Genomic DNA, 57,671 nt, shown 5'->3' on the forward strand with positions numbered 1-57,671 from the left:
AACAGACAACTTAATTATCATATCGAAGTAACAAGAACATGTCAAGCACTTCTTTAAAATAATTTGGAATCAACGGAGAAGCAATAAAGCTTCAAAGCGTTGATTCCATTGCTCTGTCGCAACAACAAGATATATATTACCCGTTCAGTTACGACGTTGCAACCCTTTTTTATTATTTTTTGTTAATCAGTTAAAAACAATTCAGTTTCTTCCTATAGTTAACGAATATAACTTCAATATGACTTTTATGTTTATTACTATACCACGATTGCCAAACATGTCCATTGACTTTGCGTCTTCTCTCAAAACAAACAAAAAAGCCCACCCTTCCATAGGAAAAGTGAAGCATTTTAGAAGAACATCTTACTAACTATGATTGTAAATGTCAGTAAAACTACTGATGCAGACAAAGCGGCTAAAACAGCATTACGTCCACTACTCAAGAAAGCCTTGAAATTAACACTCATCCCTAAAGCAGCCATTGCCATCCCTAGTACTAGATAAGCTAACTTAACTAACTGGTTCAACAAAGCGCTAGACATAGGAACAAAAGTACCAATAACACTAGCCAATAAAAATCCTGCCATAAACCAAGGTATCGGCAATTTACCTTTTTCACCCTCATTAGTTTTATCCTGGTGTTGATACCAAATACCTATTATCAAAGCAGCTGGTGCTAATAGTAAGACTCGAGATAATTTAGTTATGATTGCAGCACTCAAACTAACTGGTCCACCGGCACTACCTGTTGCAATCGCATGAGCTATTTCATGCAGTGATCCTCCAGCCATAACTCCAAACTGCATTGATGTCATATGCAACAATGGCTTAATAGCAATTTCGATTAAAGTAAAGACTGTTCCTAAAATGGCGACAATTGCTACAGCCAATACTTCATCATTATGTTTATCAGCCTCTTGATCTTTGGAAACTTTGATTTGAGGTGAGATACCCATTACAGCTGCCGCCCCACAAATACTAGTTCCACTAGCAGTCAAAATAGCTAATCGTTTACTGACTCCGAACTTTCTAGCAATGTTATATGTCAAGACAACCATTCCGCTAACAATCACCATTGCAAAAAGAATTGTTTTCACACCAGCATGGGCTAAATCAATTAAATTCAGTTTGAATCCTAACAAGATGATTCCTAATCGAAGAAATTTGTTAGAAATGAAGCCGATTCCGCTCTCAGCTTTTTGAATTGCTGGACGATAGAATTGAAACAACATCCCTAATATCAGTGAAAGCACTAATGCGCCGATCACTGTTAAATATGGTAAGCCGCCTAAGAAGCTACCAACAATTGAACACAATAAGGTCATAAAAAACGCATAATAGAAGCTTTTTTCAAAAAATTTTAAATACATAAGTTAATCCTCCCTGTTTAAGAGGATAATATAGAACTATCATAAGTAAAAATTAGTATTTATTACATTTGCATAAGCAAAATTTATTATAGGAGCAATTATGTTAGATAAACGTTATCAAACACTCGTCGTATTGGCTGACACCAATTCATTCACTAAAACGGCTGAAACACTATTTATTACTCAACCAGCTGTTTCTCAACAAATAACTTCATTGGAAAATGAATTGAATCTTTCCTTAGTCATCCGTGATCACAATCGTATTCACTTAACCGATATCGGTCAGAAATTAGCTGATTATGCTAAACAAGTCGAATTCGAAAGTCAAAAAGTCCTTAACTCTTTAAAAACACCCGCCAAATTCAATATGGGGTGTACTCTTTCGCTTAGTTCAACACTACTACCAAAATTTTTAAATCATCTAAGTAATAAAATCCAAATATCGACTACCGAGATCAAGAATACCGACCATATCTTACAAAATATCCGTGATGGCAAAATTGATTTTGGATTAGTTGAGGGAAACTTTGATACTGATGAATTCGATTCTTTCTTCTTACAAAAAGAGAACTTCGTCTGTATTTCTCATCAGCAACTTAACATTTCAACCATTGAAGACCTTTTCAATCAAACTCTCTTAATCCGAGAACCCGGTTCCGGTAGCCGCAATATTTTCGAAAATTGGTTAGCTACTCAAAACTATAAAATCAACGACTTCAATAAAGTGATGGAGATTGCCAGTCCTAATACCATTCTTGAACTGCTAAAACAGATTTCCGGTGTCACTTTCATCTATGAATCACTCGTCACCTCGGAGATTAAAAATGGACAATTAAAAAAACTAGATTTTCCAGGGTTCAAAATTGAACATCCCATTAATCTAGTTTTTCTCAAAAATTCTTATTTTAAAAATACTTATCAGGAATTAACTGCTTCATATCTTCAAGAAACGAATTCTACTACTTACTGATTTCAACACTTTCCATAACGATGTCTTCTTTAGGTTTATCATTACCATCACGTTTAGCACGACTGATTTCTTGAACAACATCCATGCCTTCAATAACTTGTCCAAAAACAGTGTGACGATGATCTAGCCAAGGTGTACCACCGTTCTTATAAGCAGTGATAATTTCTTCAGGATAACCAGCACCGGCCATTTCTTTAACCATACGTTTAGGCATATTTTCGTTTGAAACGATAAAAAATTGACTACCGTTAGTATTAGGACCAGCATTAGCCATTGATAAAGCACCAGTCAAATTATATAGTTGGTCGCTGAATTCATCCTCAAAACTCTTACCATAAATACTTTCACCACCGGCACCAGTACCAGTTGGGTCTCCACCTTGAATCATGAAATCAGGAATAACACGATGGAAGATAATTCCGTTGTAGTAACCCTTTTGAGCTAATTCAATGAAATTCTTAACTGTCTTAGGAACTAATTCATCAAATAGTTGAATTTTGATTACTCCGTGATTCGTTTTAATTGTTGCTACACTGCCTGTGGCATTTTCTAAATCCAATTGTGGATATGTCATATTGTTGTTTCCCTTCTATTATCTAATCTAAGTAAACCTACTTTACCATACTAAATCAAAGTACAGGTGGTAACTGACTTTATTTTGTTACACTAACTAAAAAGGTTAACGGAGGTATATATGAAGAAGAAAGACATAACCCAAATGGCATTTCGAGATCTCTACCCACTTTATATCCAAAAAGTTGAGCGCAAGGGTCATTCACAATCCGAAGTCAATCAGATAATCTATTGGTTAACTGGTTATAACGATCAATCATTATCGGAACAAATCGAAACAGGTGCAACACTAGCAAATTTTTTCCAAAGTGCTCCACACATAAACGAAAATACTGCTTTAATCAAAGGAACCATCTTCGGCATCCACGTTGAGAATATCCAAGATCCCTTAGTTCAAGAGATTCGTTACTTGGACAAACTAGTCGATGAGCTGGCCCACAATAAAACTATGGAACAAATTTTACGTAGTGAAATATCTTAACTTTGTTTACGCAATTTTCTAAACAAGTAGATAAATCCACTGATCAATCCCATTAGTAAGAATAGATATCCTATGGGAATCAAGAAGAATGGCTCATGTAAAACGCCGTTACTGTCAATTGTTGAACCGATCATCGTAGACAACAAGAAACAACCGATCCCAGTTAATATCATAATTATCGTTGCATATAGATTGATCCGCATTTTTCTAACCTCACTACTATCATTCATTAATTTTGTCGTCATCGTTGGATCGCCCAGAATTAATCGGTCTAACGATAATTGGAACGTTTTAGCAATCATAACGACCATTTCCAAATCAGGTAAATTACGGTTATTCTCCCAACTAGAAATTGTTTGTCGTGAAACATTCAATTTCTGAGCTAGTTGTTCTTGAGTTAATTTTCTACTGGTACGTAACTTCTTTATTTGTGATCCAAAGTCCATTCCTTCAGCTCCTTTTTCCATTAGTTATACCGATATAGTGACAGAATTAAAAGCTAGAGTTACAAGCATCCTTGATATATCAATATTTATAACTTAATATTTACGATCCGTATACTTATCTATAAATATAACTAATTCTGTGTTATCTTGTATATCCAATGAAATCCAAAGACTGAGGGTACATATTTTTGATCACAGAAAACATTCAAGACTACACTTTAGGAAAAGAAGAACCTACATTAGATATCTCTATTACGGGAAACAGCAATATCGACTATTCCCACGATGACTTAAAGATTGCAGCCGCAATTAAGTTAATCGAATCTTGCGACAATTTGAACTTTACCTTACAAACTGGAGAACACGAATTATACAAGGAATTGTCCGACAAGTTATACGTCGCAGTTGAAGATTTCGTTCCCAAAAGTTACTTAAATTAATAAGAGGACAGCCTAGCCAATCGGTTTAGCTGTCTTTTTGTTTATGCTATCATTATTTCAGCTACTTTTTTGAAAGGAACGGAAATTTTGAATACATCCCTTAACTTAAATACTCTTATTAAAAAAGTTTTTCTGAAGGTCGATTGGGAGTCCCTATTACAACATGTAATCTCGGTTGTTTTCCAATTAGTCTTGTTAACAGTTGTCTTACTTTTGATTAACTGGATTGGTAAGAAAATCATTCGTCATATTTTTAAAACGGGACTGCGTAATTATAAGCGTGGTATCTCACCAAAGAAATTAGACACCATTTACACTTTAGCCCTCAACATCTTTAAATATATCCTGATGTTCTTTTGGATCTATGCCCTACTATCAGCCATTGGAATTCCTGTCGGTACATTAATTGCCGGTGCCGGAATCTTCAGTTTGGCTATTGGTCTTGGTGCTCAAGGATTCGTCTCCGATATGGTCAATGGCTTTTTCATTCTTTTAGAACAACAAATCAGCGTGGGTGATACGATTACAGTTAATAGTGTTGAAGGCCAAGTCACTTATGTTGGTATCCGAACAACTCAAATTCAAAGTGTTGATGGAACGCTAAATTATATTCCTAATCGAAATATTACCGTTGTCAGCAATAAATCCCGTAATAATATGCAGGCCTTGATGGAAATCCCTGTTTCTAGTGCTGCTCCTTTTGAGGAAATCACTAAAATCATTAATCAGATCAATCAGGATCTGGATTTGAAAAAATTGCAAATTACTAAAAAGCCTTATATTGTTGGATTCTCTAATCAACCTGATGGCACTTTGGTTATTCAGGTCGCTACTTATACCAAACCAGGTGCTCAATTCCATGTTAGAAATATTTTGTTGGAGAAATATCTTTCTGGTATTACTGGTGCTGGGATTGATTTGCCTAAATAAATTAAAAACCGCTAGACTTCCTTTTTTGGGAAGTTTAGCGGTTTTTTTGATGTTCTTATTTAGATAACTATTGTTCTGTTTTTAGATAACCATAGTTCTATGTTTTATAGTGGAAACGAGCTACGTAAGCCAGATTCCTGTGCTTTGCCTGACTTCACGAACTGTCTGCTGCGCAGCCAATTCGCAAAGTCCTGCAAATGCTCAGAATCTAAACGGACTTACTCCGCTCTCTAAGGCAAGTCATTTCCTGCTGCGAAGTATACGTCATACCACTCTTGTTTAGTAAGCTCTACATCGGCACCTTTTGCACTATCAATTACGTGTTCTGGATTCATTGTTCCTATCAACACTTGGATTCCTGCTGGGTGTCTTAAAATCCATGCTACTGCTATGGCATTCTTACTTACCCCATACTTATCTGCTAATTCTTGTAACTTAGCATTCAATTCTGGGAACTTGTCGCTGCCTATGAATGTTCCTTCGAACATCCATATTGGAATGGTGACCATGCTTGTATTGTTGTTCCCATTCTTCTGGAGAATTCTAATAGTCCTCCATCATGATTTATGGAACGAGCATCGGTCATATTTGTGTGCATTCCGTAATCAATCATTCCTGTGTGAGCAATGCTAAATTGTAATTGGTTAATCAATAACTTTTGATCAACGGCTTCTTGCAACATCTGGAATTGTTGAGGATTGAAGTTTGATACACCGAAGTGTCTTACTTTTCCATCTCTTTGCAATTCGTCAAAGGCTTCAGCTACTTCTTCTGGTTCCATCAATGGATCTGGACGATGTAATAGGAATGAATCTAGATAATCGATTTGCATTCTATCAAGAATTCCATCAACGGCTTCAATAATATGCTTCTTTGAGAAATCATATCTTTTACCGAAAACAAAACTTCCATGACTGCGGGCTGGATCAAAGACGATTCCACCTTTTGATTGAATATAGACATCATCACGTGAAATGTTTGCTTCTTTCATAGCTTGTCCGAAAACTTTTTCGGAATTGCCCATGCCATAGATATCGGCTGAATCTATATAGTTAATACCACTATCAACAGCAGCTTCAAGTGTTTTAGCTGCATCTTTAGCTGATAAAGCTTCCATACGCATAATTCCTAGTGCAACGGCTGAAGCTTTCCAATTTGTGTTACCAATATTTAGTTGTTTCATGAGTTTTTAAGTTCCTTTCGTTTTTCTCAACGATTTAACAATAGTACTTAGAGTGTGGTCTAGGTCAATTGTTTTTTCAAAATTATTTATCAAGTCCTAATTTAATCAAAGTTTTAGCTGCATCCATGACTGTTTCTTCTGGTTTATGTTGTGTCCAGCCCAAATCATTTTCCGCAGCGGCAGTCGTATGACGATATTTACGATCCAACATTGGTACTAATGCACGCAAGCTAGGAACGAAGCGCGCTAATAATTTAGTCACTGTATTAGGCATCATTCTGATTTTAATTTTTTTATATGGGAAATTAGTCTGATAAATCTTTTCTACATCTGCCATCTGTAATACTTGAGAAGCAGCTAGGTATCTTTTTCCAATAGCAACGGGATTCTCAAAGGCTAATCGGTGCAGCCTGGCTAAATCTCTAACATCCGAAATTTCTAACGGAACATGTGGTGTCATTGGCAATCCATTTAACATCTGTAACAGAATTCGATTAGAACTGACTGCCTTATCTGACAAGATTGGTCCAAAGATTGCACCTGGAAGTACTGTTGTCAATTCCATACCCTCTTCTTTGACATATTCCCAAGCAGCCTTTTCAGATTCAACTTTTGAAATACGATAAGGATCTAAATCTGGATTCTTAACATCTGTCCAAAAACTCTCATCCAAAACAGCGGTACTTCCACTTTCAGGAGTGGACGCTGCCTGTGAACTAGTCATTACTACTCGCTTAACGCCAGCTTCTTTAGCTGCTTTTAGAACTGTAAGTGTTCCATTCTTAGCAACGTTAACTAATTCTTCAACAGTTTGAGTTCCATTCCCCATTGGTGAAGCTACGTGGATCACGCCATCAGCACCTTTAATACTTTCTACCCAATTCTTGTCACTAGTTAGATCAGCTTCAAAAAAACTAAGATTCTTCATTTCATCCTTGGAAACGGCTCCAGCAATTTCTTTTTCTAGACGATCTGCCTTCTTCATTGACCGCACGCTGGTACTGACCTCATATCCTGCATTGAGAAAATCGACGATCACCCATCCTGCGACGAATCCTGTACCACCTGTTACAACTACTTTTTTCATAATTTATGTCCTCTGTTTATTTAATTTAGACAAATAATACTATCAAGTGTCTATATCGTCAAATAAATGATATAATTATTTTTGGAGGTATTATTGCATGACACCAAAAGAAGAACTAATTATCAAATTTAACCATATTATTCTCATACAAGGATTCGATAATTTTTCAATGGTAGATTTAGCAAAAATGGCCGGTATTAGTCGTGCTAAACTCTATATCTACTTTAAAAATAAAGATGAAATCGTCCAATCGGTCGTTCAACGACACTTAGAATTTCTACAAAAAAATCCCATCCCCACAAAAATTGAAGATGAGAATCTACTGCCAACTATTTTGAATTCCCTCTTATTAATGGGATCAACCACTGAATTATTCAAAACTGAATTAAAACAAACTTATCCACAAATGTATCGTCAATTCAGTCACGGTTACGAAGAATACTTTCAGGCCTTGGAAAAATATTATCAGATTGCCCAACAGCAACAATTAATCATTAATGATGTTTCCGCAGAATTCTTACTCTTCCAAAATCAAATCAATATTCATGGAATTTTAGATAATGTTAGAGTTAACCAGATAAGTTTGGAAAAAGGAGAACTGTACTTAAAAGAGTATTTTATTTATCAGATTCACTCCCTATTAGTTAAACCCGAAGTAGTGATATCTGATCAAATTAAAACCTTCGCCCATACAATCATTAATGAGTATTATGATACGTATGCACAAATTAATAACTAGTCCATTTGGTTTCAATTATTAAACCAGTTATAATTAAGATATTAATAACCATAAAGGGAGCGATTTAATAATGGAAAAACGTATTAAAGGTTCATGTACATCAATTTTAGTTGGTAAAAAAGCTTCTATTGACGGTTCAACAATTATTTCTAGAAATGACGATGGTCACGAAGCACTTGACCCTCAACGTTTTGTTGTAGTTAACCCTGAAGATCAACCTAAGGACTACACCTCAGTTATCAGTAAAGTAAACGTTGCTTTACCTGACAATCCTCTACGTTACACTTCAATTCCTAACTCAATTTTGACAAACGGAATCTGGCCTGCTGCCGGAATTAATAGTGAAAATATTGCTATGTCAGCGACTGAAACTATTACTACTAACTCACGTGTCTTAGGATTAGATCCATTCGTTGAAAACGGACTTGGTGAAGAAGACCTTGTAACTGTAGTTCTTCCATACATTCACAGTGCTAAAGATGGTGTTAAACGTCTTGGTGCTTTACTAGAAAAATACGGAACTTACGAACCAAACGGAATTTCTTTCGCTGATAACGAAGAAGTTTGGTGGTTAGAAACAATTGGTGGACACCACTGGGCAGCCGTTCGTATCCCTGATGATGCTTATGTCGTTGCACCTAACCGCATGAACATCGACAACTTCGATTTCGATTCAGCCGACACACTTTGTTCAGATGATTTGAAAGATCTCATTGACCAAAACAATTTGAATCCTGACTTTGACAAATATAACTTAAGACATATCTTAGGTAGTTCATCAGTCAAAGATACCGTTTATAACAATCCTCGTGCTTGGTCCGGACAAAAATTCTTCAGTCCCGATGACACACCAGATGATCCAATGAATCAAGATTTACCATTCATCTGCCACGCTAACCGTAAGATTTCTATCGAAGACGTAAAATTTGTTTTAAGTTCACACTTTGAAAACACTAAGTATGACGTTTATGGATCAGGTACCGAAGCCGAAAAGAAACTCTTCAGACCAATCGGTATCAACAGAAACCACGACGTACATATTCTACAAATTAGAAATAACGTTCCAGCAGAAATTGCCGGAATCCACTGGTTAGCATACGGTGCAAATACCTTTAATACCGTAGTTCCATTCTATGCCAACGTAAAAGACACCCCAGCACAATACAAAAATGCCACAGGCAAGTTTGACATGAACAATATGTACTGGTTAAGCTGTACCACTGCCCTATTAGGTGATACAGATTACGATCTATACGTTGATATGAGAAATGATTATGAACTAGACGCTATGAGTACATATCGTAAGATCCAAAATGATACCGATAAAGAAATCGCTAACCAAAATGATGCCGAAAAGTATCTAGAAAAAGCCAACAAGAAATTAGCCGATGTAGCCTTTGAAAAACAAACCAAGTTACTCGGAGATATGGTTACAATGGGATCAGAACATATGAAGTTACGTTATAATCTAAATGATTAGAGAGCGAAGCAGAGGCGGTTAGCTCCCGAGGATTAAGACTACTTTCTCAGTCGGTAGCGAAGCGCCGGCAGAGAAAGTTGACTTAACCGGAAGGAGTTGCCCCTGCGTAGCTCGTTTCCACTATTCATCATGGAACCATGGTTATTCAGAACAAAACTATCCAAAATAAGGACGGCAACTCAAAATCGAGTTACCGTCCTTATTTACATTAATGTTCAAAAGCTGACCGCGTTTTGTCCTGCTCTCCTATTCAATCAATTTCAAAGTAACTTTAGTATCACCGTAAACCGGATCTTTAACCGTTTCCTTAGCAATCTTATTATTATCACTCAATTTGAATTTAACTGACGAAATAGTGTCGCCATTAGTAAACAAAGTTTGAACATCATCATCCGTAATTGACAATGTATCACCTTTTCTCGTGTAGTAAAGCCATTGCGTACCATTAGAAAAACGATAGTACATCTGATTTTTCGAAACAATATGAATACTATAAGGCCTCTTTCCAGTCACACTATACTCATTATCAACGATAGAGGCAGTGTTAGTATATATTGAAAGAAACGGTATCCCAACAAACATTAATGCGGCTACTATAGCTCCGCTGATCTGACTCCCCCTATCCTTTTCAAATTTATCTTTGGCCTGGGTGAGCTCTTCTGCTGTTTTATCTTTCAATTCTTCCGCTTCTGGGTCAAAATTCCAATTCCGATATAAGTTATAAAACGTAACAATTATAAGAGCCAATGAACCCCACCTAATAATCTGTAAAATTAAATGCATCATATATTTCCTCCGATTGTTTAATTGCTTTTCAACATACTTGTTACGTTCACAATGACCAAAAGACAAGTACGAATTAAAAATCTTTTTCGTAATTTGATATTGATAAAAGCAATTTTTCGACGTAAAAAGGAAATAGAACATAATCTTCATGGAGGAATAATTATGAAACTTTTACATACTGCCGACTGGCATATTGGTCGGACTTTAAATGGCTACTCATTACTCGATGAACAAAAAGCCGCCTTTCAACAAATTTTAAACATCGCCTTAGAAGAACACGTCGACGGTATTGTTATTGCCGGTGATATTTATGACCGAGCTATTCCTAATGTTGATGCTGTCACAACTTTGAATGAAATGTTTAAAGAAATCAATATTGAACATCATCTACCCATTTATGCTATCTCAGGAAATCACGATGGTGCCAAGCGCCTCAATTATGGCCGTGATTGGATGGAATATAACAACTTTCATCTCAATACTTTAGTCAGTGAGGCTTTCAAACCAATTGAAACTACCGAAGTTCAAATCTTCATGTTGCCATTTTTTGATCCGATGGATGTTCGAGCTTACTACCATCAACAAGGCGTCTCTGAAGAAGACACGCAAAAAATTCACTCAATCGTTGATGCCATGAATCTTGTTTTAACAGACATGCAAAAAAATTTCGATCCTAATAAGAAACACTTACTCATCACTCACTTTGCAGTCACACCAAACAAAGAAGATAAAATCGAGTTAACTAGCGAAACTACTTCAACTGTTGGTGGGCTTGCCACTTTGACCGCTGACCAATTTCAAATGTTTGATTACGTCATGATGGGACATATTCACACTCGTTTTGCTTCTCCAAGTGAAACTATTCGATATTCTGGTAGTCCTGTGAAATTTAACGTCAAAGAAGCCCGTATTAAAAATAAAGGTAAGGGTGTTGATATCGTTGAAATCAACAATGACAAAATCACTCATACTTTCAAAGAAATCAAGCCTCAAACTGATTTAATCGTATTAGAGGAAGATTGGGACACTTTAACCGACCCCACTTTTTATAAGCAACAACCAATTGATAATGCTTGGTTTGCCATCACCGTGAAAAATTTCGATCGCAGCAAACACATTAATGTTCGTGCCCAACTACAAGAAATCTACGGAACTGTTGTTGAACTCGATTACGAGAACATCTATCAAGATAAACAAGATCAGACTGTGCAAAACATTAGTGAATTAAGTCCTGATGAAACAGTTGATCAATTTTTCCACAGCATAACTGGAAACGATCTATCTAAAACTCAAAAACAAATTGTGGATAAAATTTTTGTTGATTTAAGAAAGGAGAAATAATTTTGAAACCTATTTACTTACAGATGAATTATTTCGGACCCCATGAAAATTCCAGTATCGACTTTCGAAAACTAGATGAAGCGCCGATTTTTCTTATTGGTGGTGACACAGGTGCTGGTAAATCAACAATTTTTGATGCCATGACCTTTGCCCTTTTTGGCAGTACTACAACCGATGGACGTGATGCTCGGGAAATGCGCAGTCAATTTGCTCCCAACGATAAGGCAACCGAAGTGACTTTCTATTTTGAACAGGGAAATAATCTCTATCGTATCGTTCGCCGTCCGGAACAGTGGCTCAAAAGTCAGCGCGGTGACAATCTTGTGGATAAAAAACCGATTGCCAAATTAGCCATTGTGGATAAAGTTGGCGGTACTGAAATTGACAGTATTGCTGCTAAACCTAGTGATGTCGGTACTGCTATTGCTGGAATTCTCAATCTTTCGGCTGAACAATTTAAAAAGATCATCCTCTTACCACAAAACGACTTCTCTAAATTTTTGAAATCCAAAACTGATGCTAAAGAAGCCATTCTCAAAAAGATATTTGGCACCCAACTCTATTCTGATTTTGCCAGCAAACTAAAGGAGCTCTACTCTGCCGACAAGAAAAAGAATGAAACTTTTGCCACTGATTTGGCCGCACAGTTAGACTCAGATAATTGGACCGATGAAGAAAAGGAACAGCTAAGTCATGAATCTGATGAACAAAAAATTGTCGTACTTGAAAGTTTTGTAAATAAACGTCAAACCGAATTTAATTCGGTAGAAAAACAAGCTACTGAACTAAATAAACAAGTTCAAACCGCCGACAAAAATTTTCAAAATGCCAAAGATTTGGACAAACAATTCTCCGACTTAGATACTGCTAAACATGATTACCAATTGAATATCGTCAATAAGGAATCCGAAATTTCTGCTCAGCAGCAACACGTCTCAGAATTACAATGGGCAGACGATTTGAAGGATTCTTTACGTGATCTCGATAGTAAAAATGAAGAGTTGAAAAAGACCAATGATAGAAGTCAAAAATTAACTGTCCAAATGAAACTCTCTCAAAAAGATTACCAATCAGCTACGACTAAGAATGAGGAATTAATTGCTCAAAAAGATGATTTTGATCAAAAAGAAAACCAAAGTAAGAAGTTAGCAATTCTGATTCCCGACATTGAACGTATTGAAAGAATTCGTAAGGAAATCACTAAACAAGAACCTGAATTGTTAGTTTTACAGAAAAATTTATCTGAACAAAATGAAGAATTTCAAAAAATCACTTCACAAATTGATGCCAAAAAAGAATCTTTAATCGATGGTGACAAGCTCCAAACACAAAAGGATGCCTTAACACGTGAAAAAGATGATTTTGTCGAAACTCTTACTCCCCTTGAAAATCTTCAACTTAACAATCAAAAAGAAGTTAAACGTCTCCAAACTCATTTGGATGAATTAAAGTCCCAACTACAGTCGAAAACAGAAAATCTTCAACAGGATCAAGCTGACTTTCAAGAGAAAAAAGGTCATCGTCAGGCTCTAATGATTGCTCAACTTCAAAAAGAACTGGTCGACGGAGAACCTTGTGTTGTCTGTGGTTCCACCGATCATTCTCACATGATTAAGACTATCGATGCCGATGAAACTGAATTAAAGGCTTCAATGGAACAAGTTGATAAATCACAAAATCAATTTGCCTCAGCTCAAAAAGAAGTTGAAACAGTTAATAACAATATTTCTGAGACAACCACTGAATTAAATGCAGCTCAGGATAACCTTAAAACTGCTACCCAAAAATTAAACGAGACTTATTTAGAATTAACTGATAAATCTGAACTAACCTTTGCTACCGAATTCAATCTGTCAGCTTCAAAATCAATTTTTGATAAAAAAATTGCCTCTCTTACTGAACAATTAGCTGCTGCCAACAAACTAACTGCTGAAATTGAAAAATTGACTAAGGACAGTCAGAAAATTGCTGATAAACAAAATGAATTTAAACTTGATTTGGCTACCAAAAAATCAGCTTTAGAGGCCAACCAAAAAGATCTCAAACAAACTCTTGCTAAACTTGGCGATGAAAACCGTTCTAGCCAAGAAATCACTCAAGAAATTAAAACCTTAGATGCAGCCGTTAAGGACTATCAAGAACAAGTTACAGAAACACAAAAAGTGGCTCAAGATAGCCAAATTAAGTATTCCAACAATAAAACGCAGTTAGATGATGTTGAAAAACAAGCTGCCGAACAAAAGGTAGCCATTGAAAAATTACAAGAGAATATCGACTCAGTTTTAAGTGACTCCGATGCTAAAACTAACGACATCAAAGTATTACGTACTTGGATTGCTGAAATAAATGATGGTGTTCTTTCCGAATTACAGATCAAAATTTCTAACTACAAACAAGAAAAAACTCGTTTGGAAAAACGTATCAATGAATTATCTACTGCATTAACCAACAAAGAAAAACCTGATTTAGAAACTCTTCGAACAGTTTTAACTGGTCTACAAACTAAAAAGGATGAACTAATTTCTCAAGTTGCCAATGCTAAACGAACTTTCCAAGATGCTGACAAGAACTTGAAACGTATTAAAGATATCATTGCGCAACAAGGTGATTTTGCGAAGAAATTCAGTCAATTATCCGATCTCTACAATATTGTGAATGGCCAAGGTAACAACGACAGTAAATTGAAGTTAGAAACTTACGTCGTGCAGAATTACCTTCAAAAAGTTCTCAATTACGCTAACGATCACTTTATCAACTTACTTTCTAACAACCGTTATACCTTTGAATTGTCAGCTGATCCTAGCGACAAAATGCGTGATCACGGCCTGGATATCAATATCTTTGATAACGAAACTGGTAAATCTCGTTCATCAGATACTTTATCCGGTGGTGAAACCTTTATTGCTGCCTTGTCTATCGCCCTTTCACTTAGTGAAGTCGTTCAATCATCTTCTAATGGAGTTCAAATTGATGCCTTATTTGTTGATGAAGGATTCGGTTCACTTGATGATGAAACCCTTGAAAAATCTATGACTGCTTTGGAAACCATCGGTCAAAATCGCATGGTCGGTGTTATCAGTCATATTGAATCTATGAAACAAACTATTGGTCAACAGGTTTTGATTAAGAAACTTGGTGATGGCCGTAGTAAGGTTGAAATTGTTAATAAGTAATGTAAAAAAGCCGCCCATTTCTGGACGGCTTTTTATTTTTGGGGAGAATTATTTTGAGGATTTTTTTGGCTAGCTCTGGACAATTCTTAAATAACCATTGTTCTTTGCAATATAGTGGAAACGAGTTACGTAGGCCAGATTCCTGTGCTTTGCCTGACTTCACAAACTGTCTGCTTCGCAGCCAATTCGCAAAGTCCTGCAAATGCTCAGAATCTAAACGGGCCTACTACACTCTCTATCGAAACGAGCTACGCAGGGGCAACTCCTTCTGGTTAAGTTAACTATCTCTGCCGGCACTTCGTTGCCGACTAAGATAGTAGTCTTAATCCTCGGGAGCTGACCGCCCCTGCTTCGCTCTCTTTCTCTATAATGCGTTTACGCCGATAAATCTTTTCTCCAACACTCTTAAAATAGCGTCGGCTGTATCTAATGATGTGTAAAGTGGTACTGAATTTAAGACGGCATTTTGTCTGATGATATATCCGTCTGATGTGTGTGTTCGTTTGTCTCCGATTGTATTGATCAACAATTGTACTTTGTTGTGTGTGATGTCATAGATAATGTCTTTATCCGACTCACCCACCTTTGGTACAGCTTTGGCTCTGATGCCTAATTTATTGAAATAGTCGGCGGTTCCTTTGGTTGCTAGTACTTGGAAGCCCACTTCTTCGAATCTTCTTGCTAAGGTAGATGCTTCTTTTTTATCTGTATCATTAACGGTGATTAAAACATTTCCGGCATCTTTGATATGTTGATTAGTTGCTTCAAAGGCTTTATACAAAGCTTCGGTATAATCGATTCCTGATCCCATAACTTCACCGGTTGATTTCATCTCTGGTCCTAAGGCACTATCAACATCGTTTAATTTATTGAAGGAGAATGTTGGCGCTTTGACATGAATCAATCTTGACTCTGGTGCTAGTCCTGGTTCTAATCCTAATGTATTGAAGTTGGCTCCTAAAATTAATTTAGTAGCAATTCTTGCCATTTGAATTCCGGTAACTTTACTTAGGAATGGAACTGTTCGACTGGCACGTGGATTTACTTCAATTACGTAGGCTTGATTATCGTGAATAACAAATTGAATATTCATGATACCGACACAGTGCAATTCTTTAGCTAAACGTTTAGCGTATTCAACAATTTGATCTTGGACTGAATCAGGAATATTTTGTGGAGGATAAACGGCCATTGAATCTCCTGAGTGAACTCCAGAACGTTCGATATGTTCGATGATACCTGGTAATAAGACGTTCTCACCATCACTTAGAGCATCAATTTCACATTCACGACCAGTTAAATAACTATCGATTAAAACTGGATGGTTATTTGATACATGGACAGCTTCTTTCATGTACTTGTTTAGTTCAGCATCCGACTTGATAATTTCCATTGCTCGGCCACCTAAAACGTAACTTGGGCGAATCAAGACAGGATAACCAATTTTTTGAGCAATTTGTAATGCACCTTCTGGTGAAGTAGCTGTTCCACCAATTGGTTGAGGAATTTCTAATTTTTTAATAATTTGGTCAAATAAATCGCGATCTTCCGCACGGTTGATATCTTCAACTTGTGTACCTAAAATCTTGATGCCATTTTCTTTCAAAGGTTCGGCCAAGTTAACTGATGTTTGACCACCAAATTGAACGATAGCACCAATTGGTTTTTCCAAGTCACAGACGTTCAAGACATCTTCTAAAGTTAATGGTTCGAAATACAACTTATCCGCAATTGAATAATCAGTTGAAACTGTTTCAGGATTATTGTTAATAACGATTGCTTTGTATCCCATTTGTTGAACTGCATTGACACAGTGAACCGTTGAATAATCAAATTCGATTCCTTGTCCAATTCGGATAGGACCTGAACCTAAGATTAGGACTGACTTATCAGACATCTTTTCTGATTCATTTTCAGTTTCATAAGTACTGTAGAAGTATGGTGTTTCGGCTTCAAATTCACCGGCACAAGTATCTACAGTTTTATAAGTTGGCAAAATTCCACTTTGAATTCTGAAGGTACGGATAATATCTTCTGACAAACCATTCAGACGGGCAATTGTCTTATCCGAGTAGCCTAGACGTTTAGCTTCGGTTACAATCTCCTTGGTCAATGATCCATTCGTCAATTCTTTTTCGAAGTTAATGATATTCTTCATTTTGGCTAAGAAGAAAGGATTGATAGCTGTTAGTTGATTGATTTTTTCGTAAGAAACATCCCGACGCAACAATTCAGCTAAATAGAATAAACGGTCATCCTTGGGTGTTTGGACGTATGTTTCCAAATCCTCAGTAGACTTGTCTTTGAGCGAATCCATGATTAAATCGTGTTGATCAATTTCCAAAGAACGAACGGCTTTTTGAAGAGCTTCTTCAAAGTTACGTCCCAAGGCCATTACTTCACCAGTAGCCTTCATCTGTGTACCAATTGTACGGTCGGCTTTAGAAAACTTATCAAATGGCCAACGTGGAATCTTGCAGACAACATAATCTAGGGCTGGTTCGAATTGCGCAAAAGTTTTACCGGTAATTGGATTAGTGATTTCATCTAATGTCAGTCCGACAGCAATTTTGGCAGCAATCTTGGCGATTGAATAACCAGTTGCTTTTGATGCCAAAGCTGAAGAACGACTGACACGTGGATTTACTTCAATAATGTAATAGTTACTTGTCTTAGTATCGATAGCTAGTTGAACGTTACAACCACCTTCAATTTTTAGCGCGCGAATAATCTTTAGTGAAACGTCACGTAATTTTTGAACTTCAGTATCTGAAAGGGTTTGGATTGGTGAAACAACGATTGAATCACCGGTATGAATTCCAACCGGATCAACGTTTTCCATATGACAAACGGCTAAGGCATTGTCCGCACTGTCACGCATTACTTCAAATTCAATTTCCTTAAAACCGGCAATACTTTGTTCAATCAGACATTCAGTTGATGGTGAAACTTTCAAACCACGTTCAACGATTTCTTTTAATTCAGCATTGTCATGTGCAACACCACCACCAGTTCCACCCATTGTGAAAGCCGGTCTGATAATTACAGGGAAGCCAATTTGGTCAGTGAAATCTTTCGCATCTTGATATGTATAAGCTGTCTTTGAAGCAGGAATTGGTTCATGTAACTTCTGCATTAAGCGTTTGAATTCTTCACGATCTTCAGCTTCGTTAATAGTATTTAATTTAGTTCCAATAATTTCGATATTTAATTGATCTAGAATTCCTGATTCTTGCAATTGGACAGCCATATTCAAACCGGTTTGACCACCTAAGGTTGGTAGAATAGCATCTGGGTGTTCTTTAACTAAAACTTTTTCCACGAACTCCAAAGTAATTGGCTCGATATAAACTTTATCAGCGATATGTTTGTCAGTCATGATCGTAGCTGGATTGGAATTGATCAAAACAACTTCATAACCTTCTTCTTTAAGAGCTAAACAAGCTTGAGTTCCTGAATAATCAAATTCGGCAGCTTGTCCAATGATGATTGGACCAGAACCGATGATCATAATCTTTTTAAGGTCTGTTCTCTTTGGCATAATTAATTTTTCCTCCAGCTATTTGTTTAGTCTTTCCAAGAATTTATCAAAAATGAAGTCGGCGTCATGTGGTCCTGGCATTGCATCCGGATGGAATTGAACTGAGAAGGCATTGTACTTAGTATGTTCAACCCCTTCAACTGTTTGGTCATTCAATTCAACTTGGGTCACTTTTAAATCTGTATTAGCGATGGATTCCGGATCAACCGCATACCCATGATTTTGAGAAGTGAAATAAATTTTGCCTGTTTCCAAATTTTTTACCGGATGATTGAAACCACGATGTCCAAATTTCATCTTAAAAGTTTTCGCACCATTGGCTAAACATAGCAGTTGGTGTCCCATACAGATGCCAAAGACTGGATATTTCTTCTCTAGTTCCACGATGTTATCCAAAATATCGGTGTGATCGATTGGATCTCCAGGTCCATTACTCAAAAGAATTCCATCGGGTTTTAAATTTTCGATATCCTCAACTGAAGTATTACCTGGCACAACAGTTACTTTAACGTCACGTCTTTGTAATTCATCGACAATACTTTGTTTGTAGCCGTAATCTAGCATCACGACATGCTTACCTTTGCCTGCAAATATTTGTGAAGTTTCCGCAATACTTTTATTCAACTGGGCTCGATCTAGTTGCCAATCAGCAATTTGGTCAATCAATCCTGAATTCAAATTGTCAACGATGGCTGCCTTTAAAGCTCCAGCCTTTCTAATTTTCAAAGTGATGGCACGTGTATCAATCCCTTGAATTCCGGGGATGTTCTCTTCTTTCAGGAATTGATCGATAGTCATTTCACTTTGGTAATTACCGACAACTTCCGCAATTTCACGAGCTAAAACACCTTTGATGTATGACTTAGGTGACTCGTTAAATTTTTTAGAAATTCCGTAATTACCAATCATTGGTGTACAAAAATTAATAATTTGTCCGTTGTAAGATTGGTCAGTGATAGCTTCTTGGTATCCACTCATACCGGTTGTGAAAACTAACTCACCAATCGTTTCAACATCACCACCGAAGGCCTTACCTTCAAAATATGTACCATCTTCAAAAACTAGATATCTTTTCATAATATTCTCCAAACTTTCACAATATTTGAGACAGAAAAAGGGATGCTTTATCCAGCATCCCTCAAGTTTTGTCTTAGATTGATTATTTAGACTGAACCTTTGAGACCTCTCTGGATCTGATTAAAAATTCAAGATATAAAAAAACTTCCCTTGCCAGTGCGACAAAGAAAGTTAGTTAGGGTTTCCCCATAAGCGATTGCACTTTCCAAGTCTCACTGGACTTAATTAAAAGTTGTTGTCCATATAATACAAGGAACTTCAGTGTTCGTCAATAGGGTTATTTTTTAAAGACATGTTCACGGTGATATTGTAAATATTCTTTATTAGGAGAATATTGATAATTCATATGTATTTTTCTATTCTTATATTTATTTAATAATTTATTGGTTTCCGCATCCGATGCAGCAACATCAGAAATAACAATATGACCTTTATCATTGAAGGTAAAATACCCTGCTGTAAAGGCTTCAGCTAACATTTTGGTAAAACTAATTCCATTACGTGGATCCAAACGAATTTCCTTATTGGCTGACCAAGGAACAATTCTGGCTACAACTAAATCATCCTCATCCACTGGACCTGCCACCGCCGATTTATAATGATAATTAAATTTTACTTTATCCGCAAAGAACTTTTGAACCGCATTGTAAGTTTTTACACCCTTAGCCTCATCATTGATAAAGTACAATTCATTCTTCTCAGCCTGATAACATTTCACCGCCAATAGTTCTTCAGCATCTGACAATTCTGGTTCAGATACCATATTCTTCTGGCGCTCTAATAAACCTCTGTAATCATGCTCATTTATCTGGGTGATACCATTCATGTTAAAGAAGTTGGACCACTTGCCTTTGAATTTACGAAATGTCCAATCGAAAGTACGCAAATTTTGTTTCATGAGACGATGGGAAAACAAATAAGGCTGTTCAATTGTGACAATATCATTGCCAGTAGCTGGATCTTGTCTTACAACTTCACCAAATTTTCCAGCACCATAAAGGTAAAATTCATTACCCCATTCTGAAGCACTGCCAGAACGACGATAAATGATCAGATCACCTTTGTGAAGCTGATTGTTATTATGATTTTGATAGCTATAGTATTTAAAATCCACATCATTGTGTTCAATACTAGAGCTGGAATCTATTATAAAATAATTGGTTTGGGAGTTCTCATTTTGATTCATAAAATACACTTCCTCTGCCTTTCATTGTACACAAATCATCTATAAAATTTAACCGCTCTGATATACTTGTCTATTAGAACAATTACAAATTGGAAGTGAAATTATATGGACGCTGATTATGAAATTAACCAAGGCGTAAACTTTGGCTTCATCGACAACTCGACACAATCATTATCCCGTTATCAACCAGCATTGATAACTAATCAAAATGGGACCGTGCTCGATACTCTGGAAGACGAATTACGTAACGCCAAATCCTTTACCATTGCCGTAGCCTTCGTTACTTCGGGTGGTCTATTAGATCTTAAAAGTATTCTGGCTGACATCGCTACACACGGTGTCCGTGGAAAACTTATCACTTCAACTTACTTAGGCTTTAATAATCCGGATGTCTTCGACGATTTATTGCAAATCCCTAATCTCGACGTTAAAGTTTTGGATCAAGATGGCTTCCATACAAAGGCCTACTATTTCAATCATGACACTTACGAAAGTGCCCTAATAGGTAGTTCCAATCTAACGCAAAACGCTTTGAAAAAGAATTTCGAATGGAACCTGCGTATCACTTCAACTGAACGTGGTGACGTTATTCGTAATGTTAAAAATGAACTAGATAATCTTTGGCAACAAGCCGCTCCTTTGACACCATCATGGATAGAAGATTACCGCCAAAATTGGCAACCTAATTATTCAACTTATCGAAATAAGAAACAAATTAAACCAGCAGACAAAATTGTTCCTAACGAAATGCAGAAACCAGCCTTGGAAGCTCTGAAACATTTACGAGATGTCGAACATGCTAAAAAGGGATTAGTTGTGGCGGCGACCGGAACTGGTAAAACTTATTTAGCCGCTTTTGATGTCCAACAGTTTAATCCTAAGCGACTATTATTTGTCGTTCACCGGGAACAAATTTTGCGTAAAGCTATGTCCAGTTTCAAAGAAATTTTGGGTGGGTCTGATAACGACTATGGTATTCTCAGCGGTAATCAAAAAGAAGTAACTGCGCGTTATCTTTTCGCAACGGTTAACATGATTTCTAAAAAATCGGTCCGTGAACAATTGGGAGCCGCTGCATTCGACTACATTATCATCGACGAGGCTCATCGCGTTAGCCAAAATCAGCCTGATGAAAAAGAATCCATGTACCAACATTTGATGAACTTTTACCAACCACAATTCATGTTGGGAATGACGGCTACTCCCGAAAGAACCGATGGAACCAACGTTTACAAGTATTTCGACTACCATCTGGCTTATGAAATTTCACTATTAGACTCATTAGACAATGACCTACTCGTACCTTTCCACTACATCGGTGTAACTGACTATGAGAAAAACGGTGAAGTTATCGATGACAAAACTAGTTTGAAATATTTAGTATCTGATGAACGTGTAAATTACATTATTGATAAAACTAATTATTACGGTCCTCGTGGCAATAATGTACACGGATTAATTTTTGTTAGTCGTGTCGCTGAAGGTCGTGAATTGGCTGTTAAGCTTACCGCTAAAGGAATCAACGCTCAATTTGTTTCTGCTGAGGATACGGTCGAGGCTCGAGAAAAAGCTGTTCGAGAATTGACTGACGGCAAACTACAATACATCATCACAGTTGATATTTTTAATGAGGGCGTGGATATTCCTATCCTCAATCAAATTGTCATGATGCGTCCCACAAAATCCAGCATTATATTTCTACAACAATTAGGACGTGGATTACGTAAATTTGTTCATAAGGAATTCGTGACAATTTTAGATTTTATCGGTAATTATGATGAAAATTATATGATTCCAATGGCATTCGATCGTTCTCATACCAGCAACAAAGAGAAAATCCTCAAACAGATCGTCAGCCCCAGTATTTCTGGAGTTTCCACGATTCATTTTGAAGAAGTAGCTCGTAATCGAATTCTGGCAGCCGTTTCAAAAGCTCGTTTAAATGATATGAATCGTTTCAAAGCTGCTTATCAAAGCCTTAAAGATAAAATTGGCTTACGGTCACCTATGTTATTAGACTTTGCCAAACTAGGCAGTGTTGACGTTCCCGATATAATTGATAAATTTAAGACTGTTTATGACATGCAAAATAAATTTGAAGATAATCTTTCTGATTCACTTACTAAAGAACAATATTCATTTTTAAAATTTATTTCTGCGGAAATCACTGTATCTAAACGTCCTGTTGAAGCATGGATTTTGAAACAATTGTTACTTCGGCATACTTTAACTGACGAAGAAATTCTATCTGAACTTCAATCTCAAAATATTTTCTGTGACAGTGAAACTTTGGTCAATGTGGCTTCTGTCTTAGACTTCAGTTACTTTTCAAAAGTAAAACAAAAAAAATACGGCCAAGTTGTGTTAACTGACCGTATCGATGATAAATGGAAATTTACTTCTGAACTCCAACAAATGTTGCAACTACAAATGTTTAGAAAATATTTTGAAGATGCTTTAGATGCAAAACTTTGGGATGTACATCAAAATCCAGCAATCTATCGTAATCGATTTACCATTGGCGAAAAATATTTCCGTCCTGACATTATCAAGATGTTGAACTGGAAAAATGAGCCTAATTATATAAATATTGGTGGTTACGGCTTAAGAGATGATGGACGTTTTCTTCCTGTTTTCATATCTTTAAAGAAGACTGTGAAAGTTCAAAATAAGATGGTATATGAAAATACCTTCTCGGATCGTTCAACCTTACCTTTGTTCTCTAAAAGTGGACGTTCAATGTCCAGTACAGTTGAGAGTGAGATTCTCAAACATAAAGGTTTTGGGATGATTCAGTTGTTCGTGAGAAAATCTAACAACGATAGAGTAGATGGTAAGGATTTTTACTATCTTGGTTCCGCACGTATTCTTACTGCAAAAGATATAGTTGAAAAAAACAGCGATGGTAAGCCAACCAAATTAGTTGAATTTACACTTCGATTGGAACATGAATTGGATTTAGGATTGTATCATTTTTTGACTGAAGAAAGTTAATAGGAACAATTTAAATTTGTAATAATAATGATTAATTGAATAGAATGTGGAAAACTGACACTTTATTTTTGTTTAACCCATGCTAATTCCACTTTGAATCCCATAGATCTCAACTCATTAATTGTTCGTGAGAAACTAATCATAGAAAAGAATGGTAATTCTTGTTTGTTTCTTATAATAACAAACACAATTGTTATTTTATTATTAGGAATATTTTTACTTAGAAAACCAGTCTTAAAAATTTGAGAATTTTTTTCAATCAATTCCTTCTCAATTTTTTCTCTGAACTTATCATCAACATTTTGCGACATCAATTGGGCAGGAACTATCGACTGCATAAATAGGTGACTTAACGTAGATGACGATTTACCAAATTTAACATAAAGAAATTTCCTATCACTTGTAACAATATCCGCTGGCTCAACACTACCTTTGCCTATATATCTGTTTCTATAACCTGTTAAATGTAATTCACATGCATTTCCAAGTTTATTAGTAGCCCTACTGTTATACTCCGTTTCATTCTCATTATTTCTTGACTCTGGTAAACAAAGATTAGATCGTTTTACTGAATCTAAGACATTTTTCATATCCGTATAGAAAGTATTGGAAACTTCAAACCATTCTCCATTAAATAAAATATATCTTTTCTTTAATTCTATTAATTCTAAAAATATGCACTTAAAAAGTCGTTCAGATCTTTTTTCCCCATTTTCTGAAACTGTAACCGTCACTTTACTAATTGTTTTTATTCTACTCAATACTGTTTTCGCGGTATGCTTGCGACTATTTATGTACAATCTTAATTTTTCTACCAAGGAGGCATCCATTGAATCTATTTTCTTGGATAGACCGCTCACATCCATATCAGATACTTCTACGAAATATGGATAAGCTATACCAAATTCTTCACCCTTCTCTATGCTTTGAACCATAGAATAATTTAATCTTTCAATTTCATTTTTATTAGTTACTTTGGAAAGTCTAGATATCCATTCTGAAACCTTGTCATCTGTCAAATAAGCATCTAAATAATATTTTAGATCCTCAGCAATCTCATTAGGCTTCATCATTCTCTTTGCTTTAAGTAAATTACCTAAACCTTCTATTTTTGTTTCAACAGCTCCATTTCGAAATACTCCGGATACGGAACTAGGAAATTCAGAATCACCACTTATCAGATCATTTATTCCCTCAGAACTATTTCCTACGATTTGTTTATTACTTTGAACAATGGCATCCGTTATCTGCATTGTGCTGACAGAGTCTATCATTCGATTACTTATTTTTTTTGCAGCAATATTCTTCCCAAAATCATTAATAATGGTATCCGAATTTAACAATGAATCTCCGTATCCAAAAGATATACTCATGAAATAATTGTCTCCATTTTTAGACATTATTTTCATTACGATGACTGCTTTAGAATAAAAATTATCGGGAATTTCATCACGTTTTCCAATCATATTTTCAAACAGTCCTTTCCACTTAGGTGTGGATTTCTGACGTAATAAGGCAAAAGCTTTGCCGTGTCCCATACCTTTAGAGCTCAATGAATATATTTTAATTTTGTCCCCCTCGCTACCATCCTTTTTATACTCATCTTTTAAAACGTTCTCATATTTAGTTACATTTTTCTTATGTAATCTGATAGAAACATCATACTTTCTCTTTTTATCTTCAACCATATTTATTCTCCCTTAATTACCAATTCAAAAACTATAATATTACAGAAACCCTTTCTAAAAAGAATATCTTCTAAACAAATTAAACTATATAAGCATTCTCAATTTCCCCATAGCCATACTAAACTCATCACAAGTAGTATAAGCAAAGGACAATCGAATAGACCGGTTCTTCTTAAAATCATAAATATCACCGGTATTCAAAAGTATCCCTTCATTCAAGGCTTTCTCAAACAAATCCTCAGCCTCAATATCATTCTTAAATGTTAACCAAATATAAAATCCACCAATAGGTTGATTCCAAGTGGCAATTCCCTGAAAATTATCTTCCAAAACTTTCAAAGCGTTATCGCGACGTTTCTTTAATTCTTTTTTTAAATTGATTAGATATTCATCATACAAACCGCTATTCAAAAATTCAGCGAATACCAATTGCGATAAGGAACTGGCTCCATAATCCATCTGCATCTTGGTATCTCCTAGTCTCTGGATAACTGGTTCAGATGCAATGACCCAACCAATCCTCAAGCCTGGTGCCAAAGCTTTTGAAGCACTGCCTAAATACATGACCATCCCGTTTTTATCCATAGCTTTCAAAGCGGTTGGTTGTTCGTCAAAACATAATTCCTGGTAGACTCCATCTTCTATGATTGGGAGTCTATTTTGTATACAAAATTCCATCAATTCGTGACGTCTGAAATCTGACATCGTGGTACCGGTAGGATTATGATTGGTCGGGATCGTGTACAAAACTGATTCCTTATCTTTCAAACGTTTCTCAATACGCCAATATTCCATCCCGTCTCTATCCATTGGTATACCGTCTAAATTCAAACCCATGGATTGGAATGTTTGGAGTGACTTCAAATAACTTGGTGCCTCAGTAAAAACGGTACTACCATCTTCCAATAGACATGAAGCAATCAGCTGTAAAGCTTGCAACGCACCGGAGGTAATCAAAATATTTTTCACTCCAACATTGATGCCTAATTTCTGCATATGTTTAGCAATCGCTGTTCGCAACTCTAACAAGCCTAAGGGTTCCGCATATCCCAAAGATGTGATTTCGGTACTCAATTTTTGCATGATTTCCGACCACATTTTTTTAGGAAAAAGTCGAGGGTCCAACTCCCCTGTTCCTAAACGAGTAATCTTAGGAGCAAATTCCCAATGATTGATCTGTTGGATACGACGCGTATTCTCTTGAAAATAGCCGGCAGAAATATATTTTTTCCAATTTAAAGCTGTTGGCAACATCAATGACCAAGTATTACTGATAATTTGAGTCCCGGCACCATGCTTACCAGAAATTATTCCATATGAAGTCAATTCATCAATAGCGGTTGAAATGGTACTCCGATTCACGTGAAACATTTTGGCTAAATCCCGCTGTGACGGCAATCTAGTGCCGATTTGCCATTGTCCACTGGCAACTTTATCACAAACATATTTAACAATTTGGCGATAAATTGGTACTGAACTTTTTTTGTCTGGTTGCCAATCAATTACGACAGGAAATTCTCTTCGCATTTGTTTCTCCTTTGGTTGGGTTTATAAAAATAACTTGGTTGGTTACTATTTTTAAAAACACTTATATAATCATTATTATGCTTAAATTATAAACCATAATTTGGTTGGCAAGGGAGGTAAAATTATGAACTTTTTTCTACAAGGACTAACTATGGGATTCGCGATTGAAGCGCCGATTGGTTTAGCAAATTTATTTGTGATCAATAATGCGTTAACTCAATCACGCCGTCGTTCATATATTGCTGCCTTTTTTGTGGCTTTCTTTGACATTGCTCTATCAATCGCCTGCTTCTTTGGTATTGGAGCAATCATGAAGCAATTTGAATGGCTTAAAATTGCTATTCTTCTTTTCGGAAGTTTAATCGTAATTTATATGGGGATTAATCTTTTGCGTGCTGAAACTTCTGAAATTGGCAGTAAAGATACTGAATTAACCATGTTCAAAACCATTTCAACAGCTTTTGTCATGATTTGGTTCAATCCACAAGCAATCATTGATGGATCACTGATGTTGGGGGCTTTTCAAGTCACATTACCAGTCAATAGTTATCCAATCTTCATTGGCGGTGTCGTCATCGCTTCATTTGTTTGGTTTATCGGTTTGAATCTAGTCATCGCTAAGTTTAAAGATAAATTCAACGCTAAAGTTTTACGGACTATCAATATGGTTTGCGGCGCTGTTATCATTCTTTACGGTTTGAAATTGTTCTACAACTTCATTACATTGATAATTCATTAAGTCTTTTGGACTTAAAACAAATAAAAGCGGGTAATCGTATTTCGATTACCCGCTTTATTTTTGCTTTTATTTAATGAATGGCCAATGTTCTATGCAATATAGTGGAAACGCGTTCCACAAGCCAGATTCCTGTGCTTTGCCTGACTTCACGAACCGTCTGCTACGCAGCCAATTCGCAAAGTCCTGCAAATGCTCAGAATCTAAGCGACTTGTTCCACGCTCTTATTTAATTGATTCGACTAGTGACCACTCCAATTGTGTAGTGTAATTACCAGCATCATGGACACCATCACCGATATACAATTTAGGTCCTTCGTGATCTTGCCAAGCAACTGAATCAAGTGTTTGTCCGGTAGTTGTTTCAGAAACTAAAGTTCCATTTTCATTCAAGACTTGATAACTACCATCTCGTTGATAATAGCGCATCTCGGAATTCAATTCTTTCTCATCAGATTTAAAAGGCTCTCTCTGTGATAAATATAAAGTTAAAGCCTGTTTATTCCGACGTTTGTCGACTACTTCCAAATGACTGTTTTCCATTTTACTCCTGTCGATTAAGGAATTTTCCGTATACGAATTAATTGTTTTATAACTCCAATCATTCGCTTGTAAATTAATACTGTTGTCCGCAAAATTCAATTGCAAACTTTGGGCTGGTATATACTGTCCTAACAAATTACCACTAGTGTCATATCCGTTCGCACTCACAGTGGAGTTGAACGACAAGGCCTCATTTTTCCCAACGGTTGAATTGATTTCAATTGCGAATTCCTTTGTAATTACAAAATTTAAATTACGTAAAGTCAAAATTGTCCCTTGATTATTATTTGGATCAGCGACATTCGTATAATCTGTAAAATTTTGATTATTCACTTTAACATTATCGATCACCGAACTCTTAGGTAACTTAATTTGGATTTCAGCTCTCGTTAAAACCGAGTTCAGATTGCCATCTTTGATATTGATTCGATGAACTATCTTATCGTTTTCAGCGACGTTATTTATTGTTGTATTTTCACTATTGTGATCCTCGTAACTACTATTAAAAATAGTATTATTGACAGAAACGTCAGGAACGACATTTTTTCTAACCGTTAAGTTAGCTTTATTAGTAGTAACGGTTGTCGTACTATCACCACTTGTCACGGTTACAACTGCATAGTACTTAGTTCCATTGTCAGTAGCGTAGACAGTATTAGCCGTCGTATAAGTCAGCACGTCACTATTACTATTAGTCACAACTGTATCTTTTCCCGCAGCATCAACTTTGTGCCAAACAACATTAGTGGGCTTCTCATCGAAAGTTCCCTGAATTGTAAAGTTGGCTTTCTTACCCTCATCAACAGTTTGGTCATCCAGACCACCACCAATTTTAATATCAACATACCCACCAACACTAGTACCGTTACTGTTGGTCATTGTTCCCGTCACCCGTACTGTTCCTGACTTACCAGTAGTATTAGCTGTTACTAAGCCTGTTCTGCTATCAACAGTAGCTAAACTAGTATCACTAACTTTCCAAGTAATATTTCCTGTCGAATCAATTGGAGTTGGCGTTCCCGTTACGTAAGTTGTCATAGCGCTAGATTGATTATTGTACAAATATTTATCATTAGCTGTTACATCCAAAGCTGTAGCGTTAATAGGACTTGGAAAAGTTGTTATGAAAGCTACTTTTGAATAAACGATAGTATCCAACAATCCTGGAACTAGGCCATACCAGCGCGTCATCTGTTGATAATAGACCGTTCCCACTTTAGTTGGTGTTACCGTTAACTCTTTGGTTGTTTGTGACATTTGAGTCCAAGTCTGACCATCAGTAGATTGGTACCAAGTATAATGTGGACTTGATAGCAGGCCTAATAAGGCATCCACAACTGAACGACCAGAATCGGTATATAAAGTTTTAGAATTATTGACGTACGTGTATTGATTTTCTGGCTGTAAATTATATCCCGAAGACAGCCAAATAAATAACAGAATTATCGGGTCAGCTGTTGGCGTACGATACGGAGTTACCGCTGCCTTTGCAGTAGTTACCGTAGGTATCACCTTCGATATTATTTTATTTTCAGGAGCGCTTTTATCAAAATTCGATTGATCAAAACTCATCGCGGTAAAAATCAGCATTATACTAAAAAGAACACTAATTAGGATTTGACGTTTTCGTTTCATCTCCCTTACCTCTTAACCTTTTCTCAAGTTTACGGGTTTCCAGTAAAAAAGGCACTTTTATACTCTATCCCAAAATAAATAGCCAGTAACTTTTTTCGAGTTACTGGCTATTTTTTAATTTACACGATCGTAATTTACAAATAACATATTCAAAATATAGAATTCTATGAATAAATACCTAATTATTTTTATTTAAAGACCATAATCTAGTCAAATTTGCACTATTACTATTTGGGGATAATTTATCCATAAGTTTATCTACTTTTACCACAACTGGTAATTCAAAATTTATGCCTGTAAAAACTGCTGAACCTGCAGACAATGTAGGTATGGACTGTCTAGAAATCATATCTAAAGAATTTAGAGAATTATCCAACATTTCTAAATCATTTTGATTCACAAGTCTATGAATAATATAATTGTGCATTTGTGACACAATCGTTTGAGATATATCTGCCGGACGTTGACTAGATATAGTTAAATAAAATCCAAATTTACGTCCTTCTTTTACTATTTCTTCAAAAACATCCAACCTATAATCACGCCATTCCTTTCTTTCTCTATTGGAAGACGTTGATAAAATATTATGTGCCTCATCAATAATTAAATGTGTTGTACTTTTTAATTCCGTATTTCCATCATTATTTTCTTTTTGATTTTTATAGGATTGTCTTGCAACAATCAAAGGTACAATTAATTTAATTTCTTTATTAACATTTCTAAGAGATATTATTTTAATATTATTTTCATTGACATATTCATCGCTTACCTTCACAACTTTGCAAAACATATTTTCTTTTGATTCTACCCTACTAAGAAAATAGCTTATATACTCATACTGGCTATTTCCATATTTTAATTTAAATATCATTTCAAGATACAATAGAATCATTAATAAATTTAGAGGTTCTACTTCACGCTTTAGATTCTGTGCAAATTTTGATTCAAATTTTGCTATGAGATCATCCCTATTTAATTTATTCACATAACTTCCATTACGCATGTAATATTGGGAATATTTATTATTCCAATTACTATCCAATAATTCCTCTAATTCTGATCCCTTCTCGAATTCAATATGTAATATTGCCAAAATTTTATTTAATAATGGTTGTGTTCTTGCATCCATATGAGTACTAAAATATGTATTTTTTAATCCTTCAGTTAAATAATGTATAAGCTTTTTATTATTGAAATGTTTTCCTGGCTTAAAGAAATTCAAGGTTGCCCTTAAAAAAGGTTCTTGTGTTTGAGACGTTGCTGAAAACAAAACCGATAAAAATTCAGCATCCCAAAATTCTGTATTGGATAATATTAGTTTATCCTGACCATTTATCTTTTTAGTGTTCAAATTTAGTACAGATTTATTCTGCGAAAAAATCTCATTTGAAGTATATTCCCCATTAAAATCTATGAAAATAAACTTTGACTTTTTTAAAGATATCTCATTATTTTCATCCTTTTTAAATAATTCCGTATATATTTTAGTCAAAGTATTTGATTTACCACTACCAGTATTACCGAATATCGCAAAATGTGTATTAAATAGATGACTCCAGTCCAATGAAAACGGAACTTTATCAGGTACAGTGTAACCTATATTCAATTGGTAATCTGAATTAACATTATTCCCAATAATCATCTTTATCTCATCGTCTGAAAGCAAAACAATTTCAGAAAATATTTGTGGAAATCCGTATATTCCTTGTATAAATTTCTTGTTTCTGAAATTACCTATTATATTAATATTCACTTCTCTGATATATCTATTCAAACTAAATTCTTGGTCATTTGGATCTTTGCTTTTATCATCGGCAAATTCTCTAGTAACTTTTCCTACTAATTTATAAGGTCCATTTACAATACCCACATATTGACCTATTCCAACACCTCTATAAACTTGATTATTTTTGAAATATGTCATCATATTTGTATTCTGGTACATTCGTGCTCTAACATAGTTTCCTTTAATTTCAATAACACTACCAACCGTTATATCATCATTAATCATCGTATTCCCCACTTAAAAGACTATTGAATACATCAAAATCACCATTTTTAAAATTCTTTTTTTCATCAAATTCCGTAATAAACTCAACATTTTTAAAATTTGACATCTTTTCCTTTATAAATTCTATATCCTCTTCCGAATATGGAATTACAAAGATTTTTAATTCTGGATTATATTGTGCACGATGAATAATATCCAATATATGTTCATCCTTAAAAGAAAAACCAAAGACTATAAGAACAGTTTCTTTTTTTTCCAATTCGTTGGAAAATGCCCTGAGCATTTGATAATAATAGTTTTCAAAAACCGTTTCTGCAAATTTTCTTTTTGTTGGATTAACTATTAACAATTCTTTGTATGAATCACCAAATTTCTCTAATTTATTTTTTTCATCTCCTGATAAGGAAATATTATTCAGATATTGGACAGGATCTTTACTAGTGTTCAATTCTCTTTCTAATCTTTCAACATTCATAGACTGAAATCTTAGTTCACTCACATAATTACCAATATTCATTATTTCATTCTTTTTTTCATTAGAAAAATCTGAAACAATAGATTTTTTAATTTTTTTCCACGTTAACGATCCATGTATTTTATAAAGATTTATAGAAGGTATCTCACGTCTAAAATAATCTGATGCACCACTATGTATATAATTGAAATAATAATTTTTATAGTTCACTACCCTTGTGAAGAATCCAGAGGATCCATCATTAAACTTTATTAGTGGATTTATTAGTGCCAATTCATCAAATGCATTCTCAAAAAAAGTATCATAATTGGTGGTAAATATATTTACCCTTTTGGGTTGCTCAAATCCACCCATATTTGCGATATTCACTACATTTTCAATAAAATTTTTATAATTCTCAATAGTATTTTTTAAATTATTGTCTTCATTTTCAATATCTTTTATAACCAACCCTTCTTTTACAGATTTATCAAAAAATAGAGCCATGAGTATCAATTTTTCATATTTATCTTCACATTCAGTATATACATCTTCTAAACTTTTTCCCGAGTTTTCCATTTCCAAAGTATTCAACCATGTAGAACTTGCTCCAGCCCCAATTAAAAAATTTATTTTTTTCCCAACAATCTCTTCTAAAAACTTTTTGTTTTCCATAAAAATTCCTTTTAATAATATTTAACTTAATCAATCCTATCATTTTAAATCTATCACACGAATTTAAATAAAAAAACTCTTCAGATTTAAATTTCAAATCTAAAAAGTTTTTTTACGTAATTTAATCTGTAACCATTTGATTATGATAAAGTCCGGCATAGAAACCATCCCCTGCCAACAATTTATCATGATTACCTTGTTCAATAATCGCACCATCTTTTAGAACAACAATCTTATCGGCGTTCAAAATTGTCTTCAAACGGTGGGCAATAACGAAACTAGTCCGGCCTTGAATAACACGATCCATTGCCGCTTGAATGTTGGCTTCCGTAACAGTATCAACATTTGAAGTGGCTTCATCCAAAATCAATAATTGTGGGTTAGTCAAAATTGTTCTAGCAATCGACATCAATTGTTTCTGACCAGCTGAGAAAATACTCTGCTCATCAGATACTTCTGTTTCATAACCCTTAGGCAAACTAGCAATAAACTCATGAATATTAGCTTGTTTAGCAGCATCAATAACACGTTCCATACTTGCATCAGGATCACCGAATCGAATATTGTCCGCAATCGTTCCTGAGAATAATTGTGGATCTTGTAAGACGATACCAACATTCTTTCGCAGTTCTTTCAAAGAAAACTCACGAATATCAGTCCCATCAATCGTAATTGCTCCACTGTCCACATCATAGAAACGATTCAAAAGGTTCATAACAGTTGTCTTACCGGAACCTGTTGGTCCAACTAAAGCCACCATTTCACCCTTATGTACTGAAATTGAAACACCATGTAAAATTTCTTTACCTGGTAAATAACTAAAGTGAACATCATCAATCTGCAATTCATTTTTAATTCCAACCAATGATTTACCGTCAGCGGGTTGAACTTCATCTGGTTGACTTCTAACTTCATCAACACGACGAGCACCTGTAATAGCCAATTGAATCATCCCGTACAAACTAGTCAACGACATGATTGGTTGGTAATACTGTTGCGCATAGTTAACGAAGACGACGACTAAGGCCAAAGCTGCTCCAGTTGATAAAGTTCCATTCAAAGCAAACCATGAACCGAAGAAAATAACGATGGCCGTGTTCAACAAGGACATCCCTTGCATCAATGGATTCAAAACACCTGACCAAATTTGACCAGACATAGCTGATTGACGAACTTTTTGATTATGTTTTCTAAATCCGGCAATTGAATCTTTTTGTAAACCATTAGTGATAATAACCTTTTGAGCGGTAACTTGTTCATTAATATAACCGTTCATCTTACCAATATCATCTTGTTGATGGTTAACCGCCACGCCAGCTTTTTTCATAACAACTGCCGCAATAATTAAAGCTACCGGAGTAGAACCCATCGTTACCCAGGCCATTGTCACATTCTGATCAAACATGACAATCAGGATACCGATAAATTGGGCGACGGATAAGAAAATCTCGATCAAAGCCTGATTCATCGCATTAAAAATGTTATCCAAATCAGAAGTGTAACGTGCCAAGATATCCCCATCACTGTGAGAATCGAAATATTGTACCTGCATTCGTTGCATCTTACGGAATAACCCAACACGCATCGTACCAGTTGAATAAGCCGTAATTCTAGCTAAAATCATACTGGCAATAAATAAAGTACTGGCATCACCTAGATATAATCCTAAGTAAACCCACAAAGTTTTATGGAAAGAACCTAGATTGGCATCACCACGAGCAGCAGTATTCGTCCACTGTTGCAAGTAAGTTGTTAACTCAGAAACTGCACGTCCCAGATAAGTTGGAGCAATAACAATACATGCGGTTGAAATACCGATCAGTATTGCCGTCATGAGAAAGCCAAACCAGTATTTCTTCAAATAGTGCCAATAGTATTTCCCTGCGTTTTTTAAATCCCTCATGACTTTGCCCCCTCTCTAGCCTTTTGTGTACGATAAATTTCTTGATATACCGAATTATGAGCTACTAATTCTTTGTGATTACCATTTCCGACAATGTGACCACTATCCATAACTAAAATTCGATCTGCTCGTAAAATTGAAGAGATCTTTTCGGCAATCACTACTGTAGTAGTCTTAGTTAAATCTCTATCCAAAGCTTCCTGAACCAGTTTTTCAGATTTTGCATCCAAAGCTGATGTCGCATCATCCAAAATTAAAATCTTTGGTTGTGCAATAACACCACGAGTAATTGACAATCTTTGTTTTTGACCACCGGAGAAGTTAGAAGAACGTTCTTCAACTGGTGCATCATAAGTTAAAGGCAAACGCTCAATAAATTCAGAAGCTTGTGCAACGTTAGCTGCCCACTGCATTTGATTTGGTGTGGCATCTTCTTTAACTTGGCGCAAATTGGCTGAAATAGTTCCCGAGAACAATGTCGAACGCTGTAAAACGTAAGCAACTGTTTCTCGTAAAGACTTTTCAGAAAGCTGACGAACATCAACTCCACCAACTTTGATCGTACCAGAGTCGGGATCATACAAACGGGCAATTAATTGAGCTAATGTCGTCTTACCAGATCCAGTCGCACCAACGATACCAATCATTTCACCGGCTTTAACTTTAAAACTAATATCCTTCAATGTTGGTGCATCATCACCAGGATAAGTAAAGGTTACATGATTAAATTCAATATCCCCTTCGACCGGATCAGAATTACCCTCAACGTATGACATACTAGGGTCAGTTCCCATAACTTCACCGATACGTCCTAATGAAATATTAGCTCTAGAAGCCGCAATCATTAAGAAGCCACCATTGATAACTGCAAATAGAATTTGCATTAAATAAGAAATAAAACTAGTAATCGCAGCTAAGTAAGTAGGATGAACTGTTAAATTTTGTCCAACTAGATAAACAGCTAAAACCACGGCAATATTGGCCGTTAAGAAGAAAGCTGGCATCAAAATGGCAAAAGTATAACCAATTTTGGCTGTAACTTTCGTCAAACTATCTGAAGCAGTCGAAAACTTCTTAATTTCATGCGGCTCTTGCACAAATGACTTAACAACACGAATACCCATCAAATTCTCACGAGCAACCGTATTAACATCTTCAATATCTTGTTGTGTTTCCGCAAAATAACTACTCATCTTTTTGTATGTGTACAAACTAACCGCTATGACAATAATCATCATACCAATCAAGACCCACCACTGTTGTGGCATTGTTATCATGGCTAAAATAAAGGCTCCAATAAATAGCAATGGAATCCGACTCACTTGTTGAAAAGTGGCCATAACAATTTGTTGAACCTGGTTAATATCATTTGTCATTCTAACAACTAAGTTCGACGCCGAGAACTTTTCTACATCTGCATAGGCAAATGACTGCACCTTATCATACAGATCCGAACGCAAATCAGTCGCTACACCTAAGGCGACGTGAGCCGAATAAATCGTATTGATGACCCCGGCAATAATTCCGACTATCGCCAAAATAATCAAAACTATTCCTTGTTGAAAAATAGTATTTTTGTCACCTTTCAAAATTGCATTCATAATTACTTGCAACAATCGTGGTTGCCAAAGCGTCGCAAATACTAAAGCTATAACTGAGATAAGCGCAATATAAACATCTTTTCGATAGCGCTTGATATATGGCATTAATACTTTCATTAATTTCCCCCCTTTTGTTTAGTTCCAATCCAGTAAAAAAAAACAAGACACTTAGTAGCACTGGCTACCTAGCATCTTGTCCAGCCTCAAAAACAGACCCTCCGATGATTCTTCAGTTGAATTAAAACGTTAGTAGCTAATATTACAATGAATAAATATTAAATTCAAGCATCTTCCTTAATAATATAAAAAATGCCTCACAATTACCAAAATTTTAATCAGTAATTGTAAGGCATCATTAACAATATTTTTTCTATCTAAAACATTTGAATAAATTCAGAAATCAAATTAGATTTTTCTTTATAATTTCTAGTCAACAAATGGGCGTGAACGTGATTCACAATATCAGTTTTAATGACTCGTAACTTCTGATTCTTTATTTCACTTTCTACCATTGTTAATGGTAAATAACTGAATCCTAATCCATTAACCACTGCCGCTTTGATAGCCGCAATACTATCTAAACTAGTTGTTCTAAATTGACGTTGATGTTGCTGCCAAACAGCAGTTTCAAATTGATTGCGATAACTACACTCTGGTTCATTAATGATAAATTGGGCGTTTTGGTCATCAAGTATTTTTTGAAATGAAACTTTACTATCAGTTGGCACTACTAAAACCATTTCTTGTTCGCCCAAATCATGATCGATCAGTTTCTTACTAGGACGACTAGGCCACATCATAAAAGCTACATCCACTTCACCACGCAACAATGTTTCTTCATTATGTAAACAAGTCGCATTCTGCAATTCAATTTGAACCTGAGGATATTTCTGTTTAAATTGCCTCAACATCGGTGCCACCATAGAGATAGTTAATGATTCTGGTGCTGCAATTTTTAAAATTCCTGTCTGTTCTGCTTCTTGATTCCAAGTCTTGATTTCAGAAAAATTCTCTAACGTCTTCGTCACCAATGGTAGAAGTTCTATTCCAGTTTGCGTGATTATGACCTGTCGCTTTTGGTATTCGAATAATTTAGTTCCTAATTCTGCTTCTAAATTTTTGATCTGCATTGAAACATTCGACTGTGTATAACCTAATAATTCAGCTGCCTTTGAAAAATTGCGTGTCTCCGAGATCATTTTAAAAGTGGTTAACTCACGTACATCCATAATTTTGTCCTAACTATCAATTATTTTGATAACATATATTCTTAATATCAATTATACATATTAAGAATCTCATATTACAATTGAACCATCATTAAGAAATGAGGCTTTCCATGCAAATAATTCCTTATCAAAATAATCCTAAGAATCAAGCTCAGTTAGTCGATTTAATTAATTATTGTCAAAACATCGAAGCCAAGTTAGATATCAAAATGGCTGAACAGGACGATATTTTTCAAATTCCAACCTACTATCAAAAAAATGGCGGTAACTTTTGGATTGCTTTAGATGACAATCAAATCGTAGGCTCCATTGCTTTTTTGCCCTTAGACAATAAAACTGCAGTCCTAAAAAAATTCTTCACTTATCCGAAGTATCGTGGTCAACCTCACCATTTAGGTGCCCAACTTTATCAAACTTTATTGACTCATGCTAAACTAAAGTCATTCCAACGTATTGTTTTGGATACACCAGAAAAAGAAGAACGTTCACACTATTTTTATGAAAAACAAGGCTTTCAACAGGTTGCTTCAGAAAATTTTCACGCCGACTATCCCTATCCTGACCGTGATTCCAGAGTATATGTTCTAACTATTTAACCAAATTTTGAACGTCATCAACTAATTTTTGAGACATTTCTAAACTCTGATGTATATCATTCACTACTTTGGAATATCCTTCTAGCAATTCCTTTGACTTAGGGTGATTGGGATAGGTTTGGTAGGCCAACTGTAAATCTAAAATTTTAGATATTTGAAAAGTTAATTTTTACAATTTCTCTACATTAGAGCAATTCTAATTAGTCACTCTAAAATTAGTTTTTATCAAATTTTTATTTTACATTTTCAAATTTAATGCTAATATAAGTGTCACAAGATAAAAAACGACAAGAAAGAAGAGTAAGTTTTTCCACACTGACAGTGAATTGGGAATGGTGAGAACCCAACTAGTAAATGGAATCGCTGAATAACACTTTCTTATGTTTCTGGCTGAAATGACTACGTCAAAGTAAGTACAGACGTTAACCGGTACGTTACCATCGGTGGAGCATGTTTGTGCTCTTATTGAGGTGGTCTATTTTTATATAGGCAACTTGGGTGGTACCGCGAAAAGTCTTTCGTCCCAGTTATTATTAATTTAATAACTAGGATGAAAGACTTTTTTATTTTGCATAAAAGGAATCAACAATCAATTGGAGGACTCAAAATGGACTTAATTATACCTAAGGATTACGATCCAAAACTATCTGTTAAAGAAACTCAAAAAGCTATTCAATATATTCGTGAAACTTTTCAAGATGAATTCGGTAAAGAATTAAATTTATCCCGTTTATCCGCACCAATGATGGTCGAAAAAGGTACTGGTTTGAACGATAACCTTAATGGTGTCGAATCACCTGTTTCCTTTACGATGAAAGGGATTCCTGGTGAAACTATCGAAATCGTTCACTCACTAGCAAAATGGAAGCGTCTAGCTTTGAAACGTTACCACTTCGACATGCATGAGGGTATTTACACTAACATGAATGCCATCAGAAAAGATGAAGACCTCGATAACATCCATTCAATTTACGTTGACCAATGGGATTGGGAAAAAATCATCGCTAAAGATGAACGCACAACTGAAACTTTGGAAAATACTGTTAAACAAATTTTCAAAGTTATCAAACATATGGAACACGAAGTTTGGTATAAGTTCCCTAAAGCAGTCCATCATCTACCTGACGAAATTCACTTCGTTACAACTCAAGAACTAGAAGACCGCTGGCCTGACAAGACACCTAAGGAACGTGAAGATGCCATCTGTAAAGAATACGGTGCCGTCTTCTTAATGCAAATCGGTGGACCTATGAAGAGTGGTAAACGTCATGACGGCCGTGCCCCTGATTATGATGACTGGAAATTAAACGGTGATATCTTGTTCTGGTATGAGCCTTTGCAACACGCCCTTGAAATTTCAAGTATGGGTATCCGTGTTTCTGAAGAATCAATGAAGGAACAATTAAAGATGGCTCACGCTGAAGATCGTGCCAAATTACCATTCCATCAAGCCTTATTGAAAGGTGAATTACCATACACTATCGGTGGTGGTATCGGACAATCACGTCTTTGCATGTTACTACTTGGTAAAGCTCACGTCGGTGAAGTTCAAGCCGCAGTTTGGCCTGAAGACTTACGTAAGAAATGTGATGAGAACGGCATTCACTTGCTATAAAAATTATCGAAATTAAATACTACTAACTAAACTCTTTGATAAATACGTAAAAATAAAAGGCAACATCTATTAGATATTCAAAGTATAAACATACTTGAATCTTCTAATAGATGTTGCTTTTTTAATAAAATCTCAAAAAATTTTTGGTCTTAAAGCAAGTTCTTAATAATTTCTACATATCTAAGAATCATTGAACGAGCTGTTATCATGAAAATAATAGAAACAACCACATTGCTAGCAAATAAAGTAATAATAGCAACATAGATTTTATCTAATTTAGCTTGTGCTTTAGTTACTACAATCGAACCAATATAAGCCACAGCACTAATACTTGAAAGTATCATCATAAAGACTATCAAAAGTATAAATGAACTCGTACTTGAAACCAACAAGAAAAGAACCAAAAGTAATTGCACAATCATTATTGAATTTCCATAACTACCTAGTTGATTAGTGTAATTGAAAATAGTCGTATCTTTATCAATCATATATTTCTTACATACAAATCCAATCAAGATAAATACTGCATAATAAACTAGAACCATTAGAAAGAGTTGGAAATAAAGTTTAAAGCCAGTTGGAACTCCAGCATTTGAAAGGTTCGGATAATATCTTGATACTTCATTGATAGCTGATTCCGCACCAGCAAAGACTTTACCTATAATTGAGTAAAAAGCAAACGATGCTAATAGAACACTAATTACAATAGAAACTACTCCAAAGTATTTATTACTATTGTCGACTTCAGAAGGTTTAGAAATTGATTTCTTATACCAAGAAAAATAATTTAACGAATGACTTTTAATACTAGCAATTGTTTCACTATTGTTTGCCTTATTTAATCTGGACGCCGTTGTCGAATTATTTTCTATACTTCCATCAACTGGTGCCCCACATTTTCCACAGAACTTAACTCCCGGTTGAAGATCTGCTCCACAGTTTTTACATTTTTCCATAAAATCCCCCTAGATTTTAATTCTCATTGATTTTTAAACTTGTTTTCTATCTTAATTACCATAAATTTGATGATACTTTGCGTTAGCCTCTTCAGCTAATTCAACTTCTGGTCTCATTTCACTCATACCATAATAAATATTATTATCATCACCTAAGAAATACATATCCATTGCCATACCAGCATCTGGAGCGACTGTATACTTGGCATTGACGGTCTTTTCTGGTGTCACATCATCACTAGATCCTAGTGCAGCTTGGTAATCATCATTACTGTAAACTTTAAATTCATCAACCTGACCGTTTCCGTTAAATGCATTAGTTTTTCCTTGAATAAAGTTATACTGCATCATAAATTTCTCAAAATCTTGAGCACTATTGATTTTGTCAGCGTTCTTCTGCATTGAGGATTCAACCCTTTGAACGTTGAATTTACTAATAATATTTTCATAGGTTAAATTTGAATCCTTTCCATCCTTATTAATTGAATCCATATTCATGTTATTAAGATTATTGGTTAAAGGCTTCAAATAATTCTGATTACCATCATTAACGTACTGCAATCTAACTGTACTTGGCATTGATGGCCCAGTAACGCTCTGGTAACTAAACTTATCTAATTCCAAAGCATATCCCGTATAAGCCTTGGACTGATTAGCAATATTCAAAGTAATAGTTTTGGAATTAGAATCATATTCATAAGTTCCTTGCATAACTATGAAATTTTCTTCCTCACTTGATTGATTATCTGCATTTGTACTTACTGGATTAGTATATTTCCAGATATATTGATTTCCTTTAAAGAAAATACCCGAAATAGAATCAATCCAAGATGTCGCAAATCTCTGATTTGAAAAGGCCGTACTAGTATTATCAGTTTTACTGCTTATGGTCTTCTTTGTTGCCTTTTTAACAGTCTTCTTTTTATGATTGGCTTTCACAACTTTATGTGTCTTGACCTTTGAATCACTAGCCTGACTTTGTTTATGATTACCACAGCCAATCAAAGTCAAAGTTACTAATAGTGTCGCGATTAAACCCCATGTTTTCTTCATTTTTTATCCCCCTATTTATCAGTCTAATTTTATAAAATAGGTACGACGTTATTTGTCGTTTTCAGGCAAAAATAAAAAATCACCTATAAAAAGTGATTTTTATTTGGATAAAATATAATTAAGTAATTCCATAAAAATGCTTTGTAAACTATTCTTAGCTGTTGTGAATGTACCCACATCAACTCCCGACAGTTCTTCCTCACCAAAATAACGATTTTCAATATACATATGATAAGCTAGCTCAATTTGCATCGATTCTACACGTGGATTCTGACCGTAATGTGGTGTGATATAGCCACCTGTGAATGGATGATTATTGGAAACTGAATAACCTTTTTGATTGAATTGTTCCGTCATAAATTGACGTAATTTAATATCAGAAGTCGTATCAAAACGATTACTCAACACAATATCATCAGTCTTGACGTCTTCATGTGGATATTCTGCAAAACTGTGGAGATCGAACAAATATACTTTTTCAAACTTCTCTAGTTTATGATCAATTAATTTTTTCAATTGTTGATGATATGGCTTGTAAAAAGTTTCAATCCGTTGAGATATTTGATCTGGTGTTAACAAATCTTGATAAATGTCCTTGCCGAAAGTCGTTTTACTATAAACTACCTCGTAACGATAATCACCATTCTGATCAATCATGGTAAGGTCTCGATTTGGATCTGCCATATAGCGATGCACATTATTTTGTAAAGTGGTGAATCCACTTTGTGGTAGAAACTCGTATAAATCTGGTAAAAACCAATCAACGTTAGGTAAAAGTCGATCTGGAATAATCTCTTTTTGAATTTCAGCAGGAATTTGTGTCCCACTGTGTGGTAGATCGATAATAATCGGTAATTCATCAATTCCTTCATTGTAGACTGTGAAGTTCTCCATCAGTTCTTCCCCTCTTCTTTATTTTATTAGACTACCATTTTTGTAAAATAGAAACTTGTTTTTACTATTCTATTTTAATATTTCGCCACTTTACAAAAAAAGAGCCGCATAATCGCGGCTCTTTTTTTAAATATAACTAATTTTCAAATTACCTAAGGAAACCAACCCGGAAATCGTCACATCTGGACTATCTTCATCGACATTGCGAACACCATCTTCTGTGATATTTCCCATATTATTATTTACACCTTTGATAATATTCCAATTACTAGGAATGTATAATTCAGCTCCACCTAAGGAAACATTAACATTAATAATAGCCGTATCTTTAACGGTCACATGATCAAAATAAACTTTGGCTTCACCCATATTTACATCAATCTTGGCTGTCTTAAAATCATCCGACTTCACATATCTAACACTGTTTCCCATTTTGACATAAACATCGACATCCGGTTCATCGATTGTTTTCATATCAGGTTCCGACTTATACTCATAGCTAAAAAAAGGACCACGATGACCTCTAGTAAAGGCTTTTCTGTATCTCATCCAAGGACGATGTCTATTCAATAATGGATTCAAAATCATTGATAAACCAATTGTTATTAACAAGGCGGCTCCCAAAATTGTCCAAGGAACAATTGCTGTAATTCCTAAAGGCTTCGCATACAGAATTCCCAAGAATGCTAAAGAAAAGACTGTTCCTGAAATTGAAAAGTACACTAGACTCTTAATCAAAACTGCTGCTAAAAAGATAGTAGCTATAATTGTCCAAAAACTAAACGTATATGTAATTAAATGTAATTGGCTGACAACTAAAATGGCAGCACTTAATAGTAAGAATAGTCCCCAAAAGATTCCATTTCTATTTTTCATAATTAAACCTTCCTTTGATTCAATTTGATCTTTAAGCTTTTCAAAAATCGCCTTGAAACGTAAATTTGCTTGTAAGAATCACGAAATTGAACAACATTACCAGTTACTGAACGTGTTAATGATAAAATCTCATCAATATTTAAAATAGCTGATTTAGATATCCGTAAAAAGTTGTCGGGCAAATTTTGTTCCAACTCATATAACCGATAATGAATTAAAAAGGCGTTATCTTTAGTGTGCGCGTAGACATTTCGGTCGTTAGTCTCAAAAAACAAAATTTCTCTGAGTTGCAGCGAATAGACAGTATCATCCAAATAACCATTGAGACTGTGAAATCTGGTTTCAACTTCTTTGATGTTATGTAAAATTTCTTGAACTTCATCATCATTTTTATTCGCATGAATCACAATCTCTTTTTCCGAGTATTGCGGCGAAATATCTACTTTTATTTTCACATCGAACAACCCTTTCGTTAAATGTATTACACCACATCCCCATTCCGATGTATACACTATTGGTTTATGCGGTTAAAATTCAAACCTAAGTGGTTAAAAAAGCTTCCAACTCATTTAGAATTGGAAGCTTCTTCAATATAAATTTGTTCTGAAGGGTAATTACCTTTTGGTTGCATCAATTTCAATCCAGCATTCATTAAGGCATCACCACTATAAATATGATTTTTGATTTTATATTTAGCATCGGACTTCAAACCACGTAATTTAATATAGACGAACGGCGGATTACCAACCACATCCGTTGCCACAATCGTAACCAAACTTTGCGATTTATCTTTAGAAACAATTTGCCAAGCCATAACATCATTATTACGATCAAACGGACTGACCAGACGATAATAATCACCATTGAAAGTCATTTCTTGAACCCTTTTGTAAAAATCAGTATAAGTCTTAGCTTGCTTTTTGTCCGCATCACTCATCTTAGTAACATCTAACTCATAGCCAAACGTTCCCGCCATTGCTACATTGGCTCGAGTTTCAAATGGTGTTACTCGTCCATTTTGATGGTTAGGACTAGCAGAAATATGTGAACCCATCGTCGATATAGGATAGAAGAAACTCGTTCCATATTGAATCTTTAAGCGATTGATAGCATCCGTATTATCCGAAGTCCAAATCTGCGGTTCATATGCTAGCATTCCTAAATCAAATCGAGCACCGCCACTAGAACAACCTTCAAATAAAACGTCGGGATATCTTCGAGTCAATCGACCTAATAATTTATAAAGTCCCAACACATAGCGATGCTGTAGTTCTCCTTGTCGTTTGTCAGTTAAACTTTTAGAATACCACTCAGTAATTGGACGATTCATGTCCCATTTAATATAGCTAACATTGGCACTGTCTAAAACATCCGATATTCGATCAAATAAATAATTTTGAACTGCCTCTTTTGACATATCCAAAACCATCTGTCCTCTACTCAATAACGGTTTGCGCTGTGGAAAGTTCAGAACCCAGTCGGGATGAGCATTATAGAGTTCACTATCTTCATTAACCATTTCAGGTTCAAACCAAATTCCGAATTCCATTCCTAAAGTATTGATTTTTGTTACTAATTCATTCAATGAGCACCCTAGTTTTTGCTCATTTACAAACCAATCGCCTAAAGAACTGTTGTCATCCGAACGTTTGCCAAACCAACCATCATCCATAACAAAAAGATTAGCACCAATATCTTTAGCTGCTGTCGCTATCTCTAATAATTTTTTGCCAGTGAAATCAAAATAAGTTGCTTCCCAATTGTTAATCAATACTGGACGTGGACCGTTGATATACTTATTACGACAAAGGTTTTCCCTTATCGCATCATGGAAGTTATGTGACAGTTGTGTCAAACCTGTACTAGAAAAACTCATAATTGCTTCAGGGGCTTCAAACATGGCACCCGGATCTAATTGCCATGAGAATTCATTATCACCAAGGCCTAAAGTAATTCGACTTTGTTCCAAAGTCCCCAATTCAGCCGTTGCCTGAAAATTACCACTATAAACAAGATTGAAACCGTAACAGTTCCCCGTTTCTTCAGTCGTATTCTTATCTAAAAGTATGAAACCAGGATTTTCTTTAGCACTTGATATCCCATAATCTGATCCAAAAGTCGTTACATTATGAGTCAACGGAACTCGTTCGAAGTTACGTTCATCCGCCCAACGACCGTGGAAATGGATCAAATCATACTGACCTGAAATAAGGTCGAGTGATAGGGATTGAGCTTTTTTAATCTGGATTGCATTTTCACTAAGATTACTGATCACCACAGCTCGAGTGATAACATCTTTATCCTCAAACACACCATAGTAAAGTTCAACTTCAATATCGGAAACAACATCTACCAAAGTGATTTTCAAGGTTTGTGCATCGTTGTCGTGAGCATAAAATGAGGGCAATTCGGTCAAACTATATTTACCATCTAAAACCTCGTAGCCTTTATACTTCAAATCAATAATTCGTGTACCATCAGCATTCTCAACATCCAAGGCCACACTCCCTAAATCTCCAGTACCTACGGTTGGAAATTCTTGTGGCATCAACGTTAAAGAACCAACGCGATTCTTTGATTCATATGGATAAGGTGCAAAGTGAGAAGGTCCATCATACAACAAGTAAGAAAGATCTTGATGATCAATTCTCTTTCCATAATAAAGATGATAAAGATAACCAAAGTCGCCTACTTTCATTTGATAGGTACTATTTCGTGTCTGAAGTGTAAATATCTTTTTATCGTCATTTATTAGAATTGCCATTGTCAGTTTCCCTTCTACTTTTAATAGTTTTTATTCCATCACTGTCTTAGATACTAAACCAATGCTCATTACAAAGTAACCCGCTAAAGTATTAAAAATAGATGAGAAGATAAATTTAATTCGGAACAGAAAAACCGATTGTTCAAATCTATGTCCATATCGTTCCAGCCAATCGGTTTTTCTGTGGAGAATGGCATACTTAATCAAAATAATAATTTCATAATATTTACTACTAATATCAATAAATGTTATGCTATTGTACAATAATTATAGAGTCTTTAAGGAGGAAACTATGCAAAGTATAGACAAAGTAAAGGCCACTGGTTTGGCTAGATTCACATCCCTAGTTTACTTATACACTGGCTTGGGAATTGCTTTTTGGATGATTTGTGCTCAAGCAATCGCTAAGAACACTGCTTTATCCATGGCCTTATTCCAAGGTATGGCAAATCACCGTATTATTTCATTAATTTTAATGATCGGTGTTCCAATGGGATTCATCAGTTTATGTAGTCGTTTCGCAACAAAATCTTATTTCTTAACATTTTTAACTTACTTAGGATTCTTGTTCACACTATCATTTATCGGTGTTCCAATTTTCTACATGTACTCAGCTAAGAGTATTATTCAAACATTAACAGTTACATCGGCTATCTTCGTTGTTTCAGCTTTTATTGGTTTCGTTACCAAGAAAGATTTAACTAAGTGGAGCCGTACTTTAATGATTGGTCTTATTTCAATCATCGTGGTTGAAGCAATCAACCTCTTCATTTTCAAGAGTACAGCCTTAATGATGCTCGTTAGTGGAATTATCATCATCCTCTTCTTGTTCTACATTGCTTTTGATTCTCAAAATATCAAACGTATTTATCAAAGCAATGCCGGATCAGAAAACTTGGGTGCCATCGCCTTGTTAGCTTCCGTTAACTTAGTAATGGACTTCATCAACTTGTTCCTAAGTATCATCCAAATTTTTGGTAATAATAACTAAAAAAAGAGATATCGTATTTTACTTAATAAAATATGATATCTCTTTTTTTATGCATTAATGTAATCTTGACAAATACTATCTAAAACTGAATTAGGCAAAATGCCTAATTTATCATCGGAAACATTATTATCTATCAAATATACTTTTTGTAATTTATCTAATCTTTCCGCAAAATTTCTAGCCCAACGCCCATTAGAATGTTGGTTTTCTATAGTATCGTTTTCAAAACATTTTTTGACAATTTGCTGTAAATATTGTGAATCAACAGTCCATGTCTTAGTGATACGTTTATTGACCATTGTCGAAATTTCATCTTCTGAATAATCTGGAAACATTATTTTCGTTTGAACCCTGGATCTTAATCCTGGATTAGCATCTAAGAAATGTTCCATATTTTCTGTGTACCCTGCAAAAATCACTACAAACTTATCTCGATAATTCTCTAATGCTGTTATCAATGTTTCAACTGCTTTCTTCCCAAAGTCATTATCAGAACTATCATCTGTCAATTGATAGGCTTCATCAACAAAGAGAACACCACCCATGGCTTCTTTAATTGCCTTAGTAGTATTAGCTTCCGTATCACCGATAAACTTTCCAACTAACGTTGATCTTTCTACAGTTTTTACAATTGGTTTTGGCAAAATATCAAGATTATAAAATAATTTTGCAACAATTTCTGCTACGGTCGTTTTACCTGTACCTGGATTACCTTCAAATACCATATGATATGACGGCTTGGATAATCCTTTTTCTGCTAGTTTTTCATCAATCTGAGCTTCTTTAATTAGATTTGAAACCTCAGTCTTAACATTCTCGAGACCTGTGAGATTATCCAATTCAGCTAACAGTTTTTTAACATTTTCTTGCTTTTCTTCTTTATTTCCACCAACTAATTTATCCAAATCTTTTTGAGTTATTGTACGCAGATCATCGCTCTTTTCCTCAACGATTCTTTCTCCTGCAATTGACAATAATTTATTATTAAAATTACGAACCCAACGTGCATTACTATGATCTATTGAATGCGAATATTGATTAATAACAATATCCATATACTTTTTTTGATATACGTTATGCTGCGTATTAATTAAATCTTTATATCCAATCTCAGCTATTTCTTCAGGAGAATAATCCTCAAAATCAAACACATTTGGAATTCTTGATGCTAATCCAGGATTCATATTAATAAAGTCCTGCATCTGCTCTGTATATCCAGCAAAGATTATCATAATTTCATTTCGATGATCTTCCATATATTTCAGAATTGTACTTATTGCTTCATTACCAAAATCTTGTTTGGATTCTGAATAAAGTGAATATGCCTCATCAATAAATAAAATCCCACCGTTTGCCTTATCAAGTATCGCCTGAGTATTTTTTGCTGTACCACCAATAATATCAGCCACTAAATCTTTTCTAGAAGCTTCAACAAACTTATCGGTAGAAACAACACCATTTTGATAAAGAATCTTCCCTAGTAATCTGGCAACAGTTGTCTTACCAGTACCTGGATTACCTAAGAACAAGGAGTGCAAAGTGACCGGTGTCGTTACTAATCCATTATCTTCACGTAACTTTTCGAATTTGGCATGATTAATAAATCTCTTTACTTGTTCTTTAACCATCTTTAGACCGTATAAATTATTCAACTGCTCTAAAGCATCATCCTCTTGTGATTTATTTTCATCATCCGATTCTTCTTTATCTTCTTGGGAATTTTGTTGGGTCTTATTTTCCAATTCAGAATTTTCATTCGACTCAGAGACTTTATTATTTGCAACTTGTGCAGTTTTTTCCTTTTCAGCTTCCTCTTTTTCTTTTGCTTCTTCTTGTCGTTTTTCTTCATCTACATTTTCTAGGGTAGCTTTATTTTCATCCACATCGGCAGTTGATTGATCATTATATCTGACAACAAACTCGCCTGTACCTGAAGATTCGACCTCATTGATTTTTAATAAACTATCTGAAAGATAAGCATAAATATCATTATCAGCTTTTTCAAATTGATTTAGTTTAACAATGGAACCATTTACTTCATAGATAGAATATCGATTTTCATTCGCACCCAAAAACTGTACATAATCAGCCGATTCAGTGACTGAACTATTATCTAAACAAATACAAATGGTTATTTGAGAATTTGAAATATTTAGTTTTGATTCTTCTAAATTAATTACATCTGTAATAGAGCTAGTAAGGGTTATATTTGCATTCTTAGAAGCATAGATCCCGTCCAAAATTTTATCAGCATTTTGATTATTATCGCTATAAATATTACATGAAATAAACTCTGCTTTGGATTCATCTTCAACATATATCAAAGGATACTTACTTTCATTTTCTACATTCTCAACATTGAATATTGTATTAGAGCTGCTAAAAGTGCTGTCTTCCTTAACATTTATCCCATTATGTTTAATCGAAGGATGCAATACTAAATTATCCAATTCAAAATGAATCCCTGCATACAAATAAAAACTAGTATTTAAGACAACTTTCTCAGGGTTATCCGTAATACCCTTGATAATCAGACTTTTGCTTAATTTGTACCCATTCTCAAAATCGTAAGTTCCTTCTTCAATAAGGATTGTGTCTCCGGACTCAGCCATTTCAAGAGCTTGATCAAAGTGCTTCTTTCCAAATCCACGTCCTACCGTAATAGTATGTTTCATAAATAATGCTCCTTTATTTATTGGCCTTGTTAACTGTAATAACTATTGATGCAATACCAATAATCCCTAAAAAGTATGAAAAGCCCCAAACAATATAATAAAGTGCTAGTTTACTTACATACCAAATAATATTTAACAGCCCAGAGTCAAAATTTGCACCTGATTTAAAATCTGGAGCCAGCCATCTTGCCACTCCAGTTAAAGAACCTGTGAGATAAACTTGTAATTGTGAAAATAAAATTAACGTGAATGGAAACAAAAGTAAATTCATCGTGTCAAGTAGTCCCCTGCCCGAGCCAAGAAACATAAAAATTAAAACTGAAGCAACATAACTTATTATCCAAAAAGATACCCCTTGGCTTTTAAAAATCTCTCCTAAACCATTCTTACTTGTTTCAGACTTTTCGTTTTTTACCCCAACTCCAAAAGACTTCTCTACATGTACATCTTTATCTACTGATTTTTCAGTACTTTTATTTTCAGAAATACTTTCTTTCTTTTCCTTCTTAATATCAGCACTATTCATACTACCAACACCAAATTTTGGCTTTTCCGTCATAGTTTAAATCCCCCTATATTCCCCAATTGAAATTATTGTCTATTAAATTTATGTTAGTATATCGTTTCTCCCAAAGCAATAATGCCAAGATATTTATTATGATTATTTTCTTCCTGAATTGTCAAACCAAGTGCAACACTTGTAATTGGTATAGATGCTAGTCAAAGGAAGTCAGTAACTCTTGAGCACACTTATATCCTAGAATCTTTCTAGGACGTTGATTCAAGACATCTTGAATACCTTGAATCTCTGTGATAGTAGCAGAACTCATTGAATGATCTTTTGGTAGAAACTCACGTATCAACTGGTTCTGATTCTCATTGGAACCACGTTCCCATGGTGAATAAGGGTGTGCAAAATACACCTCAGTACCAGTTACTTAGCTCAACTGTGCAAATTCAGAGCCATTATCAAAAGTAACCGTTTTGAAGTGAGATGGCCCATAGTCGTCAATGACATCCTGAAGTGCCCGTTGACAAGTATCTGAATGATAATTGGGTATCTTAACAATGATCTCATAGTGACTTGCACGATCGGTCAGAGTCATATCGCAACCCTTTTCCCTTTAACTAGATCACCTTCCCAATGGCCAATCTTCAAACTTTTATTAGCTTCCGGTGGTCGATTTTCAATCGACTGTCCGAGAATGTGCTTATTCAGTCGAGCATGCTTTCTATACGAACCTCTTACTCGGCGGCGTAGCTTCGCCAGTAGATCACTATTCTTAATCATTAGAAGGCCAGCATCAATGTATCGATAAACAGTAGGCGTAGATGGATAAGGAAGCTTAGGACGATGTATTTTAAACCAATTAACAAAGCTATCAACACTATGAACACGATACTTCTTGCGTAACTCTTCTTGTAGAAGTTCGAAAAACAAAGGTGCTTTCACACGCCAATCTACAGAATGACATGCTTGTCGTCGCTTTTCGTGAATCGATTGACCAGTTTCAGCAAAATAAATCACATAAGGTTTTTTGTTTGGACCAATTTGTCTTGTGGAACCACGTTTAATCTCTCGACTAATCGTACTGACATTACAGCATAAATACTGGGCAATTTTTCTATACGACCATTTGAGCTTTAAAAGCGTTTCAATAGCTTTATGTTGTACTTCATTGAGTTGTTGGTAATGGCAAGACATGGTATTCTTAGTTTGGGGCATAAAGACACTCTTTTCTTATTGGTTTGGTCACTTATAAGAATAGGTCTTTATGGCCTTTTTGGTCTAGTTGATTAAGTGTTGCACTTAGATTTTAAATCCGGGTAATTTAAAAAGCATAAAACTGAATGACAGTTTTATGCTTTTCATTTTTCTTCAAATCAAATTATTTGCATATAGATTAATTTGCTAGTAATATCATCATTTCAAAGAAAAGACCCGAAAACGTCAGCCCTCATATGCTATGTTTTCGAGTCTTTTTTTGTTTTAAACGGATTCTGAAAGAACCCAATTCATTTTCCCACTATATTGTCCGCTTGAATTAAACCCAGTAGTCTTCAATAAAATACCATCTGAATCGTTCCAAGATTTTCCAACATTAGTAACTTGATTCCCGTCAGCACTCTTATAACCGTTAGCAATATTAACAACTGCATCATTTGTTAATGATTGTTCCGAGCCACTAGAATTTTTGAAAACTAGATTACCATTAAAAGCCGTATCACCATTGTACAAACCTGAAGTTGTAGCTGATAAATGCCAAGGATTGGTCGTTCCATTTTCTCGACCATCATTCACAACAATATTCCAATCGCCTTTTCTAGGAACTAGCATTGCAGCTGTCGCTTGATTAATACTGCCAAAAGAGTAATCATCGACTTTCAATGACAAACTACCCTTTTTCGTAATAACCACCGTCGATGTAGTTGAAACATTACCGTCAGCATCCTCAACGTAAACTTTTAAAGTATTAGTTGTTTGGGTCAAATCAGCTGATGGAATATTCAAATTCAATTTACCACTGGCAGCATTACTATCTAATTTAGAAGTAGCCAAGTCCTTGCCGTTCAAATTTTCATGAACTGTGACATCAGAATTGTTAACAGTACTACCATCAACGTATGAAACAGTTCCAGTAATATTAGCATCATGACTATTATCAACAGTTAAATTACTTTGATCTAAGGCTAAACTGATAGCTTTGGCCTTTTTGATAGTGAAATCAGGTGTATTAACATCCGTAATCAAATTATCACTGTCAAAATGAGCACTAACCGTTTTAACTTTAGTAGTAGTTGTGACGTCATTAGCCACCCCATTAACCGTAATCGTAGCTTCAGAAGGTCGATATGTTCCATCCGAACTGACATATAAATCTTTAGCTATACTATGTTTTAGTCTACCTGTGTCTTTATCAATTTCACTCGCATAGATTGGCTCAGCTTTAGCATCACTGCCATCATTGTAAGTTACATAACCTAATACTTGATTAGCATCACCATTTGTAAAAGTAACATTACTTGGGAATGTGATTTGAGCCACATCATTTAACCATTTATTTTCTCCACTATCAAAACGTAGATGGTAATTAAAACTCAAACTATCACCAGAATTAACATTTCGATCAGTATCCGTTTCAGAAAATGTTTTGTTTTGCGTATTGTCAGTTATATCCGAAGTAACCGTCCCTTCAACAGAAGAAGGAATAGATTCCAATGCAATCAAATTAGGCTCATAAGCTGCACCACTAGTCGCTGTGAAGCCCCACTGCAACTTATTAGACATAGCATTCTTTCCACCAAATTCAGTCGCATGAACTGGATCACTGGTTGATACTAAAGGTGTATCACTCTTAGATCCATCCAAATTCTTATCATTATACTTATAAGTAATTCTATACGTAGAAGGATCCCAAGAGACAGTTAAATGATGCCAATTACCATCATGCAATGATGTAATATTTTGAACACCAGAATGATTCATGGAGTAATAATTATTAGTATTAAAAAAGCTGGAGGCATCATGTCTAACATAAGTACTAGCATCACCTGGATAACCATAGGCAATATGCTGCCCCGTAATATCACTTTCAGCATCAAAATCATCATTCGAAGCATTCGATTTATTAGCATTAGTATCAAATTCCAGAGCCCAGCTATCTTGAATAGCCGTATTAGCAATTGTTTGAGTGGATGTGACAGATTTATCAGTATCCATACCCCAGACTCCTAAAGTTTCACCTGTCCCAATTGTTGTACCCTTGTGAGAGAACGATGAAACACCATTAGCTGGGTTTTGTAATACGAAAGCCATCCCGTCACCAAAAGAATCACCACTATGAATGTGTTGTGATGGTCCAAAATATAACCAACATGACAAGGTCTGTTTATTATTGATATTAACGTAATTTCCGTTATCAACATTAGACCAGATAGCACCTTCCTGATTGGTGTAATTAGTCATTCTAATTGCCATCAACGGATCATAAGATGTTCCCGTAGAATGCATTGACGAGTTTTGTAAAATGGCACTATTCTGAGCACTACTACCAAATCCTGAAAAATCACCATGTAAAAATTGTGACTCATTCAATCCAAGATTATCCGGTGCTTTAGCCAGTCCCTCTCGTGTCTCTGTCATAGAGTCTTGTTGCGATGTACCAGCCTGAACCACTGTTTGTTCACTCTTGATAGCCAACCCCAATGAAGCCATCAAAAATAGAACCTTTAAAAATTTTTTCCTCATACTTACCTTTGTTTCCATTACATAGGAAATGAATCCCATAGTTATTATTATTTTTATAAAATTTCCTAATAGCTCAATAGTATATCTAATGAAAATATATTTAAACTAATATCTTTTCATTTATCCGTTTTCATACACAAAAAAATCATGAATTGAGAGATTTCTCAATAATCATGATTTTTTCTTTAATTATTTTACTTAAATACTATCCTGCAAATTCCAAGTTACAGTGGAAGTATACGTACCTGCACTTTCATATGAGCCACGCTTCAACAAGACTCCATTGTCAGACGACCATTGACTATCAATATCATAATCCTGTGCTGCTGTCTGACTTTTAACTGCACTACTGATTTCGACTTCATTATTGATTAAACTATCAGTATTGCCAGACCCATCAACGAAGATCAAACTCTGGCCATCTTTAGAATTAGTCCATGTTTCTTTATCTCCATTAACTAGCGGCGTTGCGGAAGCGAATAATTTCCAACCTGCTCCCTTTTGACGACTATCAGTTACATCAATTGACCAACCGCTTCCTCTTGGAATAATTGAATTATCTCCAAAGGATTGCGTGGTCTTAAAGTTGCTGGCCGGTGAGGTCTCTATGGAAACCGTTCCTGAAATAGTTACGGTATATGTAATTGTGTCGGAAACGTTGTAATCTTCATCATTGTAAACGTAGATTGTAACTGTGTTAGCACCTTCATGCAAATTAGAGAATAGTTGTGAAGATACTGGTAAAGCAAAAGTATCAGTTGAATTGCTGGCTAAAATTGAACTCATGGAAGTTTTAGCAATTTCACCATTTACACTGGCAACAACTGTTAACTTAGATGGATCAACAGTCTTAGTCTTGTCACTGTATGATACTTTACCATTTAACAAAACTTCTTTATTAAAACTAGTTGTGACGTCAGATCCAGTCTTGGTTAACGTAATTTTATTTGGTTGCTTAATTACGAAGGCCTTAGTCATGACATCTTTTTGCAAATCACTACCATAGAAACTAGCGTGTGCCGCTGGTACATCAGTTTCTGTAGCGGTTGTACCGGCATTAACAGTTCCTTCAAATTTAACATTAGCTGAGGTGATTCCTGTCTTGTACAAAGATTGACCTAGTTTATGTTCAATTTGATTATTAGTCATGCCGCTAAACTCACCAATTGTTTCAGTGGATGTCTTACCTGCATCATCGGTATAAGTAATCAAAGCACTACTGTAATCAATTTTATCAGGTAGATTAATTGTGGCATCAATATTTTCCCAAGGCTTTGAACCACTCAAGTAATTTAGATTATAGTTCACACTAACTTTGTCTCCTTGATGGACCACGTTAGCATTAGGATTATCAGTTGTAGCATCGGTAATTTCACGATTACCTGAAGTTTCATCAATAATTGAAGTTAAAGCATCGGCTTCAACCAAAGATGGAATAGATTCAAAGATAACTAAATTATTTTCAGAACTTGAACCAGTTGAACCGGTAAAGCCCCAATAGAGTTTATTGCTACCATTGAGATCAAAAGCAGTTGTATCAATTTTCATAACTTTAGTATTGACCTTGCCAGCACTGGTCAACTTAGGAGTCCCGTCCATATTCTTGTCATCATAATTCAAGGTCATTGTTGCTTCAGTAGAACCACTAGGTGCTGGTGTCCATGTCAATGTCACATGATGCCAGTGATCATCGGTTAAGAAATTACTACTCTTTGATGTAGTAGGAATACTAGTAATCAAATTATCATGGTTCATATAAGCACCTTCTGCCCCAAGCCCATAGGTTGACTCTCTAGCCGGATAATTGCTGGCAATATGGTTGACACCACTGACATTCTTATCAAAATTACTATCATAAGTACCAGAATTAGGATAGGTATCAAATTCCATGGCCCAACTCTTTTGAATGGCTGTTTTAGCTAGAGCAGATGTAACAACATCAACTGGTAAAATTACAGTTCCCCAGACACCTAAGGCTTCACCAGGCGTATTATCAACATCACCACTATTAGTAAAAGCACTATCTGAAACATTTTGTAAAACTAACGCCATACCATCACCAGTATTAGTACCACCAAAAGTATCAACACCGCCAAAGTACATCCACATAGACATGGTTTGACGTTTATTTACATCTATATAATTCTGTTTACTGGTATCTGATTGCGTTCTCTTGGACCAAATAGCACCAACTTTATTAGTTTGCCCTAATTCTGTTAATACGGTAACATCGGCACTTCCTTTATTACCACCTTCATTAGGAGCCAACACTTTAGTATCATTATCAGTAATTGCTGGCACATTAAACAATTCGTTAATATTAGTTAAGCCCTTAGGCAAAGTACGATCTACACCTTTATTATCTACTGTATTACTCAACACCTTACCCAAGGTTGCTTGAGTGGCAGTAGCTGCATAGGTAGTATTTGTTGAAAAACTCAATATCAAAAAAAGACCCAGTAAAATGAATCCTACGTATAGAGCTAGTAATTTTTTGATATCAATCACTCCTTTCACAATGGCATCGCTAACATTAATAACTTTATTTATATAATAGTACTAATACCATAATATGTTTACCCATGTTTAGACAAGCTTTATATCCTATTTTGAAAAAAGTATTTTCTAAATATTTATTTTTGGACAGCAAAAAAGCCTGAAGAAACGGCATTGATCATTTCTTCAGGCCTTTTATTTAAATATTCTAATTTTTTATAATTAAAAATTAAGCATTTTTAATTGCTGCATTAACAGCATCTTTTTCATCTTCAACCAAGTTAACCTTAGTCTCAATGATACTGATATCCATTGTGATTTCACGAGTCAATCCTGGTGTATTGATCTTAGGTTCAAAGAACTTCTTGAATTCTTCAAAACGTTCTGGTGTATGGAAGGCATATGATGTGACAGTGATAAATGTAGCAAATTCCATGTCACCACCAACAGTATCTTCCAACCATTGCCAGTCATTTCTGATCCAATCCCAAGCAGCTTGTTGACCTTCGTCATTATTCAAAATACCACGATACCATGCACGTAGATCTTGGGGTTTGATAATGTCAGCATTTTCAAATTTATCAACGATTTCACCAATCAACTTGCTGTCAGTTGTACTTGGAATAGCAACAGATAAATCGTTCTTGTAACTTGGATCTGAAGTTGTCTTGTATTCATTCAATAAACTATTGATTAGCTCTTCGCTA

The 57,671-nt window shown here is 35.2% G+C and carries 40 protein-coding genes, 2 pseudogenes and 1 other annotated feature (1 of these 43 running past the window's edge); of the genes and pseudogenes, 13 read left to right on the plus strand and 29 right to left on the minus strand.

All coding sequences use genetic code 11. The features are described from left to right. Nucleotides 1-350: 350 nt before the first annotated feature. A complete protein-coding gene (locus ATN92_RS13070; protein WP_056951269.1) occupies nucleotides 351-1,370 on the minus strand; it encodes a YeiH family protein in 1,020 nt (339 codons plus the stop codon). A 100-nt stretch (nucleotides 1,371-1,470) separates the two neighbouring features. On the opposite strand from ATN92_RS13070, the gene ATN92_RS13075 reads away from it, so the two are divergent. Further along, nucleotides 1,471-2,340 carry a LysR family transcriptional regulator gene (locus ATN92_RS13075; protein WP_056951267.1) on the plus strand — a complete coding sequence of 290 codons (870 nt, stop codon included), beginning with the start codon at nucleotides 1,471-1,473 and terminating at the stop codon, nucleotides 2,338-2,340. On the opposite strand, the gene ATN92_RS13080 is transcribed toward ATN92_RS13075, so the two are convergent. Further along, nucleotides 2,330-2,914 carry a peptidylprolyl isomerase gene (locus ATN92_RS13080; protein WP_056951266.1) on the minus strand — a complete coding sequence of 195 codons (585 nt, stop codon included), beginning with the start codon at nucleotides 2,912-2,914 and terminating at the stop codon, nucleotides 2,330-2,332. The two genes, ATN92_RS13075 and ATN92_RS13080, sit on opposite strands and share 11 nt — an antisense overlap. Before the next feature lie 120 nt (nucleotides 2,915-3,034). Here ATN92_RS13080 and ATN92_RS13085 point away from each other — a divergent pair, with 120 nt between their 5' ends. Further along, entirely contained in the window at nucleotides 3,035-3,394 is a 360-nt protein-coding gene (locus tag ATN92_RS13085; protein WP_056951264.1) for a DUF2200 domain-containing protein, read from the plus strand. On the opposite strand, the gene ATN92_RS13090 is transcribed toward ATN92_RS13085, so the two are convergent. Continuing rightward, nucleotides 3,391-3,840: a DUF3955 domain-containing protein gene (locus ATN92_RS13090; protein ID WP_056951262.1), complete on the minus strand. Its 450-nt coding sequence runs from the start codon at nucleotides 3,838-3,840 to the stop codon at nucleotides 3,391-3,393. The two genes, ATN92_RS13085 and ATN92_RS13090, sit on opposite strands and share 4 nt — an antisense overlap. Nucleotides 3,841-4,028: 188 nt before the next feature. Between ATN92_RS13090 and ATN92_RS13095 the strand changes: the two genes are divergently transcribed. Both ATN92_RS13095 and ATN92_RS13100 read left to right on the plus strand, forming a co-directional pair. Beyond that, the gene (locus ATN92_RS13095) at nucleotides 4,029-4,280 is read left to right on the plus strand and encodes a hypothetical protein (RefSeq protein ID WP_056951260.1); all 252 of its coding nucleotides are present in this window, start codon (nucleotides 4,029-4,031) and stop codon (nucleotides 4,278-4,280) included. A gap of 87 nt (nucleotides 4,281-4,367) precedes the next feature. Then, complete coding sequence (locus tag ATN92_RS13100; RefSeq protein ID WP_056951259.1) at nucleotides 4,368-5,210, plus strand: mechanosensitive ion channel family protein; 843 nt, start codon at nucleotides 4,368-4,370, stop codon at nucleotides 5,208-5,210. Nucleotides 5,211-5,440: 230 nt separating this feature from the next. Here the strand turns inward: ATN92_RS13100 and ATN92_RS13105 are convergent. Then, nucleotides 5,441-6,393: pseudogene (locus ATN92_RS13105) on the minus strand (aldo/keto reductase). 82 nt (nucleotides 6,394-6,475) lie between these two features. Continuing rightward, nucleotides 6,476-7,480, minus strand: coding sequence for an NAD-dependent epimerase/dehydratase family protein (locus tag ATN92_RS13110; RefSeq protein WP_056951257.1), 1,005 nt, complete (start codon nucleotides 7,478-7,480; stop codon nucleotides 6,476-6,478). Nucleotides 7,481-7,577: 97 nt separating this feature from the next. Here ATN92_RS13110 and ATN92_RS13115 point away from each other — a divergent pair, with 97 nt between their 5' ends. Continuing rightward, entirely contained in the window at nucleotides 7,578-8,219 is a 642-nt protein-coding gene (locus ATN92_RS13115) for a TetR/AcrR family transcriptional regulator (RefSeq protein WP_056951254.1), read from the plus strand. Between the two features lie 70 nt (nucleotides 8,220-8,289). Continuing rightward, nucleotides 8,290-9,699 carry a C69 family dipeptidase gene (locus ATN92_RS13120; protein ID WP_056951252.1) on the plus strand — a complete coding sequence of 470 codons (1,410 nt, stop codon included), beginning with the start codon at nucleotides 8,290-8,292 and terminating at the stop codon, nucleotides 9,697-9,699. Nucleotides 9,700-9,945: 246 nt separating this feature from the next. On the opposite strand, the gene ATN92_RS13125 is transcribed toward ATN92_RS13120, so the two are convergent. Beyond that, a complete protein-coding gene (locus ATN92_RS13125) occupies nucleotides 9,946-10,485 on the minus strand; it encodes a hypothetical protein (RefSeq protein ID WP_056951250.1) in 540 nt (179 codons plus the stop codon). A 162-nt stretch (nucleotides 10,486-10,647) separates the two neighbouring features. Here ATN92_RS13125 and ATN92_RS13130 point away from each other — a divergent pair, with 162 nt between their 5' ends. Both ATN92_RS13130 and ATN92_RS13135 read left to right on the plus strand, forming a co-directional pair. Continuing rightward, nucleotides 10,648-11,826 carry an exonuclease SbcCD subunit D gene (locus ATN92_RS13130; protein WP_056951248.1) on the plus strand — a complete coding sequence of 393 codons (1,179 nt, stop codon included), beginning with the start codon at nucleotides 10,648-10,650 and terminating at the stop codon, nucleotides 11,824-11,826. Between the two features lie 2 nt (nucleotides 11,827-11,828). Beyond that, on the plus strand, nucleotides 11,829-14,999 hold the full coding sequence (locus ATN92_RS13135; protein ID WP_056951246.1) for an AAA family ATPase: 3,171 nt from the start codon (nucleotides 11,829-11,831) through the stop codon (nucleotides 14,997-14,999). Between the two features lie 364 nt (nucleotides 15,000-15,363). Here the strand turns inward: ATN92_RS13135 and carB are convergent, their stop codons facing one another. From carB to ATN92_RS13150, 3 genes are all read right to left on the minus strand, one after another. Beyond that, on the minus strand, nucleotides 15,364-18,540 hold the full coding sequence (gene carB, locus ATN92_RS13140; protein WP_056951243.1) for a carbamoyl-phosphate synthase large subunit: 3,177 nt from the start codon (nucleotides 18,538-18,540) through the stop codon (nucleotides 15,364-15,366). Nucleotides 18,541-18,558: 18 nt separating this feature from the next. Next, the gene (locus ATN92_RS13145; protein ID WP_056951241.1) at nucleotides 18,559-19,617 is read right to left on the minus strand and encodes a carbamoyl phosphate synthase small subunit; all 1,059 of its coding nucleotides are present in this window, start codon (nucleotides 19,615-19,617) and stop codon (nucleotides 18,559-18,561) included. Between the two features lie 277 nt (nucleotides 19,618-19,894). After that, nucleotides 19,895-20,803 carry an HNH endonuclease gene (locus ATN92_RS13150; RefSeq protein ID WP_056951239.1) on the minus strand — a complete coding sequence of 303 codons (909 nt, stop codon included), beginning with the start codon at nucleotides 20,801-20,803 and terminating at the stop codon, nucleotides 19,895-19,897. A 105-nt stretch (nucleotides 20,804-20,908) separates the two neighbouring features. Between ATN92_RS13150 and ATN92_RS13155 the strand changes: the two genes are divergently transcribed. Next, on the plus strand, nucleotides 20,909-23,797 hold the full coding sequence (locus ATN92_RS13155; protein ID WP_056951238.1) for a DEAD/DEAH box helicase: 2,889 nt from the start codon (nucleotides 20,909-20,911) through the stop codon (nucleotides 23,795-23,797). 62 nt (nucleotides 23,798-23,859) lie between these two features. Here ATN92_RS13155 and ATN92_RS13160 read toward each other — a convergent pair whose 3' ends face one another. Both ATN92_RS13160 and ATN92_RS13165 read right to left on the minus strand, forming a co-directional pair. Continuing rightward, nucleotides 23,860-25,485 (minus strand): DUF6119 family protein, encoded by a 1,626-nt coding sequence (locus ATN92_RS13160; protein WP_056951236.1) that lies wholly within the window; start codon nucleotides 25,483-25,485, stop codon nucleotides 23,860-23,862. Nucleotides 25,486-25,569: 84 nt separating this feature from the next. Further along, a complete protein-coding gene (locus ATN92_RS13165; RefSeq protein WP_056951234.1) occupies nucleotides 25,570-27,012 on the minus strand; it encodes an aminotransferase-like domain-containing protein in 1,443 nt (480 codons plus the stop codon). Nucleotides 27,013-27,136: 124 nt separating this feature from the next. On the opposite strand from ATN92_RS13165, the gene ATN92_RS13170 reads away from it, so the two are divergent. Then, nucleotides 27,137-27,751 carry a LysE/ArgO family amino acid transporter gene (locus ATN92_RS13170; protein ID WP_056951232.1) on the plus strand — a complete coding sequence of 205 codons (615 nt, stop codon included), beginning with the start codon at nucleotides 27,137-27,139 and terminating at the stop codon, nucleotides 27,749-27,751. Between the two features lie 222 nt (nucleotides 27,752-27,973). Here the strand turns inward: ATN92_RS13170 and ATN92_RS13175 are convergent, their stop codons facing one another. The 6 genes from ATN92_RS13175 to ATN92_RS13200 all read right to left on the minus strand — a co-directional run bounded on the left by ATN92_RS13175 (nucleotide 27,974) and on the right by ATN92_RS13200 (nucleotide 37,799). Continuing rightward, nucleotides 27,974-29,926 (minus strand): hypothetical protein, encoded by a 1,953-nt coding sequence (locus ATN92_RS13175; RefSeq protein ID WP_056951230.1) that lies wholly within the window; start codon nucleotides 29,924-29,926, stop codon nucleotides 27,974-27,976. A 178-nt stretch (nucleotides 29,927-30,104) separates the two neighbouring features. Continuing rightward, a complete protein-coding gene (locus ATN92_RS13180) occupies nucleotides 30,105-31,937 on the minus strand; it encodes an ATP-binding protein (protein ID WP_056951228.1) in 1,833 nt (610 codons plus the stop codon). Beyond that, the gene (locus tag ATN92_RS13185) at nucleotides 31,930-33,066 is read right to left on the minus strand and encodes an SIR2 family protein (protein ID WP_056951226.1); all 1,137 of its coding nucleotides are present in this window, start codon (nucleotides 33,064-33,066) and stop codon (nucleotides 31,930-31,932) included. Before ATN92_RS13185 ends, ATN92_RS13180 begins: the two co-directional genes overlap by 8 nt. 121 nt (nucleotides 33,067-33,187) lie before the next feature. Continuing rightward, a complete protein-coding gene (locus ATN92_RS13190) occupies nucleotides 33,188-34,969 on the minus strand; it encodes an ABC transporter ATP-binding protein (protein WP_056951223.1) in 1,782 nt (593 codons plus the stop codon). Next, a complete protein-coding gene (locus ATN92_RS13195; RefSeq protein ID WP_056951221.1) occupies nucleotides 34,966-36,687 on the minus strand; it encodes an ABC transporter ATP-binding protein in 1,722 nt (573 codons plus the stop codon). The genes ATN92_RS13190 and ATN92_RS13195 overlap by 4 nt, the downstream gene beginning before the upstream one ends. Nucleotides 36,688-36,944: 257 nt before the next feature. Further along, nucleotides 36,945-37,799, minus strand: coding sequence for a LysR family transcriptional regulator (locus tag ATN92_RS13200; protein ID WP_056951219.1), 855 nt, complete (start codon nucleotides 37,797-37,799; stop codon nucleotides 36,945-36,947). A gap of 110 nt (nucleotides 37,800-37,909) precedes the next feature. Between ATN92_RS13200 and ATN92_RS13205 the strand changes: the two genes are divergently transcribed. Together ATN92_RS13205 and asnA are read left to right on the plus strand one after the other, a co-directional pair. Next, complete coding sequence (locus ATN92_RS13205) at nucleotides 37,910-38,395, plus strand: GNAT family N-acetyltransferase (RefSeq protein WP_056951218.1); 486 nt, start codon at nucleotides 37,910-37,912, stop codon at nucleotides 38,393-38,395. A 278-nt stretch (nucleotides 38,396-38,673) separates the two neighbouring features. Further along, nucleotides 38,674-38,924 (plus strand) — a binding site (T-box leader). Nucleotides 38,925-39,002: 78 nt separating this feature from the next. After that, the gene (asnA, locus tag ATN92_RS13210; RefSeq protein WP_056951216.1) at nucleotides 39,003-40,010 is read left to right on the plus strand and encodes an aspartate--ammonia ligase; all 1,008 of its coding nucleotides are present in this window, start codon (nucleotides 39,003-39,005) and stop codon (nucleotides 40,008-40,010) included. Nucleotides 40,011-40,159: 149 nt separating this feature from the next. Here the strand turns inward: asnA and ATN92_RS13215 are convergent, their stop codons facing one another. From ATN92_RS13215 to ATN92_RS13240, 6 genes are all read right to left on the minus strand, one after another. Then, entirely contained in the window at nucleotides 40,160-40,966 is an 807-nt protein-coding gene (locus ATN92_RS13215; RefSeq protein ID WP_056951214.1) for a zinc ribbon domain-containing protein, read from the minus strand. 51 nt (nucleotides 40,967-41,017) lie between these two features. Beyond that, nucleotides 41,018-42,019 carry a hypothetical protein gene (locus ATN92_RS13220; RefSeq protein ID WP_056951212.1) on the minus strand — a complete coding sequence of 334 codons (1,002 nt, stop codon included), beginning with the start codon at nucleotides 42,017-42,019 and terminating at the stop codon, nucleotides 41,018-41,020. A gap of 99 nt (nucleotides 42,020-42,118) precedes the next feature. Then, nucleotides 42,119-42,913: an N-formylglutamate amidohydrolase gene (locus tag ATN92_RS13225; protein WP_056951210.1), complete on the minus strand. Its 795-nt coding sequence runs from the start codon at nucleotides 42,911-42,913 to the stop codon at nucleotides 42,119-42,121. Nucleotides 42,914-43,039: 126 nt separating this feature from the next. Next, nucleotides 43,040-43,789 carry a LiaF transmembrane domain-containing protein gene (locus ATN92_RS13230; protein WP_056951208.1) on the minus strand — a complete coding sequence of 250 codons (750 nt, stop codon included), beginning with the start codon at nucleotides 43,787-43,789 and terminating at the stop codon, nucleotides 43,040-43,042. Nucleotides 43,790-43,791: 2 nt separating this feature from the next. Continuing rightward, nucleotides 43,792-44,244 carry a LytTR family DNA-binding domain-containing protein gene (locus ATN92_RS13235; protein ID WP_158106799.1) on the minus strand — a complete coding sequence of 151 codons (453 nt, stop codon included), beginning with the start codon at nucleotides 44,242-44,244 and terminating at the stop codon, nucleotides 43,792-43,794. Nucleotides 44,245-44,354: 110 nt separating this feature from the next. Beyond that, nucleotides 44,355-46,553, minus strand: coding sequence for an alpha-galactosidase (locus ATN92_RS13240; RefSeq protein WP_056951204.1), 2,199 nt, complete (start codon nucleotides 46,551-46,553; stop codon nucleotides 44,355-44,357). 292 nt (nucleotides 46,554-46,845) lie between these two features. Between ATN92_RS13240 and ATN92_RS13245 the strand changes: the two genes are divergently transcribed. Further along, nucleotides 46,846-47,544, plus strand: coding sequence for a Bax inhibitor-1 family protein (locus ATN92_RS13245; protein ID WP_056951201.1), 699 nt, complete (start codon nucleotides 46,846-46,848; stop codon nucleotides 47,542-47,544). 47 nt (nucleotides 47,545-47,591) lie between these two features. Here the strand turns inward: ATN92_RS13245 and ATN92_RS13250 are convergent, their stop codons facing one another. The 6 genes and pseudogenes from ATN92_RS13250 to ATN92_RS13275 all read right to left on the minus strand — a co-directional run. Beyond that, the gene (locus ATN92_RS13250) at nucleotides 47,592-50,219 is read right to left on the minus strand and encodes an AAA family ATPase (protein WP_056951200.1); all 2,628 of its coding nucleotides are present in this window, start codon (nucleotides 50,217-50,219) and stop codon (nucleotides 47,592-47,594) included. 13 nt (nucleotides 50,220-50,232) lie between these two features. Next, a complete protein-coding gene (locus tag ATN92_RS13255) occupies nucleotides 50,233-50,778 on the minus strand; it encodes a hypothetical protein (protein ID WP_056951198.1) in 546 nt (181 codons plus the stop codon). A gap of 157 nt (nucleotides 50,779-50,935) precedes the next feature. Continuing rightward, a pseudogene (locus tag ATN92_RS13260) lies at nucleotides 50,936-51,945 on the minus strand (IS30 family transposase). Nucleotides 51,946-52,209: 264 nt separating this feature from the next. Further along, nucleotides 52,210-54,468: a hypothetical protein gene (locus tag ATN92_RS13265; protein WP_143444199.1), complete on the minus strand. Its 2,259-nt coding sequence runs from the start codon at nucleotides 54,466-54,468 to the stop codon at nucleotides 52,210-52,212. A 198-nt stretch (nucleotides 54,469-54,666) separates the two neighbouring features. After that, the gene (locus tag ATN92_RS13270; protein ID WP_143444202.1) at nucleotides 54,667-56,910 is read right to left on the minus strand and encodes an L-type lectin family protein; all 2,244 of its coding nucleotides are present in this window, start codon (nucleotides 56,908-56,910) and stop codon (nucleotides 54,667-54,669) included. 283 nt (nucleotides 56,911-57,193) lie between these two features. Further along, nucleotides 57,194-57,671, minus strand: partial view of a M1 family metallopeptidase gene (locus tag ATN92_RS13275; protein WP_056951190.1) — the 3' end only. It continues 2,051 nt past the right edge of the window; only the last 478 of its 2,529 coding nucleotides appear in the window; its start codon lies off the right edge, out of view; it ends in the stop codon at nucleotides 57,194-57,196.

The sequence above is a fragment of the Companilactobacillus bobalius genome (assembly GCF_009764355.1).

Coding starts and splice junctions, on each gene's coding strand:
- ATN92_RS13070 (WP_056951269.1), bottom strand. CDS start 1,370: ATGTATTTAAAATTTTTTGAAAAAAGCTTCTATTATGCGTTTTTTATG.
- ATN92_RS13075 (WP_056951267.1), top strand. CDS start 1,471: ATGTTAGATAAACGTTATCAAACACTCGTCGTATTGGCTGACACCAAT.
- ATN92_RS13080 (WP_056951266.1), bottom strand. CDS start 2,914: ATGACATATCCACAATTGGATTTAGAAAATGCCACAGGCAGTGTAGCA.
- ATN92_RS13085 (WP_056951264.1), top strand. CDS start 3,035: ATGAAGAAGAAAGACATAACCCAAATGGCATTTCGAGATCTCTACCCA.
- ATN92_RS13090 (WP_056951262.1), bottom strand. CDS start 3,840: ATGGACTTTGGATCACAAATAAAGAAGTTACGTACCAGTAGAAAATTA.
- ATN92_RS13110 (WP_056951257.1), bottom strand. CDS start 7,480: ATGAAAAAAGTAGTTGTAACAGGTGGTACAGGATTCGTCGCAGGATGG.
- ATN92_RS13115 (WP_056951254.1), top strand. CDS start 7,578: ATGACACCAAAAGAAGAACTAATTATCAAATTTAACCATATTATTCTC.
- ATN92_RS13120 (WP_056951252.1), top strand. CDS start 8,290: ATGGAAAAACGTATTAAAGGTTCATGTACATCAATTTTAGTTGGTAAA.
- ATN92_RS13125 (WP_056951250.1), bottom strand. CDS start 10,485: ATGATGCATTTAATTTTACAGATTATTAGGTGGGGTTCATTGGCTCTT.
- ATN92_RS13130 (WP_056951248.1), top strand. CDS start 10,648: ATGAAACTTTTACATACTGCCGACTGGCATATTGGTCGGACTTTAAAT.
- carB (WP_056951243.1), bottom strand. CDS start 18,540: ATGCCAAAGAGAACAGACCTTAAAAAGATTATGATCATCGGTTCTGGT.
- ATN92_RS13145 (WP_056951241.1), bottom strand. CDS start 19,617: ATGAAAAGATATCTAGTTTTTGAAGATGGTACATATTTTGAAGGTAAG.
- ATN92_RS13150 (WP_056951239.1), bottom strand. CDS start 20,803: ATGAATCAAAATGAGAACTCCCAAACCAATTATTTTATAATAGATTCC.
- ATN92_RS13155 (WP_056951238.1), top strand. CDS start 20,909: ATGGACGCTGATTATGAAATTAACCAAGGCGTAAACTTTGGCTTCATC.
- ATN92_RS13160 (WP_056951236.1), bottom strand. CDS start 25,485: ATGGTTGAAGATAAAAAGAGAAAGTATGATGTTTCTATCAGATTACAT.
- ATN92_RS13165 (WP_056951234.1), bottom strand. CDS start 27,012: ATGCGAAGAGAATTTCCTGTCGTAATTGATTGGCAACCAGACAAAAAA.
- ATN92_RS13170 (WP_056951232.1), top strand. CDS start 27,137: ATGAACTTTTTTCTACAAGGACTAACTATGGGATTCGCGATTGAAGCG.
- ATN92_RS13175 (WP_056951230.1), bottom strand. CDS start 29,926: ATGAAACGAAAACGTCAAATCCTAATTAGTGTTCTTTTTAGTATAATG.
- ATN92_RS13180 (WP_056951228.1), bottom strand. CDS start 31,937: ATGATTAATGATGATATAACGGTTGGTAGTGTTATTGAAATTAAAGGA.
- ATN92_RS13185 (WP_056951226.1), bottom strand. CDS start 33,066: ATGGAAAACAAAAAGTTTTTAGAAGAGATTGTTGGGAAAAAAATAAAT.
- ATN92_RS13190 (WP_056951223.1), bottom strand. CDS start 34,969: ATGAGGGATTTAAAAAACGCAGGGAAATACTATTGGCACTATTTGAAG.
- ATN92_RS13195 (WP_056951221.1), bottom strand. CDS start 36,687: ATGAAAGTATTAATGCCATATATCAAGCGCTATCGAAAAGATGTTTAT.
- ATN92_RS13200 (WP_056951219.1), bottom strand. CDS start 37,799: ATGGATGTACGTGAGTTAACCACTTTTAAAATGATCTCGGAGACACGC.
- ATN92_RS13205 (WP_056951218.1), top strand. CDS start 37,910: ATGCAAATAATTCCTTATCAAAATAATCCTAAGAATCAAGCTCAGTTA.
- asnA (WP_056951216.1), top strand. CDS start 39,003: ATGGACTTAATTATACCTAAGGATTACGATCCAAAACTATCTGTTAAA.
- ATN92_RS13215 (WP_056951214.1), bottom strand. CDS start 40,966: ATGGAAAAATGTAAAAACTGTGGAGCAGATCTTCAACCGGGAGTTAAG.
- ATN92_RS13220 (WP_056951212.1), bottom strand. CDS start 42,019: ATGAAGAAAACATGGGGTTTAATCGCGACACTATTAGTAACTTTGACT.
- ATN92_RS13225 (WP_056951210.1), bottom strand. CDS start 42,913: ATGGAGAACTTCACAGTCTACAATGAAGGAATTGATGAATTACCGATT.
- ATN92_RS13230 (WP_056951208.1), bottom strand. CDS start 43,789: ATGAAAAATAGAAATGGAATCTTTTGGGGACTATTCTTACTATTAAGT.
- ATN92_RS13240 (WP_056951204.1), bottom strand. CDS start 46,553: ATGGCAATTCTAATAAATGACGATAAAAAGATATTTACACTTCAGACA.
- ATN92_RS13245 (WP_056951201.1), top strand. CDS start 46,846: ATGCAAAGTATAGACAAAGTAAAGGCCACTGGTTTGGCTAGATTCACA.
- ATN92_RS13250 (WP_056951200.1), bottom strand. CDS start 50,219: ATGAAACATACTATTACGGTAGGACGTGGATTTGGAAAGAAGCACTTT.
- ATN92_RS13255 (WP_056951198.1), bottom strand. CDS start 50,778: ATGACGGAAAAGCCAAAATTTGGTGTTGGTAGTATGAATAGTGCTGAT.
- ATN92_RS13265 (WP_143444199.1), bottom strand. CDS start 54,468: ATGAGGAAAAAATTTTTAAAGGTTCTATTTTTGATGGCTTCATTGGGG.